The organism is Autumnicola aciditolerans, from assembly GCF_041679265.1.
Classification (GTDB): domain Bacteria; phylum Bacteroidota; class Bacteroidia; order Flavobacteriales; family Flavobacteriaceae; genus Autumnicola.
Map to the genome: position 1 here is coordinate 100,167 of NZ_JBGFSM010000011.1, position 44,013 is coordinate 144,179.

Genomic DNA, 44,013 nt, shown 5'->3' on the forward strand with positions numbered 1-44,013 from the left:
GATCTTGATCTCTAAATCCTGTGATGTTTTCTAAAGTTTTCATGATGAATGTTTTAAGTTTATATACAATAGACGCCTAAGAATTCTTTTTGTGACAGTACTATGCATAAAACAGTAGTATTTTAACTTTTAATTAACTTTCGAGATGATTTTGTTGCGCTTATAATAGTCACAATTTACTTCTCACTTCTCACTTCTCACTTCTCACTTTTCACTTTTCACTTTTCACTTTCTCTATGTAGAAGAGTAATTTTTGAAAATACTGTTAATCATTTTGGTGGGGCAATTCAAATAGATAATTTAGAGGGAGAGTCAAAATTTGATGTAAATCCAGGTTATGAAAAAAATGGTGCTTTTAATTGTGCTTGCGGTTTTTGCGGTAGTGGCACTCATTTATTTTTTATTTAAAGACAACTCCTATATATCTTTTGATGATTCTGATAAGACTTATAAAGTACTTCAGAAATGGGAATTGCCTGATGAGCTGGACGAGATTTCCGGGATGAGCTGGATTGGCAATAGCAAAATTGCCTGTATACAGGATGAAGATGGTATCATCTTTATTTTTGATCTGGAATCTTCTAAAGTCATTTCTACAATCAAATTTGGGGAAGAGGGAGATTATGAGGCAATTACTGTTCATGGGCCGGATGCGTATGTGATGCGAAGCGATGGCCATATATTTGAAGTTTTAAACTACAGGTCCGGTCGCATAAGGGTTAATGAATATGAAATCCCTTTAAGAAATTATGATATTGAGGGCCTTGCGTTTGATGATGAAAATAACAGGTTATTAATTACCGTAAAAGATGTACCGCATGAAGATCAGGATTATAAAGGAATTTATGCTTTTGATCTAAAACAGAAGAAATTTATTCAGGAACCTGTCTTTAAAATTCATACAGATGATCCAATTTTTGAAGGAATTAACGGGCGTGGTTCCCAAAGGATCATCCGGCCTTCAGAAATAGAAAAAAACCCCGTAACCGGCGAATGGTATGTTCTGGAAGGTCATCAGCCTAAATTAATGATTCTTACGCCAACGGGACAGGCAAAGGAAATTCATTTACTGGATCCCGAGGTTTTTCAGCAGGCAGAAGGCCTCACCTTTAGCCCTCAGGGCACTATGTATATTTCCAATGAAAGCCGGCGCGCCCCGGCAGACATCCTGGAAGTAAAACTGGATGAAAACTGAATTTACAGCTTTTGATGCCGAATTCTTTTGTTTATAATGAACTAATCAGAATAAAATTTAAACCTTATGTTTTGCAGATTAACCTTGCCAATATTTTCAGGAATACTATATTTCTCCGCTCTGCTGTTCTCTGGTCCAAATACCGGAAATAAAAATATAGGTAAGGTGAATTGTAGTGATCCTAACAGATATGAGATCGTTCATAAATGGAAACTGCCTGATGAACTGGATGAAGTTTCAGGAATTGCGTGGCTGGAAGACGATAAAATTGCCTGTATTCAGGATGAAAAGGGCAACATCTATATTTATAATCCTGCTACTTCACAAATAGAAAAAGAAATAAAATTTGCAGGACATGGAGATTATGAAGGGATTAGCGTAAAAGGAAATACAGCCTATGTGGTAAGAAGTGACGGGCGCGTTTATGAGGTGACCAATTTTCTTAAAAAAACACCTGAAGTTCATATTATTGAAAGCGGGTTAACCAGAAAGCAGAATATAGAAAGTATTTGTGTGGAAGCGGGGAGACGGCTTCTCCTGGGAACCAAATATGAAGAAGAAAATACTGATCAATATAAAGGTATATATGCCTATAACCTTACAAAGAAGCATCTTATTAAAGATCCCGTTATCAAGATCAAAATGCGTGATAAAATCTTTGAAGCCTTTGAGGACAAAGACCCTGAAAAAGTCATGAGCCCCTCAGATATTGCCATTCATCCTGATAGCGGGGAGATTTATATTGTTGATGGAAGAAGGCCTAAATTGCTTATATTATCTCCCTCTGGAATGCCGGAGAAACTGATTGAACTGGATAAGGACGATTTTGCACAGCCGGAAGGGATTTGTTTTAGTCCCTCCGGAAATTTGTATATTTCCAACGAAGCGAGTGGAGGTACCGCAAATATTCTGGAAGTAAAAATCCTGGAAAACATTAGCAGGCAACAATAGAATTTTATGGCAGAAAACGATATTGAGACGGCATCGGTAAAAAAAAGCAAGAAACCTTTATATATTTCTCTTGCCCTGGTGGCCGCCCTTGTGCTAAGCTATTTTCTTGTGCCCGAAGTTCAGAATTTTTTTAATGAAGCCTGGAACGTCCTCACCAGTGACGATCAGGAGCGTATCCGTAACTGGGTGAATAATTTTGGATGGTTTGGCCCCGTAATTTTGATTCTTACCATGGTGGCACAAATGTTTCTTCTGGTGATTCCCAGTGTTCTTTTAATGGTAGTTTCCATTCTCGCTTACGGGCCGGTTTGGGGAAGTATAATTGTTTTTGCAGCAGTTTTTGCAGCTTCTTCTGTAGGATATTTCATAGGGCGCTATTTTGGACCGGTACTCGTGGAGCGCGTGATTGGCCATAGATCAGAAAAAAAAGTAGCCGATTTTTTAGATGATTACGGCTTCTGGGCAGTTTTTATAACCCGCTTTAATCCTTTTCTTTCCAATGACGCCATAAGTTTTGTCGCAGGAGTCCTTAAGATGGGGTATTGGAAATTTATAGGAGCCACTTTAGCGGGAATCGCCCCTTTAATTGGTTTTATTGCAGTAATTGGCAGGAGCACTGAAGGTCTAAAAACCGGGTTATTATGGGGTTCTGTAATTAGCCTGATCCTGTTTGGGCTTTATATCTGGTGGGACAGAAAGAAAAGGAAGAAAAAGCAATAATTCGAATTTTTTAATTCCTAAATTCCATCACTTCTCACTTTCCACTTTTCTGTAATTCCCTGGCAACAGCCTGTACTTCATCTAAAACCCTAAGCAGGTTTTCTCCCCAGAGTTTTGCAATCTCCTCTTCTGTATAGCCTCTTTTTACCAGTTCAATAGTCACATTCAAAGATTCTGAAGCATCTTTCCAGCCTTCAATTCCACCGCCTCCGTCAAAATCTGAACTTATTCCCACATGGTCTATCCCAATAAGGTTCACCATATAATCTATATGATCTACAAAATCCTTAACATCTACAGGAGGAACTTCTTTTTTTAAGTTTTCTAAATCAGGTTTGGAAGTTTCTACTAAACTATTAAAGTTATCATCATATAAATTCCGCTGCTCCTCATTCAGATTCCTGATACTGTCACGGCCAAGGATTTCAAAATCCATTTCTTTCGCTTTTCGATTATACAATTCATCTTTGGCAGCGTTAAAGATACTGTCCTTTTCAGTATTAATATAAGAGCTAAAAGCAACGGTTTGCACCACTCCGCCATGCTCTTTAAAAAGCATTAGGAGCTCGTCGTCCAGGTTCCTGCTGTGGTGCCCCAATGCCCGGGCAGAAGAGTGGGAAGCTATAAGTGGCGCTTTAGAAAGTTCAAACATCTGCTTAATCGCTTCTTTGGAAGGATGGGAAACATCAATCATCATTCCCAGCCGGTTCATTTCAGCAATCACCTTTTTTCCCAGTTCGCTCAGGCCATTATGTAGCCACACATTATCTTCTTCGCCGGTATTGGAGTCACTAAGCTGGCTGTGGCCATTATGGGCAAGGGACATATACCTTGCGCCCAGGTCATAAAATTGCTGCAGTTTTTCCAAATCTTCTCCCATGGAGTACCCGTTTTCCACACCAATCATCACCACTTTTTTGCCTTCATCCACCAGAGACCTTACTTCGCTGGAAGTAGTGGCCAGCCTTACTTTCTCCGGTGCCAGTTCATTTACCAGTTTATGGATAGCGATAAATTTGAGCATGGCATTTGCGTAGGCTTCTTTATAACCTTCTTCAGTAAGTTCTCCCTGCCCGGTATAAACCACCAGCCAGCTTACGTCCATTCCGCCTTCGTCCATTTTTGGCAGGTTCACCTGTGTATCCAAATTCATGGTGTAGTTCTTTTCGTTGGTGAAATTCTCTACGTTAATATCATTATGGGTATCTATGGTGATCACTTTTTCGTGTATCCTCTTAGCTTTTCTAATGAGTTCTTCTTCGGGATTTTGAGCAAAAACAATAACCGGCGCCAAAAGGAAAATACAGAGTTTCAAAAATTGCTTCATCTTTTGCTGAATTTTAAAAGCTGAAAATAAGCATATTATTTAAACTTTCTACAGGACTGGGAAATTCAAGTGAAAACCGGGTAATTTAAGATTGGTTTTGCGAAATGAAAGAGATTAAAAAATGATGGGATTCTTCATTTAAAAGCATTAATTTATAGGTTTAAAAAACATGATCAAGCTATTTATTTTTCGATTACATTTGATTAAAATTTTCAATTCCTGAATGAATAAATTTATTGTTGTAAACCATCCTGAAAAATGGGAAGCACTCGCCGAAAACGTTGAAATTATCCCGGCCCAGGCCTATCTTACCAATCCAGCATATTCCAAAATAAAGAAGGCGCGTATCTTTAACCTGTGTAAAGATTATTCCTACCAGAGCAAAGGCTATTACGTCTCGCTTTTAGCTGAAGCACGGGGCCACCTGGCTATTCCAACCGTTAAAAACATAGTGGATTTAAGGGAACCAAAACTGGTTAAAATTGTCTCTGAAGAATTTGATGATGTAATCCAGAAAAGCCTGAAGAATATCAAATCGCCGGAGTTTACGCTAAGCATCTATTTTGGCCAGAATGTGGCACAGAAATATAAAGAACTCAGCTCCCTTTTTTACAGGCATTTTCAAATTCCATTTTTAAGGGTGAATTTTATCCACACCAATAAATGGAATATTAAAAGCATCAAGGCTATTTCTGAAGCTGAAATTCCTGCAGATCATAAGGAAAGCATGTATTATTTCGCTTCCCAGTATTTCTCTAAAAAACGCTACGATACGCCACGGCAGAATATAGCAGAATATGACCTGGCAATTTTGGTACAGGAAGGAGATCCCGCGCCGCCAAGCAACCCAAAAGCCATTAAACGATTTGTGGAACTGGCTGAAAAAATGGATTTTTATGTAGAAGTGGTTAGCCCAAAAGATCTCTCCCGCCTTTCTGCCTTTGACGCCCTTTTTATCCGCCAGAGTACAGAGGTAAATAACGATGCTTATGCATTTGCCAGGAAAGCCCAGCAGGAAGGCATTGCTTTGGTAGATTATCCTGATGCCATCCTTAAATGCTGCAACAAGGTTTTTATGGCAGAAGCTCTGGAAAATGCCGGGATAGCAACTCCTAAAACCGTTATTGTACATAAACACAATACGCACCAGGTACTGGAGATTACCGGTTTGCCCGTGGTGCTAAAATCTCCGGATTCCACCTTTTCCTTCGGGGTGAAAAAGGCAGAAACAGAGCAGGAATATGAAGAGCTGGTACAGCAAATGCTCAAAAAATCTGACCTGGTAATCGCCCAGGAATTTTCTCCTTCAGATTATGACTGGCGTATTGGGATTTTAGACAACAAACCTTTTTATGCCTGCAGGTATTACATGGCAAAGGGCCATTGGCAAATCTATAACTGGGATGCTAAAATAAAAGATGACCAGGACGGGAATGCAGATTGCCTGCCCATAGAAAAAGTTCCTACAAAAATTCTTGACCTCGCCTTGAGATCGGCAAAATTAATGGGCCCTGGTTTATACGGTATAGATATTAAAGAGGTGAATAAAAGAGCCATGGTGATTGAAATTAACGATAACCCCAATATAGATTTTGGAGTGGAAGATGCTTATTACGGCGACCAGGTGTATATAGAAATTCTTTCAGCGCTAAAAAATCGGCTTAAAAAAGGCGAATCATGAGTTACCGTTTATTTGAAGTTTATGGGATTGAGCTGGAATACATGCTCGTTAATTCAGAAACATTTAAAGTTAACCCGGCAGTAGATAAACTTCTTACAATTAAAAATGGAAGCCTTACTTCTGATGTTGAAAATGGCAAAATTGAATGGAGCAATGAACTTGTGGCCCATGTGGTAGAATTAAAAACCAATGGACCCACAGGAGATCTTGAAAAGCTGGATGAACTTTTTGCTGAAAATGTAAAAGAAATTAATGTTTTGCTAAAGCAGTTAAATTCAGTGCTCTTACCCACAGCAGCACATCCGCTGATGCATCCTGAAACAGAGACCGTACTCTGGCCACACAATTACAGCAAAATTTACGCTTTATATAATCGTATTTTTGACTGCCGAGGCCACGGTTGGAGCAACGTGCAAAGCATGCATATTAATTTGCCTTTTTTTGATGATGTAGAATTTGAAAAACTTCATGCCGCGGTAAGGCTTTTGTTGCCCATTATTCCAGCACTAAGCGCGAGTTCTCCCATTTTTGAAGGAAGATTTACTGGCTTTATGGATAGCCGCATGGAAGTCTATAAAACCAATCAAAAGGAAATTCCGCAAATGTCCGGGAAGGTTATTCCGGAGCAGGTTTTTAACAGGAATGACTATTTTGAGAAGATATTTGAGCCCATTAATAAAGCCATTAAACCTCACGATTCTGAAAAAATACTGGATCATCATTTTTTAAATTCCCGTGGCGCGATTGCCCGTTTTGACCGCAATGCCATAGAAATTCGTGTAATTGATATCCAGGAATGTCCCAAGGCCGATATGGCGATTGCGGTTTTGATTATCGAGAGCCTGAAGCTATTGGTAAGTGAGGAACTAATCGCTTTAGAAGATCAGAAGAAATGGCATGAAGATCAATTATTTGTTATCTTTAACGAGGTGGTAAAAAACGGGGAAAATGCCATTATAGATAACAGTGGGTTTCTTGATGTTTTTGATATTCATGAGCGTTGTGCAGCAAGAGAAATCTGGCTAAAATTGTATAACAGAACCCGCTCTAAAATTTCAGCAAAACATCGGAAAAATATTGAATTTATTCTTGAACACGGGAGCCTTTCCAGCCGCATTTTAAATACATTGCAGGAGGATTTTTCTGAAGAAAACATTAAAAAAATATATAACCGAATGGCAGAATGCCTGGATAATAATCAATTCTTTAACTGATGAAATTTGTGCTAACCTGTGAGCATGCTTTTAATACCATTCCGGCGGAATACTCAAAATATTTCGCAGGGGCTGAAGCGGTATTAAAGTCTCACAGGGGTTATGATCCGGGAGCATTTGATCTTTTTGAAAGTTTAAGTAAGCTGTCAGATTTTGCCATTTATCAAAAGAGCGGCCGGCTGCTGGTGGAGGTAAATCGCTCCCTTGATCACCCGCAACTTTATTCTGAATACACTAAAGGGCTTAATAAAGTAGATAAGGAATTGCTGCTTAGCAACTATTACTTTTTGTACCGCAATACGGTTGAAGACAAAATTGAGGAGTTTATTGAGGAAGGGGAGAAGGTATTGCATCTTTCCGTACATAGTTTTACTCCGGAACTGGATGGAGAAATACGCAATGCAGATATAGGAATTTTATTTGATCCAGAAAAACCTGAAGAGAAGCAGCTTTCAGAAAACCTGAAAGAAAAAATGGAAGAAGAAAATGGCAAATTTCATGTCCGGTTCAATTATCCCTATTTGGGAAAATCTGATGGTTTTACTACCTGGCTGCGAAAAAAGTTCTCTGAGAATTACTGCGGAATCGAACTGGAGATAAATCAAAAATTCGTGGAGAAGGATAAAATGGATAAAGAAATAAAGCAAATGGTATTTAAAAGCGTGGAAGAACTTCTAAAGCAGAATAAATAAAAAAACGATTTAAAAAGTAAGTCTTCCTAAAAGTAGTTGGCTAAGAAGTACTTTTTAAACCGTTATTTTATAAATCGTCACTAAAATTTTCTTTCAAAACAAAATTTATTGTTCTTCATCATCGCTATTCTTAAAAGGAATAAATTTCAGCTGGCCTACTTATTTTAGTGTGGAGGAGACGGTAATTTCGGTTTTTAATAATTTGGAGACAGGGCAATTTTCTTTGGCTTTCTTTACCAGTTCCTCAAATTTGCCTTTTTCAATGTTAGGTACTGCGGCTTCCAGGATTAAGTGAGATTTAGAAATCTCTCCATTTTCAAAAGTTATTTCGCTTTTGGTTTCAAGTTTATCGGCAGTAAAACCCTCTTCAGCAAGAAAGGCAGATAATTGCATAGAGAAGCAGCCGGAATGCGCAGCTCCAATAAGTTCTTCAGGATTGGTTCCTTTACCATCCTCAAAACGAGTTTTAAAAGAGTATTGCGTGGCATCCAGAACTCCGCTTTCTGTAGACAATGTTCCCTTACCTTCTTTAAGATTTCCTTTCCAGACCGCTGTGGCTTTTCTTTTCATAATAGTATATTTTTGATTTACCTTTAAGGTAAAGAGATAAGCGCTTAAATTCAAAAAATTATAAAAACCTTAACCCGGTAAAAATTATTCCGGCGCAATCGCATAAAAAAAGCCCCACATTTATAAATGCAGGGCTTTAAGATATAAGGGAATGTAAACTATTTTATTTCTACAACTTCCAGGTCAAAAACAAGGTCTTTCCCTGCAAGCGGATGATTACCGTCTACTACTATAGTTTCTTCTTTTACGTCTTTAACCACAAGGTTCATCTCACGCCCATCAGGGCTCTTTGAAACCAGTCCCATTCCAACTTCCGGCTTAATGTCTTCAGGTAGCTGGCTCTTTTGCACTTCCTGCACAAGTTCTTCCCTTGGCTCTCCGTATGCCTCTTCTTTAGGAATATTTACAGTCTTTTTCTCGTTCACCTTCATGTCGATAAGGCCTTTCTCGAATCCTGGGATTAACTGCCCCTGGCCAAGAGTGAATTCTATAGGCTCTCCTCTTTCTACCGAGCTGTCAAAAACCTGTCCATCAGTTAGTTTTCCAGTGTAATGTACCTTTACCGTGTCATTCTGTTTTACTTGACTCATACTTTATTTTTACAATTAAAAAATTGGCTTATCGTTAATTTTCAGCCATTTAATTTTGCAAAGGTACATTTATCTTATGGACTTCCAAATCTCCTGCCGTTTTCTCCCTAATTGAATCCTTATATTAACTTTTTCCTATAATTTGAGGCTTTAATTTAACAAATTTGAAGATTATTTCTGTAAATTACCTGTTTACAGCAACATCTTGTATATATAGTTAAGCAGTGTTTTACAGGATTTGCAAAAAATTAATCTCTCATAATTACACTAACTCGATTTAGGATGAAAAAAGCTAGTACCTCCGGTTCCAATTCCAGAAGAAGATTTATAAAAACAACCGCTCTGGCCACGGCCGGAATAAGTATAGTCCCAAGGCATGTACTGGGAGGACCTGGTTATATAGCTCCCAGTGATAAACTGGTGGTAGCCGGGATAGGTGTGGGAGGAAAAGGGGAGAGTGACCTTCATAATTTTGCCAAAACCGGAAAAGCCGAAATTGCTTATCTATGCGATGTGGATGGCAGGAGGGCAGCTAATTCCATTGCCCGATTTCCCAAAGCCAGGTATTATAAAGACTACCGGGAGATGCTGGATAAGGAAGCTAAAAATTTTGATGCCGTGTCTGTTTCCACTCCAGACCATAATCATGCTGTTCAGGCGATGGCAGCTATGGAACTGGGAAAACACGTATATGTGCAAAAGCCGCTAACACATGATATTTATGAAGCCAGAAAACTTACTGAAGGAGCTAAAAGAAATAAGGTTGTCACCCAAATGGGAAACCAGGGAGCTTCCGGTGATGGCGTAAGGAAGTTGCAGGAGTGGTATAATGCAGGACTAATAGGAAAAGTGCATACCGTTTATGTGTGGACAGATCGTCCTGTATGGCCACAGGGAATTCCATGGCCGGAGAAAGGGAATGCCGCGATTCCCAAAGAACTGGATTGGGATTTGTGGCTGGGCACTGCACCTTATAAAGAATACATTAGCGGGCTGGTGCCTTTTAACTGGCGCGGCTGGTGGGATTATGGCACGGGTGCCCTGGGAGATATGGGCTGCCACCTTATTGAACCTGCCTATAGTGTTCTGGATTTAAAATATCCCAAAGATGTGCAATGCAGTGTTGGAAGTGTGTATGTAGATGAATTTCAGAGAGGATATTTTCCCGAAAGTTGCCCGCCTTCCAGCCACGTGACAATGACTTTTCCAAAGAGCGAAAAAACAGATGGCGACCTTACTTTGCACTGGATGGATGGAGGTATTCAGCCTTCCCGTCCCGAAGAACTCGGGCCTAACGAAACCTTTGGAGATGGTGGGAACGGAGTGCTTTTTATTGGGACAGAAGGAAAGATGATGTGCAGTACCTATGGCAGGAATCCACGATTGCTACCCACTTCCAGGACAGATGAAGTTAATGTAACACAAACCATAGAAAGGGTTCCTGGAGGGGAAGACGGCCATTACGGCCAGTGGGTGGAAGCAGCTATTGCCGGGTATGGCAAGAAAAACCTCAGCTCTCCTTTTGAAATCGCCGGCCCTCTAACCGAAACACTGCTAATTGCGAATCTTGCCCTTAGGGGAGTGGATATTAGAAATGAGTACAAAAGAAATAATGGGGATATTGCCTATAATTACCCCGGAAGAAATATTCAAATGATCTGGGATGCTGAAAATATGCGGGTGACCAACCTGGAAGAGGCCAATAAATTTGTAAAGCGGGATTACCGTGAGGGCTGGACATTATAAAGGATAGGAATGAAGAAGCTAAAAAACTGTTTAAAAATCTATTATCTGAGATTACTTGCAATCTCAGCGGGGGTTTTTATGCTGAATGGTTTTTATGCTTGTAATTCTAAGGAAAACCGCCAGCCAGAGGTTAACTGGGACACTTTGCAGGTCACGGTTTCAGCATATAATTCACTGCATAACCAGGCCGAAGGTGATCCAAATATTACTGCCTGGGGAGATACTTTAAAGCCCGGCACCAAAGCAATTGCCGTTTCCCGGGATTTAATAAAAAAAGGCTTAAACTATAATACAAGAGTAAAAATTGAAGGTTTTGAAGGGGAATTTTTAGTAAAGGATAAAATGCACTACCGCTGGAAAAACAAGATAGATATTTATATGGGTGAAAATGTAAAGAAGGCCCGTAAATTTGGTAGGAAAAGGCTGGAGATAGCTTACGTGGTAGAGAATGACAGCCTTTTAGAAGCAGATGAAGAACGGTAAATGTACTGGTAAAAATTTGGGTTACATGAATTTTTGTTATTTTACCTCCTAACATCAGCAAAACTCTTGTTTTATATGAAATTTATTTTCTGCTTCTTTAGCATCTTTATTTTTTCTTATGCCTCTGCCGCACAGGATTCAATCCCTGCAAACGAAAAATTAAGTATAGGGATTACAGAAGCACCTCCATTTATCCATGAAGAAAATGGAAAGTTTACCGGTCTCAGCATTTCCTCCTGGGAAATGGTAAATGAGAAGCTAAATAAAGAATATGAATTCAAAACCTATGGATCTCTTACAGAGTTGCTAAAAGCAATAGAAAATAACGAGGTAGATTTTAGCATAAATCCCATCACTGTTACCGATAACAGGATGAAAATTATGGATTTTTCACAGCCTTATTTTATTTCCCATACCGGGATTGCCAAAAGGAAAGAATCCCACATCTGGAGTTATATTCGCAATATCGTGAGCTGGAATTTTATTTCGGCCATATTAATACTGGTAGGGGTAATTTTTATTTTTGGCTTTCTGGTTTGGATCTTTGAACGGAAACATAATCAGGAGGAGTTTGGTAACAGTCCGCGTGGAATTATGGAAGGCTTCTGGTGGAGTGCCGTAACCATGACTACCGTGGGCTATGGGGATAAATCGCCCCGCACTACTGGCGGGCGTATTATTGGTTTTATCTGGATGTTTATGGCCATTATAATGATTTCCAGTTTAACGGCAGGAATTGCGTCTTCCCTTACCGTTAGCAGTTTTAATGATAAAATTTCTTCTGTTGAGGATCTGGAGAAATTTGAGGTGACTACCGTGGCAAATTCAAGTTCCCAGGAATTCCTCGAGCTTTACAATATTAGCAGCGACACCGTCTTGTCTGAAGAGCAGGGGATAAATGATGTCCTTAATAAGGAAACAGCTCTCTTTGTATATGATGTCCCCATGCTTAAAAATGAAATTGAGGAAAGGAACCTTCAGGATAAAATTGAGGTGCTGGAGAAAACCCTTAAAAAGGATTATTACAGTTACAGTTTTCCTAAGAATTCTTCTTTGCTAAAAGAAATAAATCCCACTCTTGTAAGTATCCTGAAAACAATGAAGTGGAATGTGCTGGTGGAAGATTATAAATAATTACGAACCAAGCCCAAGATAACCAAGAAGGATCCATAGAATTATAAAAACAACAATTATCCCAATGCACCCGCAGCCGCCTCCAAGCTTTTTGGCTCCCCAGCCGGCGAGGAGAGCCCTGATGATATTTCTCATTGAAGTTATTTTTATCTAAAGTTACATAAGAATTTGAGTGGCAGGTATTCTTTAGCAAAATATTGTATAAATTTAGGACCCAAAAGTTTCTTATGAAGATACTCTGCGAAGAATAGCATTAAATGAAATACAAGTCTGTATAAAATAGTCACTAAGCACTAATTAAATAATGTGCTTATTTTAACTACTATTAAAAGTTTAGTTTAATTTTATATATTGGAAGCAAAAATCAGTGAGACTTTCTATGAACTTGTTATGCAGTTTATGGATCATCTAATGAAATCTAACCACACCCTCCTAATGGAAAACAAGAACAAACACAATCACAGCACAGAAGATTACATAGTTGAAGACAATAAAAAAACAAGATTTGGTGGCACCTTTATTGCCATTATCCTAATTATTTTACTTGCTGCCGTGGCCATTACCGGCGTATTTTTTGATCTTTGGTAATTACTCCTTGATCTCATTCATAAGCAGGAAAGCTTTATTCACATATTCTTTTTCAAGAAAAATAGCAAAATAATTAGAGGTAGAAATCATTTCGAAAACCGGAATACCTTCATAGGCCAGCAACTTAAAAATATAGAAATACATTCCCACGGTTTGTGAACTGTTTTGCGGAAGCGCAATGGTAATTGAAGACAATTCATCTTTTACCGAAACCCTAATTTCACTTCTAAAACATTCCTCCACCAGCTCTGTTAGGGAAGAAGATACAAGGATATTGCTTTCCTGATAATTGCTGGAGTAATTAAGATAAACTCCGGTTTTATCCTTCACCGCTTCCAGCAGCCGTGCTTTATTTGAAATGATGGTGTTGGAATTTAAGAATGTATATTCTGTAATTCCCGAGCGCACCACAATGTCTCCAAGATCCCGTAGCGCCTTCATGTTAACCTTGCTACGTTTAGGGGCGTAACGGCGTAAGGCCATAATAATGGAACCCTGTTTAACGGGTTTTCTCATTTCTTTTTCAACCTGTGGTTGTATATCTGCGGCCAGGCCGCTGTAATTAATAATGTCCCTGGCCATAGCATCGTCAAGAAATGGCTGGTGTTTAATGATATTGTGAACGCAGGTGGTGATCGTCTTCATGTTAAATATTATACATTTTGTGCAAATGTATGTAAAATGTTGCTTTTTCTTGGGGAGCAATTTCGTAAAAACTAATTATGCACTACTAATTTTGTGATGATGAGAGTATTAAAATTTGGAGGTACATCTGTAGGTTCAGTAGAAAGTATAAGGAACGTGAAAAACATCGTGCTTTCACAACCCGGGAAAAAATTACTGGTTTTATCTGCCATGTCTGGGGTTACCAATGAGCTGGTGAAGATATCAGATAATATAAAAGCAGGAAATTCAGAAGATATCAAGGCTATTATTTCCGGGCTAAGGATAAGGCATGAATCTACTATAAAAGAATTAATTTCTGATGCTGAAGTTCAGCAGGAAACACTGGTTCAGCTAAATAAAATTTTAGCACAGCTTGAAGCTACGGCTAAAAAGTCCCATTCTGAAGCGCTCTATTCCGAAATTGTGACTTTTGGCGAAACGATGCTTACCACTATTTTTTCACAATTTCTCAGGAGTGAGAAAATCGAAAACCAATGGCTGGATGCAAAAACCTTTATGCATGTAAGCAACTTGGAAAATCCGGACACTAAAATAGTCGGGCAACTATTTGAGAAGGTGACCGGCAGTATGCCTGAAAATGAAATTTATATCACCCAGGGCTTTGTTTGCATAAATAAGAAGAATGAAATCAGCACTCTAAAAAGGGGAGGCAGTGATTATACCGCAACTATTCTGGGCGCGTCTGTTAATGCTGAAGAAGTGCAGATCTGGACCGATATTGATGGTTTCCATAACAACGACCCCAGGTATGTTGAAAATACGCACAGGATTTCTGAGTTAAGTTTTGAAGAAGCGGCAGAATTGGCCTATTTCGGTGCCAAAATATTGCACCCGCAAACCATCTCCCCGGTAATGGATAAAAACATCCCCATTTACCTGAAAAATACTTTTACGCCAGGGTCTCACGGAACACGTATCTCTCCCGAAGCAAGGCACAAAGGGCTGAAGGCAATTTCAGCAAAAGACGGCATTACGGCTATTAAAATTAAATCCAACCGTATGTTGATGGCCCACGGATTCCTGAGAAAAATCTTTGATGTTTTTGACAATTATGAAACTGCCATAGACATGATCACCACTTCAGAAATCGCCATTTCCCTTACCATTGATGATGATCGAAATCTTGACGCTATTTTAGCTGAACTTGATTCTTACGGGGAAATTACGGTGGAAAAGGATCACAGTATCATTTGCGTGGTGGGAGAATCTGTAATTGAAGATAAACAAACCTACAGGTTGTTTGAACTTTTAAATGATATTCCCGTGAGGATGATTTCCTATGGCGGCAGCAATAACAATATCTCCCTTTTGGTAGACACACAAAATAAGGTAGCCACACTTAGAAAATTAAATGAAAAACTTTTTGAAGCAGCAATAAAAGTTGAAATAGTTTAAATTTTCTGTTAGCGTTCATTCATTCTTTTAAATGGATGTTCATTTTTGCGTAGTGTAAACCGCCGGCTTTTAGTTGGCGGTTTTCCTGTTTTTTTCTTCAATGTATCTGGACATAAAATAAGTGCTTTTATGAAGATGATGTTTTAACATGGCGCCGGTGAAATTCTTTTTTCTATGCTGAAGCAAATTCTCCTGCAAATATTCCAGTTTTTCTTTTAAAAAAAATTCAAATATTTCTCTGGAAAAACGCTGATTAATAATCTTAAAACCATTTTGCTGAAGTTCCTGCCATTCTTGTTTATCCAGAAATAACTTTACGGCTTTCCTGGCAAATCCTTCTGCGTTATCTTCAATAAAACCGCTCCATGCCAGCTGGCCGGCAATTCCTTCTGCACCAATACTTGTGGTTACCGATGGCGTTCCACACTGCATCGCATTTATAAATTTGCCTTTTAGCCCCGCCCCAAACTGAAGAGGAGCAAGGCAGATTTTTGCATTTTTCATTACTTCTTTAGCATTCTCGGCGCGGCCCTTCACTAAAAAACCGGAAGCCGGATGATGGAGTTCGGTCACTTCCTGGCTGGGATAAGCCCCATAAATATAAAGTTCTGCTTTTGGCAACACTTGCCGGATAAGCGGCCAAATCTCTTTTTTTAGCTGAAGCACCGCGTTGCGATTTGGTTCATGTTTAAAATTACCAATGCTTATAAAATGACTTCGGGAATCAAAATCTGGTAAATCTTTTATTTCTTCTTCAGAAATAAGCGGGAGAAGAAAAGGCAAATATAGCAGCAGGTTTTGATCAATTTTAAAATCTGAAATGAGCAGGTTCATTTCCGCTTCAGAAATAATCAGGGAAAGATCGCACCGATAAATAGCGGCGATTTCCCGTTTGGCAAGTTCAGATTCAAAATAGAGCTCTTCGGGTGAAATTTGCTTTTTCCAGGCATTCCTCCTTGATTCCCTTAGAAAATGAAGGTCTTCAGTATCTAAAACCTTCAGCGCGTTAGGACAAAATTTGTCCACTCGCCAGCCAAATTGTTCTTCCATCATAAAACGGTCAAAAAGTACAATTTGAGGCTTTAGCTTCAGCAGGAAATCATCAAAAGAAGGGTCGTTCAACTTAATCTTTTCTGAAATAACGCCTGTTTCCTCTAAATTATACCTATAGGGGCCCGCTGTTGCTGCAGTGGCAAATATGATTTTGAATTCCAGGGATTTAAAGAATTGTAGCAACTGCATCATACGGCTTCCTGCGGCAGAAGAAGAGGGTTCCGGCCATACATATCCAATTACCAGTAATGTTTTTGATATGGGCATTTTCAATAATTAGTAAGATTTCAAAATTAGTGATTTAAAATCGGCTCCGGAATTTTCTCTCCGGCTTTACATTTATTCTCAGGAAAATTTGATTAACTTGTTAAATTCATATTTAAAGAAAGCATGAGCAGAGGATTTGTAAAAGAAGAAGACCAGGAAGAAGCACCCATTATTCCGCCAAGAGCAGCCTTGCCCGCAGGAGCCACAAATTATGTGACCCCGGCAGGCATGAAGCAATTGATGGACGAGAAGCGGGGACTGGAACAAAGCAGAGCTTCTCTGGAAATTGAGGATGAAACAGAAAGGAGACGGGCGCAGGCGGTAATAGATGGCACTATGAAGCTACTGAATGAGCGCATTAACTCCGCGCGCATCTTAAAACCATCGGAACAGGCTCAGGACGAAGTTCGTTTTGGGGCTGAAGTGGAGTATCTGGACCTGGATAAAAATCAGCAACAGAGATTTCAGATCGTTGGAGTGGACGAAGCAAATGTGAAGAACAGGAAAATTGCTTTTGTAGCACCAATCGCCAGGGCGCTTACCGGTAAGAAAGCAGGGGAGACGGCCGAGTTTAAATTAGGCCCTGAAGTGAGAAAACTTAAAATACAGAAGATAACTTATAATCAGTAAAAAATATGCAGGTTTATATTGTAATGGGAGTTTCTGGAGTTGGCAAAACCACTATTGGCAGGCGCCTGGCAGAAGAACTAAATTTACCTTTTTATGATGCCGATGATTTTCATCCCAGCATTAACCGTGAAAAAATGAAAAACGGTATTGCCCTGGAAGATGGTGACCGTAAAGAATGGCTGGAGAGCCTTGCTTCAAAAATTTCGGAATGGGAAAAGGGAGAAGGTGCCGTTTTGGCCTGTTCTGCCTTAAAGGAAAAATATCGCGTACAACTGCAATCGGTACCCAAAGAACATATCACCTGGATCTTTCTTCATAGCGAATATGAGGTTATACACAAACGGCTTTCAGCCAGGAAAGACCATTATTTTAAACCGGAATTGCTTAAATCCCAGTTCGATACGCTGGAAATGCCAAAATATGGCTTTCATATAAATGTAGATGGTTCTGTTGAAGAAATTATGGCTTCTATTATGGCTAAAATTAAAGGCAGCAGCAAAGCCCCTGTAGGGCTCATTGGCCTTGGCGTAATGGGTAAAAGCCTTGCGATTAACCTTGCCACAAAGGGAGTGGATGTTTCAGTATTTAACAGGCATGTGGAGGAGCTGGAAGTAGATATTGCCAAAAATTTCGCAACCGAAAATAAATCAATCTACGATTTCCCATGGTTTGATAATATGGAGAAATTCGTAAAAAGCCTGGAGCGGCCACGGAATATCATTCTAATGGTAAACGCTGGCCCTGCCGTAGATATGGTAATTGAAAGTCTGCTGCCATTTTTAGAAGAAGACGACCTGATTATAGATGGGGGGAATTCCCATTATAAAGATACAATTAGAAGGGAGAAAGAATTAAAAGAAAAAGGAATCATCTTTATGGGAGCCGGAATTTCCGGAGGGGAAGAAGGTGCCAGGAAAGGCCCATCAATTATGCCCGGAGGCTCAGACCAGGCTTACAGTAGGGTAGGAGGCACTTTGGAAACCATAGCTGCTAAAGATAAAAATGGCGACCCTTGTTGTACCCATGTTGGGCCAAACGGAGCGGGGCATTTTGTGAAAATGCTTCATAACGGCATTGAGTACGGGGAAATGCAACTTATAGCCGAAGCCTATCATTTAATGAGGTTTGGAGCCAAGGCCAAACCTGAAGAAATAGCGGCAGTCTTTGAAAACTGGAACCGGGAAATGAAGAGTTTTCTTCTGGAAATTTCCGTAGATATTCTAAGGAAAATGGAAGGTGATGCTTTTCTTATTGATAAAATCCTGGATGCTGCCAAGCAGAAAGGGACAGGTGGCTGGTCTACCAATGCCGCACTGGAACTTGGAGTGCCATTAGATACCATAACGGCAGCAGTTTTAGCCAGGAATATTTCCGGAAGAAAGGCAGAAAGACAAAAAGCCATGGAAATCTATGGAAACAGCCAGAAGCAATTTACCACTGTGGAAGAAATTTCTAATGAACTGTTTAAAGCTTATAAAGCTGGGAGCATTATTAACCATGCGGTGGGTTTTGATTTGCTTTTGGAAGCTTCTTCTGCCTATAATTGGAATCTCAATTTATCAGAAATCGCCCGCATCTGGACCAATGGCTGTATTATCCGGTCACAACTGATGCAGGATTTAATTGATGTTTTAAAAGATACTCCTTCAGAAAACCTTTTAATGAATGAAAAAATTTCAAATAACATACAAGATTATCAGCCACATCTAAGTAAAATTGTAGGTAAAGCTTTGAATTCTGGATTTCCCATGCCGGTTATGTCTTCAGCAATTAATTACCTTCACAATTTCACTTCTGCACAATCTTCAGCAAATATGATTCAGGCACAACGGGATTTCTTTGGCGCACATACCTATGAGCGTACCGATAAGCCGCGGGGAGAATTTTTTCATACAGAATGGCTGGATAATTAATGGATATACAATTACTTTCTGCAGTTTTAATTGGTATTGTGCTGTTACTTTTCCTTATTCTAAAGGTGAAGATACAGGCTTTTTTGGCGTTATTAATTGTATGTATAGCAGTGGGCATTCTTGCCGGGATGCCGGCATCAGACATCCTGGAAACCATGAGGGAAGGCATGGGGAGCACCCTTGGATTTGTAGCCACAGTAGTAGGCTTGGGTGCCCTATTTGGGGGAATCCTGGAACAATCTGGGGGAGCAAAAAGATTAGCTTCTTACCTGTTGAACAAAACCGGGGAGAAGAATGCGCCCTGGGCCATGATGGTTACTGGTTTTGCGGTTGCCATCCCGGTGTTTTTTGATGTTGCCTTTATTATTCTCGTTCCCGTCACTTATGCCTTAAGTAAAAGAACTGGTAAATCTTTGCTGTTGTATGCCTTGCCACTACTTGCCGGCCTCGCTATTACTCATGCTTTTATTCCTCCTACACCAGGGCCTATTGCCGTGGCAGACATCCTTGGGGCAGATCTTGGCTGGGTGATTGTTTTTGGGTTTATAGCAGGAATCCCTGCCGCCATTATTAGCGGACCCTTATTTTCAAAATATATATCGAAAAGGATTTTTATTGCACCAGACGTATTTGAAGATAAAGATGATTATGATGAAAATGCGGCGCCATCACCAGGTCTTATTATCGCCATTATCTTTATCCCAATACTATTAATTGTTATCAATACACTCGTGGGAAGTCCGCTTTTGGAAAACACTGCTATTCCGGAAAGTGTGTTATACATTATTGCTCTTGTAGGCCATCCATTTTCAGCATTGATAATAGCCAATCTCATCGCCTGGTATTTTCTTGGAGTGAGGCGGGGAATGCAAAAGGAGTATTTATTGGAAGTGGCAACAAAATCTTTTCAGGCTGCCGGAATAATAATCCTTCTTACCGGAGCTGGCGGCGCTTTTAAACAAATCCTTATTAACACGGGGGCGGGAGAAATGATTGCAGAAGGCTTAAACAACAGCTTTTTTAACCCTGTGATCTTTGGGTTTATAGTTGCCGCATTGGTAAGGATCCTCCAGGGTTCTTCTACGGTGGCTATGATAACCGCTGCAGGAATTACATCTCCTGTACTTGCGGGAGACATTTATTCCATAAGCCAGGTTTCCGTAATTGTAATAGCCATTGCAGCCGGTGCATCAGTATTATCTCATGTAAACGACAGTGGTTTCTGGCTGGTGGGCCAGTATCTCAACTTAACCGAAAAGCAAACCTTCAGGTCCTGGACGGTAATGACCACTATTATTGCTTTTGTGGGATTGGGGATGTCACTGCTCATGTGGTATGTCGTGTGATTTTAGTTTGCAGAATCCTGCTTTCATTTAAAATGGATAAAATTCTGTATCTTTTCAAAAAAGTAATATGCAAACTACTTACACTACCTCACTTAATCTAAAACAAATTGATATTGGCCTGCTAATTTTCAGGATAGGAATATCGGCCTTAATGCTGGCACACGGAGTGCCAAAACTTATTACTTTTTTTGGGGAAGAAGAAATTGCCTTTATGGACCCGGTGGGCCTTGGGCAGGTAACCACCTTTACTTTTGCGGTTTTTGCTGAATTTGTTTGCGCTATCCTCATTATTCTTGGGTTTGCTACGAGATTGGCTAGTATTCCTATAATATTTACCATGGCAGTAGCGGCTTTTGTTGTTCACGTACCAGATGGTTGGGGAAGGCAGGAATTGCCCCTTTTATATCTTATTTGTTTCTTACTGCTTCTTATTACCGGGGGCGGAAAATACTCGCTTGACCATTATTTCCTTATAAAAAGGAAGAAGTAAACCCAGGCTTCTGTTTTAAATTTTGTTTAAGGGAATTTTTTCCACAAATGTTCTATTTTATAAAAAAGATGTAAAAATGAAATTAGTACGGAGAGAATTTCTTAAAAAAGCCGGTGCTTTCTCGGCCTCGGGATTGTTACCTTCAGGCATTTTAAATTTTGAGTCCGGAGCAGAAAAACAGGAAACTTCCAGTTTTCTTATTAAAGATGCCCGGGTAATTTCTATGGATGCTGAAACCGGCTACCTTGAAAAAGCATCTGTTTTAGTTGAAGATGGGATAATTAAAGGGATTTCTAAAGATGATGCCAATTTTCCTAAAAACCTGGAGGTAATTGAAGCTTCTGGTGCTATTTTAATGCCGGGCCTTATTGACAATCACTGGCATTTATGGACATCTTTATTAAGAAGTATGGCGGGGGATACAGGTGAAAATGGCTATTTTAAAATGACAGAGCGCTTTAGTAAACTCTATACGCCGGAAGATATGAAGCTTGCTGCGGAATATGCCGCCGCTGAAGCCATAAATTCTGGTATTACCTGTGTAAACGATTTTAATCATAATGCCCGTAGCCCTGAATTTGTAATGGCAAGTTTTAATGCCCTGGCCAAAATGGGGATAAGAGGGCATGTTGCTTATGGCGGCTACCGGGATTTATCATCAGGTACTCCCACCAATTGGGATGGCATCAGGCAGGTTTATGAGCAAATTTCCGGGAATAAAAAATATCAAAATATCAGCCTTGGCCTGGGAGCACGATCTGTAAATTCTCCTTTTCTTGAAGAAGACTGGCAAAAGGCACGAGAACTGGGATTACCAATTACAATACATATAAACCAGCAAGGGCATATTGAAAAATTATATGCCAAAGGCTTACTAGCCCAGGATGTTAATATTATACATGCTAATGTTGTTACCGATGAAGAGATTGCCAAAGTAGCACAATCAGGAGCTTTTATTACCATGACGCCTTATACTGAAATGCGTATAGGCTTCGGATTTCCGCAAATTAACAGGTTTAGAAAGGCAAATGTGAACCTGGGAATAGGAATAGATACCACTGCACTTTCAGGAAATGCTGATTTATTCGGGGTGATGAAAGTACTTCAAAATATTGCAAATGCTGAAGCCAAGAGTGAATTTAAACTTCTTCCGCAGGAATTGCTGAAGATGGCGACCATAGATGCCGCAAAGATCCAGGGAATTCAGAATAAAACCGGTTCTATTACGCCTGGAAAGCAGGCAGATTTAATCTTGTTGCGTAAAGATGACCTCAATTTCTCTACCGGCAATTTGCCTTATCATTTAGTAACAGAAGCAGCCCAACCAGAGAATGTGGAATTTGTCTCTGTAAGTGGAAAAATTTTAAAAAGAGACGGTGAACTTGTTGGAGCTAACAGAGTACAGCTGCTTGTAAAGGCAAAAGAAGCTTTTAACCGCTTCTCTAAAGAGCTTAAGTAATAAAAAAGGAGGAAACTTAAATTCCTCCCTTTAATAATCAAGATATTATTTAGGCACTAAGGCCTCTTTGTCTCTGAATCGGGATGATCTTTGGCTTTATCCCTGTCCGGCCTTGCACCACGTTCATTAAACTGGAAATTTTGTTCATCTGGATTGGCAGTTTTTTCGCTGTCCGGCAGATTATCGTTACTGGCGGGAATGTCCAGGTCTTTCCCGGTAAAATCTACCGGCCGGTCCCTGTCCAGTTCTTTGTCCTGGCCTTTGTTCATGCTACGACCTTTCTCATTTAGCGCCTGTTTATCTTCTTTGGTCACATTAGGATTATAAGGCAAATCTTCAGGTTTTTTTCTGGTACTTTCTTCTTCAGGTCTGTTCACTTCCTTCTTCATAATTTAAATTTTATAGGTTCTCCCATAAATTTAATCAATACAGAAGGGAGTTCCATTCTCCCCAGGTTAAAGTCTCGTTAAACCTCAAAGAAAAAGGAAAACCAGTTCGGCTTTCCTTTTCAAGTTAATAATGGAGAAAAAACGATCTATTGTTTAAGAGCAGTTTCATTTTCTATCTGCTCACCCTGATTTGATTGCTGAGCTACGGACTGTTCAGAATCCAGCATTGCAAGAAATTTATCCAGGTTTGGAATAATTACAATTCTTGTTCTTCTGTTTTTAGCCATATTTTCTTTGGAATCATTTTCCACAAGAGGAGCGTAACTGCTACGTCCTGCTGCGATAAGCTTTTCCGGAGCAACGCCGTATTTATCCTGAAGAATACGAACAATTGCGGTTGCACGTCTAACACTTAGATCCCAGTTATCCTGTAAATAAGAGTTTTCAACCATTGTCCTGTCATCGGTATGGCCTTCAATCATTACTTCCATTGTAGGTTCAGATTTAATGACTTCGGCCAGTTTTTTCAAAAGCTCATTCGCTTTGTTGCTCACGCGATAACTTCCACTATTAAAAAGAAGTTTGTCCGAAACATTGATCATCACTACGGTTTCGTCTACACTAATATCAATATCCTCATCATCGGCCCCTTCAGAAATAGAATTCTTAAGATTATAAGAGACCGCAAGATTAATGGAATCTTCTAATGTTTGAGCACCCTGCACTTTTTCAGGATCCATTTTTGCGATTGTAGCTCTCATTTTCTGCTTGTTCTTGTTGGACATGGCAGTAAGGTCATTCATTTCCAGCTTTTCATCGTTGGATTCCCTTAGTGAATTAATTTTGGCATTATAATCTGCCACTCTTTCTTCAATAGCATTGTATTTTCCTTCTATTTCTTCTTTAGCTACTTTGGTTTTCTGAAGTTCACTTCTGGTATCATTTAAATTATCCTCCAGAGCCACATATTTTTTCTTGGAAACACAAGAAGTAAACATAGCGGCAGATAAAACTGTAAGTGCGATAGTTTTTTTCATAATAAAAATTTAAGTTAAACTCTTCTTTTTGTTTAGGTCGAGTTATTTCATAAGGTTTCCAGAATAATGCCATTTTAGAGTCTAAAAGTTTTCTGCCTGTTTTATATACATTATTATTTTTAATGCGAGCCCTTATAGATTGTTGATTGACAGGAGGTAATCACTTTTTCTTTAACGTTGAAGCTAATATTGCAGGAATTTCCAATTATGCTTTTATCCTGCCTCTTTCTGTGGATTTACCTAAAAAGTGTGAAAATTTGCCACACTTGAAGTTTAAGAAGTAATAATTTTTTCAGTAGATATGGTGTTCCCGCCATCATAAACCCTCCTGCTGAAGTAGAAGATTTAACATAATTTTATTTAACCTTGGCAAAATATAAACTTTTAAAACTTCGTATTCATCTTCCATTAGGATAAATTTGGGGTTGTACCTTTTGAAGATTTGAAAAAGACAAAAAGAATACTCATAAAAGCCCTGAAGATCTTTGCTAAAATATTAGCAGGGATTCTTATTTTATTACTACTCGTTATCATCTTTATCCGCAGCCCCTGGGGCCAGAATATTATTAAAGATAAATTTGTTTCCAATCTTTCTGATAAGACTAATACCGTAATTAATGTAGATAAGCTGTTTATCACTTTTTCCGGAGATATAAGCATAGAAGGTTTATACCTGGAAGATAAAAAGGGAGATACCCTGGTGTATTCCAATTCTCTTGAAGCAGATATTCCACTATGGCCCATAATTAGCGGCAATGGGATAGGAATAGATGAGATAGACTGGAACGGCCTAACTGCAAATATTACCCGGCGGGACTCTATAGAAGGTTATAACTTCCAGTTTCTTATAGACGCCCTGGCTCCCGCAGATACCACTTCTACCGCACAGGATACTACTTCAGCTCCCATGAACCTGAGTCTGGGAGATTTCTACTTTTCCAACTTTAATATTACCTATAAAGATGACGTAACAGGAATAGACAGTAAAATTATACTGGATCAACTTGAGCTGGAGATGGAAGAGACCGATATGGAAAATATGGTCTTTAAAGCCGGAGACTTCAGGTTGGTAAATACCAGCTTTAAATATGTACAAACCAAACCATTTCCACCCAGTGAGAATGAGGAAGAAAGCCCTATGCCTTTTATTTCGGTAAATTCTATAGAGATTAAGGAGGTCTCCGGAAAATACCAGTCGGTTCCGGACGGGCTTTTAGCACTGGTTGATATTCAGAACCTTGATAGTGATGATGCCGTAATGGACCTGGCTGACAATACTATAGATATTAATTCCTTTCTTTTGGAGAATTCCCTGGTGCGCCTGGAAATGGAAGATACCGGGAACAATGAAGAAGGAGTTGCTCATGCAGAAAATGAAGAAGAACCGGCTGCCCAGGCTGAACCTTTCCAATGGCCGGAATGGAAGGTAAATGTGGATGAGCTCCTGCTCCAGGATAACAACATTACTTATTTACTTAACGGGGCAGCTCCAAAAGAAGGGGAATTTAATCCTAATGCGATTGCCATAAGCGATTTTACGCTTAATGGAAGCGATATTTATCTAGAAGGAAAATCTGCCGGGTTGAGCCTCGACAAGCTTCAATTTAAGGAAGCTTCGGGCATCGATTTTAATGCCCTTAATTTTGACCTTGCGGTTTCCGATCAAATGTTGAAAATTTCAAACCTGGAATTTGCCGCCAACAATAACATGCTACAAGGTGCATTTTCTGCGGAATATGAGAGCATGGACAGTTTTATTAATAATCCTGAAAGTGCTGAAATGGCTGCAGATTTAAGTCATTTTGAAATTGCCTTGGGCGAATTGTTCAAATTTCAACCTGCACTAAAGGAGAATCCTTACCTGGTAAATCTTAGCAAAAAAATGATAACGGGAAGCCTTCAAATAGAAGGGCCGGTGGCTTACCTGCAGATTCCTTCCACAACTATATACTGGGGGAACAATACCAGCCTTTCTGCCAGCGGAAGTATAAAAAATCCTACAGATCCCGATAACATGTATTTTGATTTTCCAAGACTCAGGATTAGCAGTACAAAGGCTGATCTTGGGAAGATTATAGAGGAAGACAGCCTTGGAGTAAGCCTTCCGCAGAATATCCTTCTCACTGCCAATTTAAGAGGGAATACAGATAATATAACGGCTTCCGCAAGATTAAATACTTCTGAAGGAAACATAAACCTGGATGGCAGTTTCCTTAACAGTCAACAAATAGCTTTTGATGCCAATCTTGAAGTGGATAGTTTACAGCTGGGGAAAATCCTTAAGAATGAGCAGTTGGGGGCGTTAAATCTCACCCTTACTGCTTCAGGGGAAGGTAGCGACCTCAATAGCCTGGATGCTAATCTAGCAACCACTATTTCCAGTTTTCATTATAATAATTATGCCATTGAAGACCTTACAATAAAAGGAGATATAAACGATGGAAAAGGTAAAATTACTTCAGATTATAAAGATAATAACCTTAATGCAGAGCTTTCTGCAAATGTACTTTTAGATTCCGTCTCTCCTGTGGTAGATTTAAATTTAAATGTTATTGGGGCAGATCTCACTAAACTCGGGGTATCACAACGGGAAATACGCACTGCTTTCCGGTTAAGGGGAATTTATGAAGGAACTGCAGAAGGTTTTCAGGTAATTTCCAGTATAAAAGATGGCGTGGTGGTGTATGATAACGAAAGTTATCTCCTGGGAGAATTCGGTGCAGCCGCTTATGTGACTCCAGATAGTACCGCGATGGCTGTAGATAATAAGATGCTGGACCTTAGGCTTAATTCCAACACCAATCCTGCAGGCTTTATAGATGCCATTATGCGGCATTACCGCCGCTATCTTACCAAGAATGGGGAAACTCCTGATACACTCGAAAATCCTGTGGAACTTGAAATGAAAGGTAAAATTATACCTGCGCCCATCATGAGGGAAGTTTTTCTTACCAGCCTGGAAGAACTGGATACTATAGATCTAAATGTAAATTTTAACGAACGTAAAAGAGTGCTTACCGCTTTTGTAAAAGTACCATTTGTAAGCTATGCGGGGGTAGAAGTGGATAGCCTTGAATTTGATCTGGACTCCGGGCCCGGTAAATTTGACTTTAACCTTGGCTTCAATTCCCTTGCAGCCGGGCCTGTGGATATTAAGCGAACCCTCCTGGATGGAAATATTGAAAATCAGAAGCTTTACATGGACTTCCAATCTTTTTATGATGGGGAACAGCTTGTTCACGTACAAACCGAAACGTCTAAAGAAAATGACACGGTAAGGATACATCTTAATCCTGAAGAACTTGTTTTCAACAGAAATCAATGGAGGATTCCTGAAGATAATGAGGCCCTTTTTGCAGATAATTTCATTAAATTTAACGACTTTCACATAAATCGTAATGAGCAGGAATTCGCCATTACCAATGAGTTGCCTGATGTGGAAGAAGAACATCTCGCCCTCACCTTCAACAATTTTAAACTGGCCACCTTGCTTACCTATCTTAATCCTACAGATACTCTGGCCACCGGGAGAATGAATGGAGAATTTGTTTTGCAGGAGCCATTTGGCAGTACCGGAATCCTGGCAGATCTAAAGGTTAACGAATTCAATTTGCTTAATGTGGACATGGGTACTTTAAGCCTCAACGGTGAATCTCTTGGAAACCAAAATTACGATTTTGGCCTGTCCACCAATGGCGGAGAGGTGAATATGGAACTTGCCGGGAATTATAAAGTGCAGGATACCACCGCACAACTGGACATGAAGCTTGACCTTCAAAAAGTACAAATGTCTGCCCTGGCTGGTTTTTCCATGGGGGCAGTGAGCAGCGGCGAAGGCAGTTTTTCAGGAGAAGTTAATATAAATGGTACCACTGCCAAACCAGATTACAACGGAGAACTGAATTTTAATGAAGCTACTTTTACTGTGGCTATGCTGGATGCCCCTTTTACACTTCCAAATGAAACCCTCACTTTTGATAATCAGGGATTGTATTTGGACAATTTCAGAATAGAGGATGTAAATAATAATGCACTGGTGCTGGACGGGGATATTAATACCGAAGATTTATTAAATCCCGCGTTTGATCTAAGCATACAGGCAGATAATTTCCAGGCGCTCAATTCTACTGAAGAGGATAATGATCTTTTCTACGGAAAAGCCGTTTTTGACCTGGATGCCACTTTAACAGGCGACCTTAACCTGCCAAAACTGGATATGGAACTTGATGTGGGTTCAGAGACCAATGTAACTTATGTTATTCCTGAATCTGAACTTCAAATGCAGCAACGGGATGGAATTGTGGTTTTTGTTAATAAAGAAAATCCGGATGCTATCCTTACACAAACAGAAGAAGAGGCGGCAGTGGTCTCTGGAGTAAATGTGGATGCGCTTATAAATGTAAATGAAGATGCCATCTTCAGCATCATCATAAGTCCGGAAACCGGGGATGAGTTCCAGGTACAGGGAGAGGGAGAGTTGAATATGAATATTTCTCCTAACGGCAGGACCACCCTAACCGGCAGATACGAAATGAGTGACGGCTTTTACGAAATGAGCCTTTATAATCTGGTGACCAGGAGATTTGAGATTGTGGAAGGTAGTACGGTTACCTGGTACGGAGATCCTTATAATGCCGGGTTGGACATTAGGGCAAGATATAATGTGGAAACTTCGGCGAGTGCCCTTATGGCTTCGCAGATTTCGGGAATAGATGCCACTCAAAAGCAACGCTATAAACAGGAATTGCCTTTTATGGTGTACTTAAATGTGGAAGGTGAACTTACCCAGCCACGGCTTTCCTTTGGGCTGGATATGCCAGAAGAAGAGCAGGGCGCAGTGGGAGGCCAGGTGTACGGAAGAATTCAGCAATTAAACAAACAGGAACAGGAACTTAACAAGCAGGTATTCTCCCTTCTTGTACTCAACCGTTTCTATCCGGATGCGGGATCTGCGGGAACTTCAGGTGGTGTGGCTACTATTGCCAGGGATAACTTAAACCAGGCACTTTCAGATCAATTAAACATGTTTTCAGATAAATTACTGGGAGATACCGGGCTGGAACTTGATTTTGGACTGGACAGTTATACAGATTACCAGGGAAATGCACCGCAGCAAAGGACAGAGCTGGATATTGCCGCTCAAAAGAGGTTCCTGGATGACAGGCTAATTGTGAGAGTGGGAAGCGAAGTAGATATAGAAGGAGCCAGTAGCGATCCCCGGGATACTAATCCTTTAATAGGTAATGTAAGCCTGCAGTATCTTTTAACTGAAGACGGGCAATTCAGGTTAAAAGGTTTCCGCCAGAACAGGTATGAGAATGTAATTGACGGGCAGGTAATTGTGAGCGGACTTGCACTGGTGTTCACCCAGGAATTTAATAAATTCTCTGAGCTTTGGGACGCATTGCTGAGACAACAGGAAGAAAAAGCCAAAGCTAAAGACGAGGAGGAGGCACAAGTGAAAAAAGGTGAAGCAGGAGAAAATTCAGACAAAAATCAGGATAAGGAAAAATAATAGGACCAGGTGAAAAAAGCTAAGCACTACATATTACCCGTTATAATTGCAGTATTTTCAATATACTCCTGCAGTGTGGAAAAATTTATCCCGGAAGGCAAATTTTTATATACAGGTGCGAACCTGGAATTGGACACCACAAGTACTATTGAAGATCTGGCAGAGGTAAGAAGTGAAATTGAGGAAGTTTTGCTTCCTTCTCCCAACACCGAATTTTTGGGAATGCGCCCCGGCCTTTATTTTTATTATAAGGCACAACGGGAAAAGCCCGGGTTTATTAATAAATTTCTGAATAAAAAAATTGGGGAAGAGCCGGTATACCTTTCAGATGTGGAGACCGTGAATACCCAGGACCTTATTTTAAACCGCCTGGAAAATCGTGGGTTTTTCTACAGTTCTGTAGGAAGCCAGATCAATGAGGATGAAAAAAATAAAGAAGCGAATGTTCTTTACAGGGCGCGATTATCGCAGCCGTATCTTCTTGAGAATTATAGACTGGACAATGATTCGCTTCTAATTTACCAGGAAATAGAAAACTATCTTCCTGAATCTCCTATTGAAGATGGAATGCGTTTTGATTTGCCTGTGATGAAACTGGAGCGGGAAAGAATAGATAATTACCTTAAAGGCCAGGGATATTACAATTTTAATCCGGGTTTCTTAATTTTTGAAGCAGATACCAATCAATACGATAACAAACAATTTGACCTCTTCCTGAAGCTTAAAAAAGATGTTCCTCCTAAAGCTGTAATTCCTTACCGGATAGCAGAAGTTAATGTATATCCACATTATACCGTTGGGAGCGATTCTATACAGCTGGATACCGTACATTTTGATAATAAAAATTACATCAGGGATGAGGAGTTCTTTAAACCCAAACGGCTGGATCCTTATATCCTTATAAATGAAGGGGATTTTTACAGTCCTGAAACTTCCGGAAATACCAGCCGCAGATTAGGCTCTATTGGGGCATACAAATTTGTAAATATCCAATATAACGAAATAGATTCCACCGCTACAGACAGTCTTGGGCTGCTGCAAGCGAATATTTATCTTTCCCCCCTTAATAAAAGATCTATCCGTGCAGAATTACAGGGAGTTACAAAATCTAACAATTTTGCGGGACCCACACTGGCAGTAACCTACAGCAACAGGAATTTATTTAAGGGTGGGGAAATTTTGAATGTTACGGGAAAGGTGGGTTACGAGACACAGATAGCAGGAGGAAGTAACACCGGCCTTAGTACTCTTCAATTAGGATTAAGTACAGACCTTATTTTCCCCAGGCTTTTGTTTCCTGTTTCAATAAATGAAAACTGGTTTGACTATTCCATTCCTAAAACAAAAATAGGCCTTAGCTTTGATTATATGAACAGGAGCAACCTTTTTACCCTTGGCTCTGTTCTGGCCAGTTTCGGCTATTTATGGGATGCAAACAGATACATTACGCATGAATTAACACCAATATCTGTAGCTTATACCAAGCTCAGCAATACCAGTGATGAATTTGAACAGATTCTCCAGGATAACCCATTTCTGCAAAGCAGTTTTGAGCAGCAGTTTATTGCAGGCCTTACCTATTCCTTTACATACAACGGGATGGTAGATAAGGGGGAGACCCATCAGTTTTTTCTTAATAACACCTGGGATATTGCCGGCAACACCATCAGCCTTGTTGCGGGCACGGGGGCAGAAAGGCCTAAAGAATTTCTGGGCCAGGAATACGCACAGTATGCCAAGACTGATATTGATTTTAGGTATCATTTTAATTTCGCTAAAGAACAGACCATAGCCTCACGCGTGTTTGCAGGATATGGCTATGCCTATGGTAATTCTGAAGTTCTTCCTTTTATTAAGCAATATTTTGCCGGTGGGCCTTATAGTGTAAGGGCATTTAGAACCCGTTCTTTGGGCCCCGGAAGTTACTCGGGAGATAATGAAGGAATCAGTTATTTTGACCGTACAGGAAACCTAAGGCTGGAGGGAAATATTGAATACCGTTTCCCGATTTACCAGTTTTTTAAAGGTGCCGTTTTTGCTGACGCTGGAAATGTATGGAACACCCAGGTAAATTCTTTGCCCGAAGGAGAAGAAAGAAGTCCTTCCCAGCAGGAATTTGTTGAAAGGGGGAAGTTTGGATCAGATTTCCTTACAGAACTGGGGATTGGAGTAGGAGTAGGATTGAGAGTAGATATCCAAAGTTTTGTGATACGTTTTGATCTTGCCGCCCCAATGCATGACCCGGCACTTCCTGAAGGAGAACGCTGGTCTTACGATTTTGGCAGTCCTATATTCAATTTTGCAATTGGTTATCCTTTCTAGTGCTGTAATTTAGGGCCAAAGCAAAGGTCTCCGGCATCGCCCAGGCCTGGAACAATATAGCCTTTATCATTCAATTTTTCATCAATGGTTGCAATCCATAAATGAGAATTTTCAGGGAATTCCCTGCCCACGTATTCTATTCCCTCACGGGCCCCTATAACAGAAACAAGATGAATTTCTTTTGGTTTTCCCATAGGCTCCAGGGCTCCCAATACATTCACAAAAGAACTTCCTGTAGCCAGCATGGGATCTGCCAGAAGAAGTATTTTCCCTTCCAGCGAAGGTGAGGCAAGATATTCCACCAGGATCTGAAATTCCTCCTCGTTGTCGGGATGATGACGATAGGCTGAAATAAAAGAATTTTCAGCATCGTCAAAATAATTCAGCAACCCCGTGTGCAGCGGTAATCCCGCTCTTAAAATAGAACAAACCACTACCTCATCCTTTGGCAAATTTACAGAAGCCTCTCCCAATGGAGTAGTAATTGCAGTTTGCGAATACCCCAGGCTCTTACTTAGTTCATATCCCAGGATTTCCCCAATTCTTTCAATATTTTTTCTGAATCGTAATCTGTCTTTTTGTACAGAACTATCCCTTAACTGAGCTATAAATTTATTGGCGATAGAATTTTCCTCAAGCAGGTGATGAATGGTCATGGTTTGGTTTTTATCGGGTCCTGAATGTAGGACTCCCGCAAGTTCTTCAATACTCCTCATTTTTTCAAAAAAATAGGCATAAATCTTATGGAGAAGAAAAATAATTTTTTAAAAAGGATTGGATTTTTTAGATCTGCAGAAAGACAGGGAAATATTTTTTCAGGTAAAGAGGGACATTATTTCATTAATAATAAATACTATATTAGGTGCACTTAAAATAATTTTAGAAAGTATGGAGATGTACGGGAAAATTGAAAAAGATGGCACTATAAACTTTAACCGGGAGTTTCCTAATGAAGTAAAGGAAGTTTGGGAATACCTTACCGATAGTGATAAACGCGGCCTTTGGCTCGCTTCAGGCGAAATGGAAACCATACCTGGAGGAAAAGTAAAATTGATCTTTCAGCATAGAAACCTGTCGCAGGCAGAAGACCCTATTCCGCAGAAATTTCAGGATAAAGCAGATGGAGAAGTGGTAGAAGGGAAAACGGTATCGGTTAAAATTCCGGAATTTTTAAGATTTACCTGGAGCGGGAGTTCTGTGGTAAGCTTCCATCTTGAAAGAAAGGCAGATCTTACTCATTTGCGCCTTACCCATTCTAACCTGGCAAAACACCGGGATACTTTAATAAGCGTATGCGCGGGATGGCATACACATCTTAATATTCTATCAGACAGGTTGGAAGATCTGGAACCCAAAGGTTTCTGGTCTGTTTACACTAAAATGGAAGAAGAATATGCATCGCGTCTTTCTGGAAAAGATCAAAAAAAATAGACAGCAGGTATTTTGGCTATATATTTGTAGTATAAAGCCATATCACCTTTCATAAATTTTGAAAATGAAAAAGTTTCTTACTCTTGGCATCTTCCTGATTTCAGCAGGTGTTTTTGCCCAAATTGAAATTCCCAGGGCAACTAACTCCGGAACGGCAATTCCTGCAGCTTCTGAAAGTAAAACGGGAGCTTTTCCCGCTTTAAAATTAAGGAAGGAAGAAAATACAGACAGTGAATTTTTAAAAAAGGAACCAAAAAAGCTTGATTTCAGAGAAACAAAAAATGATCTTCTTACCGCAGGGAGCGTTTATGAAAAGAAGTGGAAAAAAGACAAGGAAGCAAAAGAAGAATACAGGGTAGATCAATATCTTGGAGATTTTAAAACCAAGGGAAAGTTTGTAGAGCTTTATTGTAGGGATCATGAATATGTAGATGGAGATAAGGTGAGAATTTCGGTTAACGGGACTGTAGTAGAACCCAGTATTTCCCTTGGAGCGGGATATCGCCCCATTTTGATTACCCTGGCAAACGGGCTCAACAATATTGAATTTGAGGCTCTCAACCAGGGATCCTCCGGCCCCAATACAGCAGAGCTTAGAGTATTTGATGAGGATGGAGAACCGCTTGCTAGGAAGGAATGGAATTTACTTACCGGAGCAAAAGCCAGTTTAATCGTGGTAAAAAATCAATAAAACACCTTTATATTTTTGAAGAAAATGCTTTATCTGCATCCCATTTTCGTTCCTCCAGGTCTTCCAATGATTTAATTTCATCCAGGGTTTTTTGAATTTCTAACATCTGCTTCTGCAAAACAGCAGCCAATTCTCCCGGAAAATTTTCTTTTTTCAAGGTTTCCTGGTACTCTTCCAGAATTACTTTTTCGCCTCTCAAACATTCTTCAAGAACTTCCACATCCTCTTTGCCCGCAAGGGTGGTTTTTAAATCAATCCAGGCGCGGTGAACTGTGCCGGAAATGGTACCTTCTTTTTGGGCTTTTTCATGTAGAGAATCAAGTTGGTTTTCAAGTTCAGCTATAAATTCTCCCCTTTGTATGGCTTTTGCAAACAGAAATCTTTTTAAATCATGATTATGGGTATCTTCCATAGCCTGTTTAAAACCTTCCCGGGCATCATAATTTCGCTCTAGCAACGTTTGTAGCTTCTCCCCATTTATTTCATTTTTTTCTTGTTGATTCATAGTCATAGCAATATAATATTTTAAAGATACATTTATTCCGGATAAATGCTTCAGCAGGAGAAGATGATTTAATATTTTATATCCGTTAAGGCGAAGAGGAAAAAATGCTAGGATCGCTAATTTGCTGTTAAATAACCTAATATGTGATGTTAAAAGCAGCTTTAAATGCTTGGGATTAGAGGAGCGCATGGTAAATTATAAAAAACCAATAAAATTAAATTATGGCAACAACTTACACAAACACAGAGCATTTTGATGAAAAAGTAAAAAGAAGTTCCTGGGGAGCAATATTTGCAGGAGCGCTTACCGCTTTAGCTGTGGCATTCCTACTAAATCTATTAGGCCTGGGAATTGGATTAAGCTCCATAGATCCAATGACGGAATCTGATCCTCTGGCCGGATTAGGGACAGCAACTATAATATGGTGGGGCCTGTCTAATCTTGCCGCTCTCTTTGTAGGAGGAATGGTGGCAGGAAGGATGTCTGGCTTTCCTTCTGCTGCAGATGGTGGAATTCATGGTTTTTTAGCATGGGCCCTTTATGCCGTAGTCACTTTCTATTTTCTTACCTCTACAGTAGGTTCTATTATGAATGGTATGGGAAGTGTGGTTTCAGGATTATTTGGAGGAGACAGCGCTAAACAGGTAACAGTACAGGTGGATAAAGCGCAACAACAATCCCAGGACCAGGCAAATTTAACTACAGATAAAATTAAAGAAGAGATTCTGCAAGTTGTAAATACGGCAGAGCAGTATGATATTTTACCGGAAGATGCATCGGGTGAGACCCGGGAAGCTATGGAGCAAACCGGAGTTAAGGCAAAAGGCCTGATTAAATCTATGGATATTGAGGAATTTGTAAACGACCTGCAGTTTGATATTGATGAAAACGGAGATCTTCAGATTACTACTCAGGGGAACCAGGATTACATCCAGACGGAAGAATTAAAAAATTATCTAACGCAAAATACTAATCTAAGCGAAGCTGATATTGATAGAATGATTGAAAACTGGGATCAGCGAATTCAGGAAGCTATTGACAGTGCAGAACAATTTTATGCCAATGCAAAACAGAAAGCGGTAGAACTAAGCGATAAGATTTCTGATGCCGTTGGAACCTTCAGCATTATTGCTTTTGGGGTTTTGTTACTTGGTGCCTGTGCCGGTTTCTTTGGAGGAAGCCTGGGTTCTCCGGAACATACGGTTACAGAAGAGCATCAGATTAAAGAAGAAGAGCATGCAAGGGATAGCGGTTATAGAGAAAGAAGATAAAAACCTGCTTACCTCTTTTATAAAAAGTCGCTTTATTAGCGGCTTTTTTTATCTATCTTTTACTAAGCAACAAGATGCCAAGGCTGGTTTCTTTGGAATTATAGTTAAAAATTATGCTCGAAGAAAAAATTTATGAAATCCTTAGCCTCTTATTAAAACATTTTATTTTATCTTAAACAGTGATGATTTTTGAAATATGATTTAAAACCGTTTTTCTTGAACACAATAAAAATTAACTCCTTGCCTCTGGATGAGGTAATTAGAGATATAGCCAACGCATTAAACATACCTTAAGAGCAAAATTGTGAAGAATATTATATACGGATTCCTGCACATTTAGGTAAGGGGAAGATCACCGGCCTTAATTTTCATAATGGGTTGGGACTAATACGTTACAACTGTTTTTTTAAGGAAGATTTTGAAATTCGATTTGTTAAAAGCGATGTACACCCGGTTAAATTTATATATGCTCTTGAAGGTTCTGTAGACCATTATTTTTCAAATGAACTATCTGTACATGAAATTGGCAAATTTGAAAATGTAATTGTGGCCAGTGAGCGCAATAATGGCCATGTGCTACAGTTTAAGGGAGGGATTACATCTCAACTTAACAGCGTAGAAATCCAGCGGGACCAGTTTGAGATCAAGACCCGCTGTGAAATAAAAAGCATGGAAAAGGAAATAAGAAATCTCTTTACAGATACTAAAGCTGAAAATGTCTTCTATTACCAGGGCAGGTATAGCCTTAAGATCTATGATATTTTTAGAGAAATTAACCGTTTTGATAGTGAAGATTTTCTCAATAAGATGTTTATTGAAGGTAAAGTTTACGAAATTGTTGCCCTTCAGATTTTACAATATCAGGACGATCTTAAAGATGAAGGTAGGCGTTCCCTGCTTAGGAAGTACGAAGTGATGCAGGTAGAAAAGGCAGTAGAAATGATTCAAAACCAGATTACCAGTTATCACAATGTGGAGGAAATTTCAAAAGAAGTGGGGTTAAATGCCAATAAACTTCAACAGGGCTTTAGAGAACTATATTCCCAAACAGTGAACGGTTTTGTGAAAAAGACGCGCCTAAATATGGCAGAGGGATTACTGTTGAATACAGATTATAGTCTGGCTGAAATTGTGGACCGGATAGGCCTAATCAATAAAAGCTATTTTTCTAAGATCTTTAAAGAAAAATATGGAATTTCTCCATCCAAATTCCGTCAGAAAAACCAGCAGGGCTACAAGGGGCGAGTAAATTCCTGATCTCCTACGCAAGTTATGCTCCTTTTTTTAGTAACTTCAGCCTAAACAATTCCATTGAAATGAAAAAAGTACTGATAGCCATAGATTATCATCCGGTATCAGAAGAAGTGGTCACCCGGGGATATGAACTTGCTAAAACCCTTAAAGCGCAGGTTTGTCTTATCCATGTGCTTACAGATGTTGGATATTACGGAATGGAATATCCCGGTTTTATGGGCTACAACGGCTATGATATTTCAACAGAAATAAATCTTGCCACAGAGATGCGAAGCTTTGCTGAAGATTATTTGAAAAATATTGTAGCGCATCTTGGAGATCCTTCTGTAGATTACCATCTTGCTGAAGGAGATACGGCTGCCGCAGTGTTGGATTACGCTAAGCACTGGAAGGCAAACCTTATTGTAATGGGCACCCACAGCCATTCTGCCCTAGAAAAGCTATTGGTAGGAACTGTGGCATCCAAAGTTCTGGAAAAAACCAGGATTCCGGTATATATGGTGCCTGTAAAAAAAGAATAGCAGTAATCGCCGGGAGAAGAAAGATTAGCTACATTTTTATATCTTTACATTCAAAGGTTAATGAACAGGCAGCTCGGTTCCTTTAAAGATCATATTCTAATTTAGAAATATCAGGCAGAAAGTAGATCATTATTATCAGCATTTTTATTCAAAGTTTGGTACAGGAATTTGCTGTTTTATAACCGAATTTTGCCAAGTATAGGAATCAATAAAATTTTATAAGCTTGTTTCTTCTTATTTTTATTCATGTATCCTGAAATTTTAACGCATTTGTCTGAACATATTCACCTTTCTAAACAGGAAGAGGAAGAATTTATTAGCGTTTTATCGGAAAAAAAAATTAATAAAAAGCAGTTCCTTACCAGGCCGGGGGATAAGGTAGATGCAGAATATTATGTGGTAAAAGGATGCCTACAATCATACTACCAGGATGAAGCAGGAAATAAACATATTATTCAGTTGGCAGTAGAAGACTGGTGGATAAGTGATTTTGAGGCCTTTTTTAGCGGCAAGAAAGCAGAATTGTATGTGGAGGCCATTGAAGATTGCCTGTTGCTTGGGCTAGAAAGGCAAACGCTGGAAATGCTCTACAAACGCATCCCTAAATTTGAACGTTTTTTTCGTATCAAGACCACTAAGGCTTTTGTGTCCCTGCGCAGCCGGATCCTTTCCGCGTTGCAAAAAACAGGAAAACAACGTTATCTTGATTTCTGTAAAGACTATCCACAAATAGAAAGCCGTGTTCCAAATTACATTATTGCCAACTACTTGGGAATCAAGGCAGAAAGCCTTAGTCGCATCCGAAAAGAAATCTCCTGACTTAACATTTTTTAACAGCACAGGCTAACATATATCAAGCAAAAAAACATGGCTATCTGCGTAAATTTGTAGGGCATTAAACAGGCAGAATTATCATGTTTAAATTTTAATTCTGTTAAACCGGCTTCTTTGGGAAGAAAATTGCTATGAAAAAAACTTCGGAAGCCGGTTTGAGTTTAATCAAATTAGAATTGCTAAAAAAAAGGAAAAACTATGAAGACTGTAACGAAACAGCCTCTGCTGCAAAAATATTTATTAAACGATCTTGAACTTTCTAACCGCGTGGTGATGGCTCCAATGACCAGAAGCCGGGCAGATAATCCTGAAAATAAACCTACGGAAGGTATGCAGGATGAATATTATGCCCAAAGGGCCAGTGCAGGTTTAATAATAACCGAGGGTTCCCAGGTTTCTAAAGAAGCGGTGGGTTATGTTAATACACCGGGAATTTATAGCGCCGCACAAGTGGAAGGCTGGAAAAAAGTAACAGAAAAAGTGCATGCTGCCAACGGGAAAATTTTTATTCAGCTTTGGCATGTGGGAAGAATGTCCCATCCAGATTTCCATGACGGCGATTTGCCTTTGGCGCCTTCAGCCATAAATCCTGAAGCAAAATCTTTTACTCCAGAGGGATTTAAAGATACCGTGACACCCAGGGAAATGACTGTAGAGGATATTAAAAGAACGGTTCAGGATTTTAAAAATGCGGCTAAAAATGCCATGTCGGCAGGATTTGATGGTGTGGAAATACATTCTTCTAATGGCTATCTTTTCCACCAGTTTTTTAATGCGACCTCCAATCACCGTACAGATAACTACGGAGGTTCAATAGAAAACCGTGCGCGCATTCTTTTTGAAGTTTTAGATGCTGTAAAAGAAGTAATGCCTGAAAGAAGGATAGGATTAAGATTGAACCCATCTTTAAACGGTATTTTTGGCATGACTATGGACGAGGAAACCATCCCAACATTTGATTATATTATAGGGAAGCTGAATAATTATGATTTGGCTTACCTGCATTTATCAGAGCCCTTCAACGATGTTTCTGATATTCCTTTTGCTGAAACCGAAATTGCCAAAAGATACCGGCCAATATATAAAGGCACCATTATCATAAATGGCAATTTTGATCAGGAAAAAGGTAATAAGGTTATAGATGAAGGTAATGCCGATCTTGTAGCCTTTGGAAAGCCCTACATTTCCAATCCAGATCTTGTAGAACGTTTTCATCAGAATGTTCCTTTAACCAATTGGGATGAAGATACTTTTTATACCACAGGGAAAAAAGGATATCTGGATTATGAAGTAAAAACAAGAAACCTGGAAAACGTTAATTCGTAAGAATTTTCTGTGCATTGCGATAAGGTGCTTCCCCAAATGTTTTAAATTTAACCTATCCCCAAGTTAAACGGGTTAAAGGTTTTAGAATATTTTTATTTCAGGAAGCACCTTTTTTTAATACTTAATCACATTTTTTCCAATTGATTTACCAGATTCCTGCAGTTTATGTACTTCTTTAAAAGTTGCTGCACTCAGACCCGGGAATGTTCCGTTTAAAGTAGACTCCAGAATTCCCTCTTCCATTAAACTGGAAATTCTTTCAAGAATTTCGTGTTGTTGCTGCATATCCTGTGTTTGCAGTGTTGGGCGGGTAAACATTAATTCCCAATGGAAAGCGACACTTTTGTTTTTCAGCTTGTTTAAATCTACCGGTTCACTGGTCTCTACGATAGAACAAATATGTCCCTGAGGCTTAATAAGTTCAGCCATTGCATTCCAGTGAAGTTCAGTATTAGAAAAATTCAAAATATAATCTACCTCTTCAAAACCCCTTTTCTCCATTTCTTTCTGGAGATTTTTATGGTTTACCACTACATCTGCTCCTTTCTCACGGCACCATTTTTCAGTCTCTTCTCTGGAGGCCGTTGCAATCACCTTCATTTGCGTAAGTTTTTTTAGCAATTGAATTCCTATAGAACCTACACCGCCGGCACCACCTATAACCAACACAGTTTTACCTGCCCCGCTATTTTCAGCAATATTCAGCCTTTCAAAAATACATTCCCAGGCCGTAAGAGAAGTTAATGGCATGGCCGCCGCCTCTTCCCATGACAAATTTTGTGGTTTATGTCCCACGCTTCGCTCATCAACAACCTGGTATTCTGCATTACAACCAGGACGATTAATTACCCCCGCATAAAAAACTTCATCTCCCTTTTTAAAATTCTTGACCTTAGCACCAACAGCTTCTACCACTCCGGAGGCGTCCCAGCCAATGATCTTGGGCGAATCTAATTCTTTATCCTTTGCGGCACCTTTTCTTACTTTATAATCTACGGGATTAACAGATACTGCTTCTATTTTCACCAGCAAATCCTGCTCGCCGGGGCTGGGTATTTCCGTTTCAAACTCAATGAAACTATTTTGTTCTTCAATTGATAAACTTTTTTTAAATCCTACAGCTTTCATTGTACTATTTTTTTATTGTTTCTGAATTTACAAAAGGCTATTGGTTTATGTAACCCGAAAAGGAAAACTTAACAATAGTTTCTCACAAAATTTGAAGCAAATGGCAATAAGACGTCTTAGATTTTTTCTCGCAGCAAAAGGCTCCTAAATCTTTAAATAGACAATAGTAAATTATATCTTATATTTGCATAACGGCAGATTAAAATTTTTGAAAAAGTAGTTTTAATTACGGCTGTAGATCAAATTAAATTATTATTTTAAACCATATAAATACCAATACTAGAAATCGAATGGCAAAATCTCAACAAACATTTAATAAAATTGAAAAAGAAAAACAAAAGGCCAAAAAGCGGGAAGAAAAGCGGAAGAAGAGAGAAGAACGAAAATCAGGCTCTAAGGGTAGTTCTTTTGAGATAGCCTATGTAGATAAAAATGGTAATCTTACTGATACTCCTCCTGATCCTTCTGATAAAGTTGAAATAGACGCTTCAGAAATTGAAATAGGTGTTCCTAAAAAAGAGGAACGGGAAGAAGAAGATAAACATGCACCCAAAGAAGGAAAGGTTTCTTTCTTTGATCATTCTAAAGGTTTTGGCTTTATTATAGATTTGGCTAGCCAGGAAAAACATTTTGTGCATGTAAGCGGTTGTATAGATGAAATTGATGAAGATGATAAGGTTACTTATGAGCTTGAAAAAGGCTTAAAAGGAATGAACGCCGTGAGAGTAAAGAAAATTTAAATACTTTTCTTTTTGTATAATTTAAAGCTTCTGTAAAAAAACAGGAGCTTTTTTTTGTTTTATGACTTGCTATTCCAAGGGATTTTTAGAAATTAAAATAGTGTACTTTCGCCGTATGAAAAAATCCTTCAAGAATCGAGAGCAAATACTTCAAAAACTGGGAATAGAAAAGCTTAACCCTATGCAGGAAGAGGCTTTTGAGGCAGTGATGGCAAAAGAAGATACCATCCTGCTTTCTCCCACAGGAACGGGTAAAACCCTTGCATTCTTACTACCATTATTAGAGAATTTAGATCCCGATTTAGAAGAAGTACAAACCATGATCCTGGTACCTTCCAGGGAACTGGCCATCCAGATAGAACAGGTAACCAGGGAAATGGGTTCAGGGTTTAAAGCAAATGCCGTATATGGCGGAAGGGCTTTTTCTAAAGATAAAGAAGAATTAAGTCATGCCCCGGCTATTCTTATTGGGACCCCCGGCAGGCTTGCCGATCATTTAAGAAGAGAAAGTTTTGCCGTGGAGCATATCCATAGCCTCATTTTAGATGAATTTGATAAATCTCTTGAAGTAGGGTTTGAAGAAGAAATGAAAGAGATCATTACTGCACTTCCAAATCTAAAAAAGAGGATTCTCACTTCAGCCACACAGAATATTGAAATTCCATCTTTTACAGGCCTTAGTTCAGCGAGGACAGTCAATTATCTTTCAGATTCTAACCCAGGCTTAAGAACTGAACTTCTGGTTTCCACTTCCCGGGATAAATTCGAATGCCTGGCACAGCTTCTGGAAAACACCGGGAATAAATCTGGGATTATATTTTGCAATTTTAAAGAGAGCATTGCTGAAGTAAGCCATTTTCTTCAAAAAGCAGCGATAAGCCATGGCAGCTTTTATGGTGGGCTTGAGCAGAAGGAGCGGGAGCGCGCCCTCATAAAATTCAGAAACGGTACTTACAGGATTTTACTGGCTACAGATCTGGCTGCAAGAGGAATAGATGTGCCTGAAATAGATTTTATTGTACATTACCAGCTACCCCACAGAAAAGAAGAGTTTATTCATAGAAATGGCCGCACCGCCCGTATGCATAAAGAAGGAATAGCTTATGTTCTTCAGTATGAAAAAGAAATACTGCCGGATTATATTGTACCTGATAGCTATTCTAAAAATATCGGGAAAATTTCCAACCGGGAGCTTCATAATAAAACTTCGCTTGCCACCTTATTTATTTCCGGAGGAAGAAAAGATAAAATCTCCAAAGGAGATATTGCGGGCCTTTTTTTAAAGCAGGGAAAACTGGCTAAAGAGGAACTGGGCCTAATTGAACTTAAACAGGATTGCGCTTTTGTTTCAGTCCCTGCTTCTAAAGCAGTACAGCTTATTAGCATTTTGAACAATACGCGCCTTAAGAAGAAAAAAGTGAGAATAAAGCAGGTATAGAAATAATGCCGAAACCGCTTTTTAACATTAATCGTCTTCCCCAGATTTTCTTAGCTTATAAGATAATCTTTCAAACGGCAGGCTGGTGATTCCATGAACAATGGTAGAAGCGAACACCATTAAAGTAGGAATAATCCAGACTTCTTCCACACTTGTTTTTTCTTTGGCATGTAAGGCATAATAAAGAGCAGCCACTCCTATGGGGCCAAACCATCCCATTACAAGAACATCGTTTAATTTTTTCCTGAATTTTGGTATAATCGGCATAAGCAGAAGTAGAGCAGGAATCCTTCGGAACAATAAAATGCCTATACAAATAAAGACAGCAGTCCAGCCTAAATCCATCCATTCCTGCCAGGGCAGTGCAATCCCTAAGAAAAAGAATACGGGAATGGTGAAAATTCGTTCCATGGATTCCTGCACGCGCTCTTCCTGGAGGTCTTCCTGTTTATTGAGGTAACGGGCATATCCCAGGCCTCCTACAAAAACTCCAATGATACCATTCATGCTAATGGCATCCAGGCCGGAGAGAAGCATAAAAGCAAGCGCCAGGCTAAAAGGAAGTATGGATTTTTTATTCATGATATTTTTTTCGTTGGCTTTATGCATTAAAAATCCGGCTATACGGCCCACAAGATAGGCGATTATAGAGCACAACACCGTTTCATATAAAATGGTATTTTTTAGAAATTTACCCGTAGGAAAGTCGTTTATGCCATTGTTCACTAGAAAAATTGAAAATAAAACAATGGGATAGGCGAGCCCGTCATTTGCACCTGCTTCAAAAGAGAGCGTTCTTCTAACCATGGAGGGAAGATATTTTTTGGCTTTTTCACCAGTGATAAGGGTGGCAGCAATTACGGGATCTGTAGGAGTGATAATAGCTCCAAAAAGAAGGCATTGCGTAAATGAAAAACCATCCAGCAAAACATAGAATACACACGTGCTCAAGAGGCACATAAAAATCATTCCCAAACAAATAATGACTGACTGGCTCCACAGGTGTTTTCTAAAGAAATTATCGGGTATCCTTAAAGCGGTAGCCATTAAAGCCATGGCTATTGTAAATTCACAGGCGATCTTCATGGTTCCTTCTGCTTCAAATTCACCATTAAAATGAATGATATTAAGCACCTCCGGGCCAATTATAATTCCCAACACCATAGCTATCAGCGGGCCGGTAAGAAAAACGTCTTCCATCCATTTAAACAAACCACCGGAGGCTAATATTAAAAGACTAACAAAGAACACCGATACCATCAAATCCATACCAATTCAGTTTTAATTCAATAAAAAAACACTTTCAACTACCACCCATCAGGTGGCAATTGAAAATGTTGTTTAATAGCTTTATAAATTTCACTTAATCCTTACTGCCCATAAGCGATGAAAAAAGTGTTGCCCCTAAAAAGGTTCCTGCTATTAGGCCAAGGGTTTTGCGGTTTTCATAAAGTTTATCATAAATGCTGTAACTCTGCGC

At 39.4% G+C, this 44,013-nt stretch carries 39 protein-coding genes; 27 read left to right on the forward strand and 12 right to left on the reverse strand.

The features are described from left to right. Positions 1 to 337: 337 nt before the first annotated feature. The 3 genes from AB8M93_RS12915 to AB8M93_RS12925 all read left to right on the forward strand — a co-directional run bounded on the left by AB8M93_RS12915 (position 338) and on the right by AB8M93_RS12925 (position 2,866). Positions 338 to 1,195 carry an SdiA-regulated domain-containing protein gene (locus AB8M93_RS12915; RefSeq protein ID WP_373058309.1) on the forward strand — a complete coding sequence of 286 codons (858 nt, stop codon included), beginning with the start codon at positions 338 to 340 and terminating at the stop codon, positions 1,193 to 1,195. Positions 1,196 to 1,261: 66 nt separating this feature from the next. Further along, positions 1,262 to 2,146: a hypothetical protein gene (locus tag AB8M93_RS12920; RefSeq protein WP_373058311.1), complete on the forward strand. Its 885-nt coding sequence runs from the start codon at positions 1,262 to 1,264 to the stop codon at positions 2,144 to 2,146. 6 nt (positions 2,147 to 2,152) lie between these two features. Further along, the gene (locus AB8M93_RS12925; protein ID WP_373058313.1) at positions 2,153 to 2,866 is read left to right on the forward strand and encodes a TVP38/TMEM64 family protein; all 714 of its coding nucleotides are present in this window, start codon (positions 2,153 to 2,155) and stop codon (positions 2,864 to 2,866) included. A gap of 34 nt (positions 2,867 to 2,900) precedes the next feature. Here AB8M93_RS12925 and AB8M93_RS12930 read toward each other — a convergent pair whose 3' ends face one another. Next, a complete protein-coding gene (locus AB8M93_RS12930; RefSeq protein ID WP_373058315.1) occupies positions 2,901 to 4,193 on the reverse strand; it encodes a dipeptidase in 1,293 nt (430 codons plus the stop codon). 223 nt (positions 4,194 to 4,416) lie between these two features. Here AB8M93_RS12930 and AB8M93_RS12935 point away from each other — a divergent pair, with 223 nt between their 5' ends. From AB8M93_RS12935 to AB8M93_RS12945, 3 genes are read left to right on the forward strand one after another with little or no spacing between them, the layout of a single operon-like run. Next, a complete protein-coding gene (locus AB8M93_RS12935) occupies positions 4,417 to 5,874 on the forward strand; it encodes a RimK family ATP-grasp domain-containing protein (RefSeq protein WP_373058317.1) in 1,458 nt (485 codons plus the stop codon). Further along, a complete protein-coding gene (locus tag AB8M93_RS12940) occupies positions 5,871 to 7,088 on the forward strand; it encodes a carboxylate-amine ligase (RefSeq protein ID WP_373058319.1) in 1,218 nt (405 codons plus the stop codon). The genes AB8M93_RS12935 and AB8M93_RS12940 overlap by 4 nt, the downstream gene beginning before the upstream one ends. Further along, on the forward strand, positions 7,088 to 7,780 hold the full coding sequence (locus tag AB8M93_RS12945) for an N-formylglutamate amidohydrolase (RefSeq protein WP_373058321.1): 693 nt from the start codon (positions 7,088 to 7,090) through the stop codon (positions 7,778 to 7,780). Before AB8M93_RS12940 ends, AB8M93_RS12945 begins: the two co-directional genes overlap by 1 nt. 159 nt (positions 7,781 to 7,939) lie before the next feature. On the opposite strand, the gene AB8M93_RS12950 is transcribed toward AB8M93_RS12945, so the two are convergent. Together AB8M93_RS12950 and AB8M93_RS12955 are read right to left on the reverse strand one after the other, a co-directional pair. Further along, on the reverse strand, positions 7,940 to 8,350 hold the full coding sequence (locus AB8M93_RS12950) for an OsmC family protein (protein ID WP_373058323.1): 411 nt from the start codon (positions 8,348 to 8,350) through the stop codon (positions 7,940 to 7,942). Between the two features lie 158 nt (positions 8,351 to 8,508). Next, a complete protein-coding gene (locus tag AB8M93_RS12955; protein ID WP_373058325.1) occupies positions 8,509 to 8,940 on the reverse strand; it encodes an FKBP-type peptidyl-prolyl cis-trans isomerase in 432 nt (143 codons plus the stop codon). A gap of 282 nt (positions 8,941 to 9,222) precedes the next feature. On the opposite strand from AB8M93_RS12955, the gene AB8M93_RS12960 reads away from it, so the two are divergent. From AB8M93_RS12960 to AB8M93_RS12970, 3 genes are all read left to right on the forward strand, one after another. Then, positions 9,223 to 10,686 (forward strand): Gfo/Idh/MocA family protein, encoded by a 1,464-nt coding sequence (locus AB8M93_RS12960; RefSeq protein ID WP_373058327.1) that lies wholly within the window; start codon positions 9,223 to 9,225, stop codon positions 10,684 to 10,686. A gap of 9 nt (positions 10,687 to 10,695) precedes the next feature. Beyond that, complete coding sequence (locus AB8M93_RS12965; protein WP_373058329.1) at positions 10,696 to 11,169, forward strand: 3D domain-containing protein; 474 nt, start codon at positions 10,696 to 10,698, stop codon at positions 11,167 to 11,169. A gap of 75 nt (positions 11,170 to 11,244) precedes the next feature. Next, positions 11,245 to 12,303: a transporter substrate-binding domain-containing protein gene (locus tag AB8M93_RS12970; RefSeq protein ID WP_373058332.1), complete on the forward strand. Its 1,059-nt coding sequence runs from the start codon at positions 11,245 to 11,247 to the stop codon at positions 12,301 to 12,303. Here the strand turns inward: AB8M93_RS12970 and AB8M93_RS12975 are convergent, their stop codons facing one another. After that, positions 12,304 to 12,438: a hypothetical protein gene (locus AB8M93_RS12975; RefSeq protein WP_373058334.1), complete on the reverse strand. Its 135-nt coding sequence runs from the start codon at positions 12,436 to 12,438 to the stop codon at positions 12,304 to 12,306. A gap of 216 nt (positions 12,439 to 12,654) precedes the next feature. Here AB8M93_RS12975 and AB8M93_RS12980 point away from each other — a divergent pair, with 216 nt between their 5' ends. Beyond that, positions 12,655 to 12,891, forward strand: coding sequence for a hypothetical protein (locus tag AB8M93_RS12980; protein WP_373058336.1), 237 nt, complete (start codon positions 12,655 to 12,657; stop codon positions 12,889 to 12,891). Here AB8M93_RS12980 and AB8M93_RS12985 read toward each other — a convergent pair whose 3' ends face one another. Next, positions 12,892 to 13,536 (reverse strand): hypothetical protein, encoded by a 645-nt coding sequence (locus AB8M93_RS12985; protein ID WP_373058338.1) that lies wholly within the window; start codon positions 13,534 to 13,536, stop codon positions 12,892 to 12,894. It abuts the gene before it with no gap. Between the two features lie 96 nt (positions 13,537 to 13,632). Between AB8M93_RS12985 and AB8M93_RS12990 the strand changes: the two genes are divergently transcribed. Then, positions 13,633 to 14,973 (forward strand): aspartate kinase, encoded by a 1,341-nt coding sequence (locus AB8M93_RS12990; RefSeq protein WP_373058340.1) that lies wholly within the window; start codon positions 13,633 to 13,635, stop codon positions 14,971 to 14,973. Positions 14,974 to 15,042: 69 nt separating this feature from the next. Here AB8M93_RS12990 and AB8M93_RS12995 read toward each other — a convergent pair whose 3' ends face one another. Beyond that, a complete protein-coding gene (locus AB8M93_RS12995; RefSeq protein WP_373058342.1) occupies positions 15,043 to 16,293 on the reverse strand; it encodes a glycosyltransferase in 1,251 nt (416 codons plus the stop codon). A gap of 123 nt (positions 16,294 to 16,416) precedes the next feature. Here AB8M93_RS12995 and AB8M93_RS13000 point away from each other — a divergent pair, with 123 nt between their 5' ends. The 5 genes from AB8M93_RS13000 to AB8M93_RS13020 all read left to right on the forward strand — a co-directional run bounded on the left by AB8M93_RS13000 (position 16,417) and on the right by AB8M93_RS13020 (position 22,131). Further along, positions 16,417 to 16,923, forward strand: coding sequence for a GreA/GreB family elongation factor (locus AB8M93_RS13000; RefSeq protein ID WP_373058344.1), 507 nt, complete (start codon positions 16,417 to 16,419; stop codon positions 16,921 to 16,923). 5 nt (positions 16,924 to 16,928) lie between these two features. Then, complete coding sequence (gene gndA, locus AB8M93_RS13005) at positions 16,929 to 18,836, forward strand: NADP-dependent phosphogluconate dehydrogenase (RefSeq protein ID WP_373058346.1); 1,908 nt, start codon at positions 16,929 to 16,931, stop codon at positions 18,834 to 18,836. Beyond that, the gene (locus AB8M93_RS13010; protein ID WP_373058348.1) at positions 18,836 to 20,182 is read left to right on the forward strand and encodes a GntP family permease; all 1,347 of its coding nucleotides are present in this window, start codon (positions 18,836 to 18,838) and stop codon (positions 20,180 to 20,182) included. The genes gndA and AB8M93_RS13010 overlap by 1 nt, the downstream gene beginning before the upstream one ends. A 67-nt stretch (positions 20,183 to 20,249) precedes the next feature. Continuing rightward, complete coding sequence (locus AB8M93_RS13015) at positions 20,250 to 20,672, forward strand: DoxX family protein (RefSeq protein ID WP_373058350.1); 423 nt, start codon at positions 20,250 to 20,252, stop codon at positions 20,670 to 20,672. 76 nt (positions 20,673 to 20,748) lie between these two features. Further along, a complete protein-coding gene (locus AB8M93_RS13020) occupies positions 20,749 to 22,131 on the forward strand; it encodes an amidohydrolase family protein (RefSeq protein WP_373058352.1) in 1,383 nt (460 codons plus the stop codon). A gap of 56 nt (positions 22,132 to 22,187) precedes the next feature. On the opposite strand, the gene AB8M93_RS13025 is transcribed toward AB8M93_RS13020, so the two are convergent. Further along, complete coding sequence (locus AB8M93_RS13025) at positions 22,188 to 22,520, reverse strand: hypothetical protein (protein WP_373058354.1); 333 nt, start codon at positions 22,518 to 22,520, stop codon at positions 22,188 to 22,190. A gap of 146 nt (positions 22,521 to 22,666) precedes the next feature. Then, positions 22,667 to 23,557, reverse strand: a complete 891-nt coding sequence (locus AB8M93_RS13030; RefSeq protein ID WP_373058356.1) for an OmpA/MotB family protein — start codon at positions 23,555 to 23,557, stop codon at positions 22,667 to 22,669. A 442-nt stretch (positions 23,558 to 23,999) separates the two neighbouring features. Here AB8M93_RS13030 and AB8M93_RS13035 point away from each other — a divergent pair, with 442 nt between their 5' ends. Together AB8M93_RS13035 and tamL are read left to right on the forward strand one after the other, a co-directional pair. Continuing rightward, a complete protein-coding gene (locus AB8M93_RS13035; RefSeq protein WP_373058358.1) occupies positions 24,000 to 29,072 on the forward strand; it encodes a translocation/assembly module TamB domain-containing protein in 5,073 nt (1,690 codons plus the stop codon). A gap of 9 nt (positions 29,073 to 29,081) precedes the next feature. Next, entirely contained in the window at positions 29,082 to 31,394 is a 2,313-nt protein-coding gene (tamL, locus tag AB8M93_RS13040; protein ID WP_373058360.1) for a translocation and assembly module lipoprotein TamL, read from the forward strand. Here the strand turns inward: tamL and upp are convergent. Further along, positions 31,391 to 32,050 carry a uracil phosphoribosyltransferase gene (gene upp, locus AB8M93_RS13045; RefSeq protein ID WP_373058388.1) on the reverse strand — a complete coding sequence of 220 codons (660 nt, stop codon included), beginning with the start codon at positions 32,048 to 32,050 and terminating at the stop codon, positions 31,391 to 31,393. The genes tamL and upp overlap by 4 nt on opposite strands. A gap of 118 nt (positions 32,051 to 32,168) precedes the next feature. Here upp and AB8M93_RS13050 point away from each other — a divergent pair, with 118 nt between their 5' ends. After that, positions 32,169 to 32,825, forward strand: a complete 657-nt coding sequence (locus AB8M93_RS13050) for an SRPBCC family protein (RefSeq protein ID WP_373058362.1) — start codon at positions 32,169 to 32,171, stop codon at positions 32,823 to 32,825. A 64-nt stretch (positions 32,826 to 32,889) separates the two neighbouring features. Then, on the forward strand, positions 32,890 to 33,516 hold the full coding sequence (locus tag AB8M93_RS13055) for a hypothetical protein (RefSeq protein WP_373058364.1): 627 nt from the start codon (positions 32,890 to 32,892) through the stop codon (positions 33,514 to 33,516). 7 nt (positions 33,517 to 33,523) lie between these two features. Here the strand turns inward: AB8M93_RS13055 and AB8M93_RS13060 are convergent, their stop codons facing one another. Beyond that, positions 33,524 to 34,021 carry a ferritin-like domain-containing protein gene (locus AB8M93_RS13060; RefSeq protein WP_373058366.1) on the reverse strand — a complete coding sequence of 166 codons (498 nt, stop codon included), beginning with the start codon at positions 34,019 to 34,021 and terminating at the stop codon, positions 33,524 to 33,526. Between the two features lie 221 nt (positions 34,022 to 34,242). Here AB8M93_RS13060 and AB8M93_RS13065 point away from each other — a divergent pair, with 221 nt between their 5' ends. The 5 genes from AB8M93_RS13065 to AB8M93_RS13085 all read left to right on the forward strand — a co-directional run bounded on the left by AB8M93_RS13065 (position 34,243) and on the right by AB8M93_RS13085 (position 39,227). Further along, positions 34,243 to 35,292: a hypothetical protein gene (locus AB8M93_RS13065; RefSeq protein WP_373058368.1), complete on the forward strand. Its 1,050-nt coding sequence runs from the start codon at positions 34,243 to 34,245 to the stop codon at positions 35,290 to 35,292. Positions 35,293 to 35,643: 351 nt separating this feature from the next. After that, complete coding sequence (locus AB8M93_RS13070; RefSeq protein WP_489671760.1) at positions 35,644 to 36,549, forward strand: helix-turn-helix domain-containing protein; 906 nt, start codon at positions 35,644 to 35,646, stop codon at positions 36,547 to 36,549. Between the two features lie 59 nt (positions 36,550 to 36,608). Next, a complete protein-coding gene (locus AB8M93_RS13075) occupies positions 36,609 to 37,067 on the forward strand; it encodes a universal stress protein (RefSeq protein WP_373058372.1) in 459 nt (152 codons plus the stop codon). A 270-nt stretch (positions 37,068 to 37,337) separates the two neighbouring features. Continuing rightward, positions 37,338 to 37,886 carry a Crp/Fnr family transcriptional regulator gene (locus tag AB8M93_RS13080; protein ID WP_373058374.1) on the forward strand — a complete coding sequence of 183 codons (549 nt, stop codon included), beginning with the start codon at positions 37,338 to 37,340 and terminating at the stop codon, positions 37,884 to 37,886. A gap of 213 nt (positions 37,887 to 38,099) precedes the next feature. After that, positions 38,100 to 39,227, forward strand: coding sequence for an alkene reductase (locus AB8M93_RS13085; RefSeq protein WP_373058376.1), 1,128 nt, complete (start codon positions 38,100 to 38,102; stop codon positions 39,225 to 39,227). 114 nt (positions 39,228 to 39,341) lie between these two features. Here the strand turns inward: AB8M93_RS13085 and AB8M93_RS13090 are convergent, their stop codons facing one another. After that, on the reverse strand, positions 39,342 to 40,355 hold the full coding sequence (locus AB8M93_RS13090) for a zinc-binding alcohol dehydrogenase family protein (protein WP_373058378.1): 1,014 nt from the start codon (positions 40,353 to 40,355) through the stop codon (positions 39,342 to 39,344). 290 nt (positions 40,356 to 40,645) lie between these two features. Between AB8M93_RS13090 and AB8M93_RS13095 the strand changes: the two genes are divergently transcribed. Both AB8M93_RS13095 and AB8M93_RS13100 read left to right on the forward strand, forming a co-directional pair. Next, positions 40,646 to 41,095 (forward strand): cold-shock protein, encoded by a 450-nt coding sequence (locus tag AB8M93_RS13095; protein ID WP_373058380.1) that lies wholly within the window; start codon positions 40,646 to 40,648, stop codon positions 41,093 to 41,095. Between the two features lie 115 nt (positions 41,096 to 41,210). Continuing rightward, positions 41,211 to 42,533 (forward strand): DEAD/DEAH box helicase, encoded by a 1,323-nt coding sequence (locus tag AB8M93_RS13100; RefSeq protein WP_373058382.1) that lies wholly within the window; start codon positions 41,211 to 41,213, stop codon positions 42,531 to 42,533. A 27-nt stretch (positions 42,534 to 42,560) separates the two neighbouring features. Here AB8M93_RS13100 and AB8M93_RS13105 read toward each other — a convergent pair whose 3' ends face one another. Further along, positions 42,561 to 43,802 carry a cation:proton antiporter gene (locus tag AB8M93_RS13105; RefSeq protein WP_373058384.1) on the reverse strand — a complete coding sequence of 414 codons (1,242 nt, stop codon included), beginning with the start codon at positions 43,800 to 43,802 and terminating at the stop codon, positions 42,561 to 42,563. Positions 43,803 to 44,013 lie beyond the last annotated feature (211 nt).

Coding starts and splice junctions, on each gene's coding strand:
- AB8M93_RS12915 (WP_373058309.1), top strand. CDS start 338: ATGAAAAAAATGGTGCTTTTAATTGTGCTTGCGGTTTTTGCGGTAGTG.
- AB8M93_RS12920 (WP_373058311.1), top strand. CDS start 1,262: ATGTTTTGCAGATTAACCTTGCCAATATTTTCAGGAATACTATATTTC.
- AB8M93_RS12925 (WP_373058313.1), top strand. CDS start 2,153: ATGGCAGAAAACGATATTGAGACGGCATCGGTAAAAAAAAGCAAGAAA.
- AB8M93_RS12930 (WP_373058315.1), bottom strand. CDS start 4,193: ATGAAGCAATTTTTGAAACTCTGTATTTTCCTTTTGGCGCCGGTTATT.
- AB8M93_RS12935 (WP_373058317.1), top strand. CDS start 4,417: ATGAATAAATTTATTGTTGTAAACCATCCTGAAAAATGGGAAGCACTC.
- AB8M93_RS12940 (WP_373058319.1), top strand. CDS start 5,871: ATGAGTTACCGTTTATTTGAAGTTTATGGGATTGAGCTGGAATACATG.
- AB8M93_RS12945 (WP_373058321.1), top strand. CDS start 7,088: ATGAAATTTGTGCTAACCTGTGAGCATGCTTTTAATACCATTCCGGCG.
- AB8M93_RS12950 (WP_373058323.1), bottom strand. CDS start 8,350: ATGAAAAGAAAAGCCACAGCGGTCTGGAAAGGAAATCTTAAAGAAGGT.
- AB8M93_RS12955 (WP_373058325.1), bottom strand. CDS start 8,940: ATGAGTCAAGTAAAACAGAATGACACGGTAAAGGTACATTACACTGGA.
- AB8M93_RS12960 (WP_373058327.1), top strand. CDS start 9,223: ATGAAAAAAGCTAGTACCTCCGGTTCCAATTCCAGAAGAAGATTTATA.
- AB8M93_RS12965 (WP_373058329.1), top strand. CDS start 10,696: ATGAAGAAGCTAAAAAACTGTTTAAAAATCTATTATCTGAGATTACTT.
- AB8M93_RS12970 (WP_373058332.1), top strand. CDS start 11,245: ATGAAATTTATTTTCTGCTTCTTTAGCATCTTTATTTTTTCTTATGCC.
- AB8M93_RS12975 (WP_373058334.1), bottom strand. CDS start 12,438: ATGAGAAATATCATCAGGGCTCTCCTCGCCGGCTGGGGAGCCAAAAAG.
- AB8M93_RS12985 (WP_373058338.1), bottom strand. CDS start 13,536: ATGAAGACGATCACCACCTGCGTTCACAATATCATTAAACACCAGCCA.
- AB8M93_RS12990 (WP_373058340.1), top strand. CDS start 13,633: ATGATGAGAGTATTAAAATTTGGAGGTACATCTGTAGGTTCAGTAGAA.
- AB8M93_RS12995 (WP_373058342.1), bottom strand. CDS start 16,293: ATGCCCATATCAAAAACATTACTGGTAATTGGATATGTATGGCCGGAA.
- AB8M93_RS13000 (WP_373058344.1), top strand. CDS start 16,417: ATGAGCAGAGGATTTGTAAAAGAAGAAGACCAGGAAGAAGCACCCATT.
- gndA (WP_373058346.1), top strand. CDS start 16,929: ATGCAGGTTTATATTGTAATGGGAGTTTCTGGAGTTGGCAAAACCACT.
- AB8M93_RS13010 (WP_373058348.1), top strand. CDS start 18,836: ATGGATATACAATTACTTTCTGCAGTTTTAATTGGTATTGTGCTGTTA.
- AB8M93_RS13015 (WP_373058350.1), top strand. CDS start 20,250: ATGCAAACTACTTACACTACCTCACTTAATCTAAAACAAATTGATATT.
- AB8M93_RS13020 (WP_373058352.1), top strand. CDS start 20,749: ATGAAATTAGTACGGAGAGAATTTCTTAAAAAAGCCGGTGCTTTCTCG.
- AB8M93_RS13025 (WP_373058354.1), bottom strand. CDS start 22,520: ATGAAGAAGGAAGTGAACAGACCTGAAGAAGAAAGTACCAGAAAAAAA.
- AB8M93_RS13030 (WP_373058356.1), bottom strand. CDS start 23,557: ATGAAAAAAACTATCGCACTTACAGTTTTATCTGCCGCTATGTTTACT.
- upp (WP_373058388.1), bottom strand. CDS start 32,050: ATGACCATTCATCACCTGCTTGAGGAAAATTCTATCGCCAATAAATTT.
- AB8M93_RS13055 (WP_373058364.1), top strand. CDS start 32,890: ATGAAAAAGTTTCTTACTCTTGGCATCTTCCTGATTTCAGCAGGTGTT.
- AB8M93_RS13060 (WP_373058366.1), bottom strand. CDS start 34,021: ATGAATCAACAAGAAAAAAATGAAATAAATGGGGAGAAGCTACAAACG.
- AB8M93_RS13065 (WP_373058368.1), top strand. CDS start 34,243: ATGGCAACAACTTACACAAACACAGAGCATTTTGATGAAAAAGTAAAA.
- AB8M93_RS13075 (WP_373058372.1), top strand. CDS start 36,609: ATGAAAAAAGTACTGATAGCCATAGATTATCATCCGGTATCAGAAGAA.
- AB8M93_RS13085 (WP_373058376.1), top strand. CDS start 38,100: ATGAAGACTGTAACGAAACAGCCTCTGCTGCAAAAATATTTATTAAAC.
- AB8M93_RS13090 (WP_373058378.1), bottom strand. CDS start 40,355: ATGAAAGCTGTAGGATTTAAAAAAAGTTTATCAATTGAAGAACAAAAT.
- AB8M93_RS13095 (WP_373058380.1), top strand. CDS start 40,646: ATGGCAAAATCTCAACAAACATTTAATAAAATTGAAAAAGAAAAACAA.
- AB8M93_RS13100 (WP_373058382.1), top strand. CDS start 41,211: ATGAAAAAATCCTTCAAGAATCGAGAGCAAATACTTCAAAAACTGGGA.
- AB8M93_RS13105 (WP_373058384.1), bottom strand. CDS start 43,802: ATGGATTTGATGGTATCGGTGTTCTTTGTTAGTCTTTTAATATTAGCC.